This window comes from Rhodohalobacter sulfatireducens (assembly GCF_022012475.1).
In the GTDB taxonomy this organism is placed as follows: Bacteria; Bacteroidota; Rhodothermia; order Balneolales; family Balneolaceae; genus Rhodohalobacter; species Rhodohalobacter sulfatireducens.
Genome location: NZ_JAKLWS010000008.1, coordinates 57,672 through 115,342, shown reverse-complemented (window position 1 = coordinate 115,342; position 57,671 = coordinate 57,672). Strand labels below are relative to the sequence as shown.

Genomic DNA, 57,671 nt, shown 5'->3' with positions numbered 1-57,671 from the left:
ATTTATTTATGCGGAGATCTTTTTTGAAACCTATGAATTTGGAAGGGCAAAAGCGATATAGTAATCTCCTGATTTAGTTCCGAGTTTTCCTCCTCCACAGGCAATTACCACGTATTGTTTTCCATCTACTGAATATACGCTGGGAGTGGCGTATCCGGCTACCGGAAGCTTATATTCCCACAACAGATTGCCTGTTTCTTTGTCGAATGCCCGGATTTTTTCGTCAAGTGTGGCTGCAATAAAGAGTACGCCACCTGCGGTTACAACGGGGCCGCCGTAATTTTCAGTTCCCGTTGTTGGGACTCCCTGCTCAGCCAATTCAGGATATTCACCAAATGGAATTTTCCATACATATTCGCCCGTATTCAAATTAATGGCATTCAGCGTACCCCATGGCGGGCTGCTGGCGGGGTATCCCTCAGGTGTTCGAAATTTGTTGTAGCCTGTCATAACATATGGAGAGGACTCGGACTCCGCTGTCAACTCCTGTTTATCTGATTCGGTAAAATCGACATCAAAATGAGTTTCATCAATAAGAAAATTGACAACAGATTTCTTTCGATTCTCAGAAAGGTGATTGAAGCCGGGCATCATTCGCCGGCCTGTGTTAATGAGTTCCAGCATTTCTTGGGGAGTATACAAATCGTCTACACCGATCAGGGTTGGGTTATTTCCTGTTCCTTGGCGGTCCGGTCCATGACATGCGATACAGTAGCTCATATAAGTGCTCTGCCCAAATGCAATTGAATTTTCGGCTGACCCTCTTGATTGGGTTTCAGCTGGAACCATCGTAAGTGTCCACGGCACTTCGTTGCTGTTCACATATAGAATTCCGGTTTCAGGATCGAATGCACTGCCACCCCATTCTGCACCCCCATCGTAACCTGGAACCATTAATGTACCTTTAAGTGATGGCGGTTCATACATATGTGCTCGATTCAGAGTTTGTAACTGGTTTTTCAAATCCGCTTGTATCTCTTCAGAAACGTACGGATTGATTGCCGAGTCGGGCAGGTGCTGACGGGTCATAGGTTCAGGTTTGACAGGTATTGGCTGGGTGGGCCAAACTTCTTCACCTTCCAAATTTGTATCCGTGGGCACTTCCGTTTCTTCAATAGGGAAAAGAGGCTCGCCGGTTTCACGATCAAACAGAAAGATAAAACCTGTTTTTGTGGTTTGAGATACGGCGTCTATCTCCTCACCATCGTGCGTGACCGTTACAAGGTTGGGGGCTGAGGGCAGATCCCGATCCCATAAGTCATGATGAACGGTTTGATAATGCCAGATTCGTTTACCAGTTGAAGCATCCAATGCCAGCAGGGAGTTGGCAAACAAGTTAGATCCTTTTCGATTTCCACCGTAAAAATCAGGAGAGGCAGAGCCTGTTGGGACGTAAACAATACCGCGTTCTTCATCCAAAGCCATTCCCGGCCAGCTATTGGCTCCTCCCATTTTTTGCCAGGCATCAGGGTCTTCCCAGGTATCATAACCAAATTCACCGGGATGTGGGATCGTATGAAATGTCCATTCTAGTTCCCCGGTTCGAACGTTGAATGCACGTATATCGCCCGGTGCCGCATCCGATCCCTCTGAAACACGAGACCCAATGATGATCAAGTTTTCGAATACAATTCCGGGGGATGTCGTAACGACGTAAAGATCTTCTGCACGGCCCGGGAATCCGGCTTTCAGGCTGCTTGTGCCTTCCTCTCCAAACGATTCAACAAGCTCACCGTTGGACGCATCAATTGCATAAAGTTCAGGCCCGGCAGTAAACAGAATGCGTTTGTCGTTACCGTTTTCCCAATAGGTAACCCCGCGATTTACATTCAGCCAGGTTTGAATTTCAAGTGAATCAGGGAAGGGGTTGAACCGCCACTTTTCGTTGCCCGTTGCGGCATCGAGAGCAACAACATTCAAGCGGGGAGTCGTGGAATAAAGAGTCCCGTCGATAATCAGAGGATTGGCCTGGATTTGAGAATTTGCCAGGGTATCTGCATCACCGCTGCGGTAGGTCCAGGCAACTTCAAGCTGATCCACATTTTCGCGGGTGATCTGATCGAGATGTGAATACTGGCTGCTGTATTTGTCACCAAGGGAAACTTTCCAGTCTTCTGATGCGCCGATTTTGTTAATTTTCTCGGTACATGAAAACAGAAAGGATGAGAAGACAAATAGAATCAGAAGATACCATGTAGATGACGTAAATATCCTCACTTGTGACAAATTGCCGTAATCGGTACAAGCGAGACGCTTGCGCCAAACATTTTTACGGTAGAAGATAGAAGCCATCAAGAGTCGTATTTAAATCGCACGGTCTGTATCGAAATTTTCGAGTAGTTCTTTTACCCGGCTCATAAATGCACCACCGTGGGCTCCATCAATAATTCGGTGATCGTAACTCATCGATAAGTACATCTTATGGCGGATTGCAATTACATCTCCCTGGTCGGTTTCCAGAACGACAGGGCGTTTTTCGATCACACCCGTCCCCAGAATAGCTACCTGGGGTTGATTGATAATCGGTGTTCCCATCAGGTTGCCAACGCTTCCGTAATTTGTTAGGGTAATAGTTCCGCCTACAAGGTCATCAGGGTTGAGATCTTTGTTTCGAGCTTTATTAGCTAAATCGTGAACTGCCTTCGCAATGCCGGCCAGGTTCTTATTTTGAGCCTGTTTGATAACCGGAACAATCAGCCCGCCTTTTCCGCCTTCACCCAGCGCAACTGCCAGGCCAAAGTTGATATCTTTTTTGAGATGAATTTCATCTCCGTCTACTGAGCTGTTTATCAGTGGAAATTCACCGATTGCCTGTATAAATGCTTCCAGAAATATCGGTGTGTATGTAAGTTTGAGCCCCGTCTGTTCGTAGAATTTTTGTTTGTTAGCCTCACGCCACTTCACAATGTTACTCACATCCACATCGCTGAAGGTGGTAACATGTGCTGATGTTTGCTTAGATCGCACCATGTGCTCGGCAATCACCTTCCGCATACGATCCATTTTAACAATCTCTACATTTTCGTGAGGACGTTGCACATTCAGCTCTCCGGCCGAAATTTTACCTTTCTCTCCGGTTTTCCCGGCTGCTTTTGCAATTTTTTCTTTTCCTTCTGCGGCAGGTGATGTTTCAATTTTCCCGGCTTTTTTATCTTTAACATAGGAGAGAATATCCTCCTTCGAAACGCGACCGTCTTTACCGCTTCCTTCAATGGATTCGAGCTCTTCCTGGCTGATACCCTCTTCACTGGCAATAGATCGCACTAAGGGTGAATAGAAACGGCCGTCGGACCCTTTCCGCTGTGGTTTGGAGGTACCGTCAGCTACTTTTTCAGCACTTTTGGCTTTCCCATTACTTGTTTGTTTGGTTGCTGAGGTTTTTTCGGTTTTCTGTTCTTTTTCCGCTGTTTTTGAAGCACCAGAAGGTTTTCCTGTGGTTATGATGGCAATAGTTTGTCCAACTTCAACTGTATCACCCTCTTCAACTAAAATTTCAGCGAGATATCCTTCAGAAGGGGAGGGGACTTCAGTATCAACTTTATCTGTGGCTATCTCAAGAAGTGTTTCATCCACTTCAACTTTATCGCCTACTTCTTTGGCCCATTCAATAACCGTTCCTTCCATTACAGATTCGCCCATCTGCGGCATTTCAACTTCAATGCGTTCTCCCTCATCCTGGCCGTCGGACGATGTATCGGACTCAACAGGTTCTTCTGTTTTTTCCTCTTGTTCTGATTCATCTGGTTCTTCAGTCGTTTCATCTTTAGCCTCGTCGCTAGTTGATGAATCATCGCTGCTCTCGAAAGGTTCTCCTTCTGTATCGATCACGGCAATGACCTGGCCTACTTCTACAGTTTCATCTTCTTCAACCAAAATTTCTACTAAAACCCCGGCTTCAGGTGAAGGTACTTCTGTATCTACCTTGTCCGTTGCGATCTCAAGGAGTGTTTCATCCACTTCAACCGCATCCCCTACCTTCTTTTTCCATTCGATAACGGTTCCCTCCATAACGGACTCTCCCATTTGGGGCATTTCAACTTCAACCTTTGCCATGATTCAGACCACTTTATTTTAAATATTACGAACTATTTTCATCTTGAAAATAGTACCTGTTAAGATCAGAATAATCGATATCAGATCAAAATGAAGGTGTCGTACAAAAGATCTATTCATAAAGGGAAATGATTTCTGTTTAGGTGATTCCATCAGCTGGTTTTGTGTTTGAGTTTTAACCTCAAAGCCATATTATCAATAAGATTTTTGAATAAACAATATTTCAATGCGCGCTTTCATCGCAATTCTGTTTTTTTCTTGGTTTTTAACACTTTTCCTGCCCTGGTGGGGAATCGTTATCCCGGGGTTGATTTTTGGGGCCTGGTTGTTGGAGGGTGGATTCAGAGCATTCATAACCGGGTTTTTCGCATGTGGATTTGCATGGTTCTTGCAGGCTCTCTACATCGATATTGCCAACGACTCAATCCTCTCATCCAGGATCGCAGAGATGATGGGTATCGGATCTCATTGGATTATTCTGTTGGCCACATTTTTAATTGCAGCTCTTGTCGGAGGTATTGCTACACTTACAGGAACTCTATTTAAACAGGTTTTTAAACCCGCCAATACAATAAAAGCATCATGATAATCGATATGATGTAAATAATTTTATTAAATCTCCTGAACCTATCTTTTAAGGCAAAAAACCTATTCCAACGCAATGGAAAGTACCAAAAAAAGGAATATTGAAAAAACTACACCTCCGGAAAGAGACGACAAAAAAACACTTTTCACGCGATTTCTTGACTTCGTTGAGTGGCTGGGAAATTTATTACCGCACCCGGTTACGTTGTTCGCACTTTTTGCCCTTGGGGTAGTTCTTTTCAGTGGCATTGCGGACTGGCTTGATTGGTCGGCACCGGATCCAAGGCCGGAAGGTGCACCGGGAAGAGCTCCGGATGGAATTATAGAACCGGTCAGTCTCTTAAACGGAGAGGGTTTGAGAAGAATCGTTGTAAACCTGGTAGACAATTTTACCAGTTTTGCTCCCTTGGGTGTAGTGCTTGTGGCCCTTCTGGGTGTAGGTGTCGCCGAACATTCGGGACTTATTGGGGCTTGTATTCGCGGGATTGTCTTAAAAGCAGCTTCTTTTAAACCAAAAGGAACAGATAAGGGTGGGTTTGCAGGTATATATTACCGGGTGATAAATTTTGTGATCACTCCGAAGAACCTGGTTACTATTGCCATCTGTTTCGCAGCCGTCGTATCCAATACTGCCTCAGAGATGGGGTATGTTGTTTTAGTTCCGCTTGCGGCTGTGATATTTCATTCTATGGGCCGGCATCCGCTTGCCGGACTGGCATGTGCTTTTGCCTGTGTTTCGGGAGGATATAGTGCAAATCTCCTTATAGGAACAATTGATCCGCTTCTTGCCGGCCTCACACAGGAGGCGGCAAATCTGATCGATCCCGAGTATTCAATCCATGCAGCTGTAAACTGGTATTTTATGTTTATCAGCACATTTTTGATTACTGGGCTGGGGACATTTGTAACGCTGAGAATAGTTGAACCCAAACTTGGAACTTATAGCGAAGAGATGGCAATGGAAGATCTCTCTGAAGAAGCTTCTATGGATCCATTGTCAGCTCAAGAGATCAAAGCTTTAAAGTGGACTGGATTATCCGTTCTCCTGATGTTTGTTGTTTTGGCTTTAACAATAGTTCCGGAAAATGGCGTATTGAGAAATCCTGAGACAGGAGAAATGCTGAACTCTCCGTTTTTAGATGGTATTGTAACATTTATTTTCATCTGTTTTCTTATCCCGGGATTTGTTTACGGACGGGTAATGGGAACTATGAAAAACGATCGCGATGTCATTAAAGGGATGTCCCAGGCAATGTCTACACTGGGACTCTATATTGTCATCGTATTTTTTGCTGCTCAGTTTGTAGCCTACTTTGGGTGGAGTAATCTAGGCCAAATATTTGCCGTTAAAGGAGCTCAGTTTTTGCAGGATATTGGTATGACAGGCCCAATCATCTTTATCGGTTTTATTCTTGTTTCGGGGTCTGTGAATTTAATGCTTGGATCGGCGTCAGCACAGTGGGCGGTTACCGCGCCGATATTTGTTCCAATGCTTATGCTAATCGGATATAGCCCGGAGGTGATTCAGGCTGCATATCGAATAGGCGATTCAGTAACGAATATCATCACGCCAATGATGAGTTACTTCGGGCTGATCCTGGCATTTGCCAACCGGTATGATAAAGATCTCGGAATCGGAACTATTATCTCTATGATGCTTCCGTATAGTATATTCTTCTTCCTTGGATGGATGATTCTGTTCTATGTCTGGGTATTTGGTTTGGGTTTTCCCGTGGGTCCCGAAGCGCCTACCTATTATATGATTGAAAGCATATCGCCTGAATTACAAGAAGGCATGTAATCATTTATTCCCGAATTAAAGAAAAAATTATTGTTCTCTTTCCGCCGGAATTAATAAAACAGGTATTTTGCTGAAGCGCGTGACCTGGGTACTCACCCCGCCAAGGAAAAATTCGTGGACAAACCCTTTCCCCTGGCTTCCCAATACCGCCAACGTAATCCCACGCTCTTCAATAGTCTGAATAATCTCCTTCCCGGGTGTTCCAAAAGTGATAATTATTTCGGAGTCTTCGCGAGTACTGTCAGAAAGCGTGTTCCGCATCTCTTCCAGGTTCTCCTCATTCATCTTCATCAATTCGTCGTGGCTGATGGGATCACTTAGTGCCAGTGCGTGATGTCCCTGGACATGAATGAGCGAAACTTTACCAACGTTACCCTTTGCATCAAGATCCTGAACTACCTTGAATGCACGGTCGGCTGTATCAGAAAAATCGGTTGCGTGGAGAACGTGACTGAGAACATTTTCAAAGGAATGATGAACAACCAAATGCCTCTCCTTTTCATCTTCATCCACGTACTCCATATCCATATTCAGGAGTAAAACAGGAAGATGAGAGCGCTGTAAAACCTCCGTTGCGGTACTTCCCAGAAGCATCTCCTGTACCATACTGTGCCCTCTGTTCCCGATAATGATAAGATCCGCATTCTTTTCATCGGCTGTTTTCATGATCTCGGTTGGCGGGAAAGCGTATGAACCGGATATTATCTCGATTTCTGCTGCAAGTCCGGCATTTTCCATTCTTTTTTTGTAGTTCTCCAATTTATCTTCATATGGAGTCAAATCGGTTTCTACCTCTCCTTCATCATCTGTGTAGGCAACTGAAACAACTGTAATTAAAGTTACCTTCTTCAATCCCAACTCTTTGAGGTATGGCAGTTGATCCAGGATAATATCGCTGGCCTGCGAATGATCTAATGCTACAACGGCGTGTGTAAATAAAGTCTTCATAGTGTTCCCTGTTTGATTAGCTCCTTTTACGTAAAATATGAAAGAAAATTATGGTATTGAACTCTACACTATCTATTTAGAGAGCTCTACAGTAATAGAATAAAATTTTCTACCCGTGATTGATAACTGTTGTCTTTACTACACTAAAATCATGCATGGCTTCGAATCCTTTTTCACGGCCAAAACCGCTCTTTTTCATCCCGCCAAAAGGCAGTTCAACACCACCGCCGGCGCCATAGCCATTCACATAAACCTGCCCTGCCCTGATGGCATTCGATACCCTGTGAGCACGACCATTATCACGAGTCCAGACAGCTCCCACCAGCCCATACTCAACATTATTTGCAATTTGAATGGCTTCCTTCTCATCTTGAAATGTGTGAACTGTGAGAACCGGGCCAAATACCTCTTTTTGCGCAATATCGCTGTTGTTATCAATTGAGCCTAAAAGAGTGGGCGGATAGAAATATCCATCGCCCTTGGGTTTTTGTGATCGGGCTAAGATCTCTGCACCTCCTTCAACGGCACTGTTAACAAACTTCTCAATTCGCTCTAACTGCTTTTTATTGATGATGGGCCCAATGTCCGGATCCTTTTCCGCAACATCAACTGTGATACTGTTGAATCGCTCAATCAACCGATCAATAAATGAATCGTGAATATCCCGGTGGATCACCAATCGAGAGCCGGCTGAGCAGGTTTGCCCTGCATTTTGGATAATTGCATTGACTACTACTGGAAGGGCGTCATCCACATCGGCATCCTCAAAAATAACCTGCGGGGATTTTCCACCCAGTTCGAGTACGACCGGTCGTATGTGGTCGGCTGATTGCTTCATAACCTGAGCGCCCACCCGCGGAGATCCGGTAAAGGATAGTTTGTCAATTCCGGGATGATTGGCGAGGGCTGATCCTGCTTCTTCGCCGGTTCCGGTAACCAAATTGATGCTTCCGGCCGGCAGATCAACGTCATCAATCAGTTCAAATGCTCTCACAACCGCCAGGCATGCATCCTCAGCCGGTTTAAATACTACCGAATTCCCAACAGCGAGGGAAGGAGCCAACGTTCGCCCCGTCATCTGCAGTGGATAATTCCAGGGTATAATATGTCCGGTTACACCGTACGGCACTCTTTGAGTATAGACTGTATATCCATTTTGATAGGGAATTGTTTCACCGTGAAGCTTATCGGCGGCACCGGCATAAAATTCAAAATAGCGGGCAATCAGTTTGGCATCTCCTTTGGCCTGAGAAAGTGGTTTGCCCGTATCTTTCGATTCAAGTTCAGCTAATTCATCTGCATGATCATCTAATATTTGCGAGATTCTGTGTAGATAACGTCCGCGTTCAACCGCATCGGTACTCCCCCATTCACCATTATAGGCATCACGGGCAGCGGAAACAGCATCATTCACATCCGCTTCACTACTGCGTGCAATTTCGCCAATTTTAGAATCGTACGACGGATTAATCATATCCAGTGTACCGTTACCGCCTTCTCTCCATGTTCCGTTGATAAAATTTTCTCCTCTTGTCATGGCTATTGTGTTCAATTTAGAGTTTCATCGAGTTACTTTAAAAACATTCATTTTTGAGTGAACGTTTAGGCCAACTGTGGAATGGTAATAATACAGCAATAAAAAATCCGCACCGGGTTTTGCGATGCGGATTGAATCTATCGATTTATGATTGAAATTATTTCATTGATCATGAATCAAGGCTGATCGCTTTGGGGGTTTCCTTGCTGCTCAGATGGATCCACAACCTGGAGTTGATTTTTAAGACTGGTGGAAAGTTCCTCAACATCATCCTCAGTCAGTACTTCAGAAATATCTTCTACTCCGGACTTAATGAGTAGGTTGAATACCATTCGGTTAAATAACATCTGCTGAGCCGCTGAAGTCAACTGCATAAACTGTTGCTGGGGAATTTGAGCTCCCGATAGTTTGATCTTATTAATGACCGGTTCAAGCAATTTTTCAATTTTAGAATCGAGTTGTTTCTCTAACTCTTTTGCCTGCTTATTCTCTTTGCTGGTTACCTCTTTACCTGATGGGTCTACTAATTTCATAATTTTGTAAGTGTAAGTTTTATTTTGATTTAATTCATTTACTGCACTAAAAATAAGGCATCTTGGTAAGTATTAAAAAATAGGCCTGTAGAAAGTATGTAGAGTATCAATCGGAATGAGAGAAGAGTTGGTATGGACTTTAAACTTGTTATTCTCATGTTTATATGAAAATATAAATAACTACATATGAAGACAGAATTTGGTTATGCTTTTGTCGATTCTGGTTACTGTTACTAATTGAAAATAAGATGTGAAACAAATCCGTGGGTTTGTCATATTATCCATCGTATTGTGATGGTCTTTATGCGGCAGGATATGAGAAAAATATTTCTAACTATAATTATTCTATTCATTTCAGGGTGGAGTCACTTTATCCATTCACAGGATGCTTTCAGTGAGTTGAAATTCACACTTACAGGTAATGCTGTTTTGGGTGGAAATACAGTTCAAAAAAGCTGGTCTCCCACCGGAGGTTTTGGATTCGAACTCACCACGCCATATTATTTTGGCAATTTTGAAATCGGGGCGCGGTACACCAGGTATAATGAACTCCAATTCGATGATTCAGGATTTAACTCCACCTATATTTTTGCCGGATGGAACTATACACATTATGTATCAGGTGAGAAAGACCTCTCCATTGTTCCGGGAATTCGGTTTGGTAGCCGCTATATGATTTTTGATGAACAAGCGACCTATCGTGATGAGTATCAGTTCAGTCGGTTTGAAAGTGAATTTTCATATGAAGTACTGTTCCGTATTCAATACAGAATTAATGAAAGGCTGGAGTTTTATTCGTCGGCTGCCATCAATCAAACCCGTTTTAAAATTCCGTATGCCGAGTGGATGGGAACAGCCGGTTTTACATTTATTTTTAATACATCAGATGGAATGGAGAACTTTCTGAAATGATCTTAAAAGTACTCTACATGTCACTCATTCTGTTTGCAAAACCATCTGTAGACAGACCTTCTGAGCCGAAATTTCACTCCTCGGCTCAAGACTCCATCCAAACCGAAATGATTGTGCGTACTGAGGATCTATTTTGGGACTCAGGGTGGACCTATTTCTCACTGGACCGCATATCCTATAAAGTGAATACAGGTGATTTTGGATATTATGGCCCTCAACCCGGCTATTTGCTCGACGGTATTCCAGTTGATCCTACTTATTTCGGGATGAATTTTCCGCAGGTGCTGCCGGTTCCTCTTAATCAAATTGCTAAGATAAATACGATGAACGGAATGGGCGTTGCCGCGGGAGTGCCCTATCATTCTGGGTTACTAAAATTACAATCGGGCGATTTAAAAGATGGTTTATCGATCTATTCATCAACCCAATTAGGGCATAATTCCCAGGAGCCCGGTCCCTGGATATTTGATTCCGAAAATGTGAGTCCAAATATCGACCGGTTTGGCCATTGGCTGGATGGAGGATTTTCATTGAAATTTGGCCCATGGTACTCCAAAGGGAATATTCAAAGACTCTCATTCCTGAATTCAAATCCATTTGTGCAGCTTCGAATACGGAATTTGATAGGTTTTCCTGAGGAGTCGGACTGGCCGGATGGCCGTTCATCTGCTCTTTTGGGCCTTCTTGAAACCGGAGTTAAAACGGATCGTCTCCATTTCCGGGTTCAGGGAATACAATCGGAGAGTGAAGATTTTCTGTTTTTTCAGCCGTTGGGGCGAGAGATCCCCACGGATTTAATGTCGGAACAGCTATCGGCGACAGGAGAATTCTCATTCACTGAAAACTTTGGAATTCGGGCTATGGCTCAGTACAGGGAGAAAGGGACAGGCTACCGGAGGAATCGATTTGGAGAGGAGTTTGATTGGAAAAAAGTGGAAGAGATCGGAAGGGTATCTCTCTTCCTGGAAACCAATAGTTTTGAGATAGATCTCGGTTCAGAATATAAAATCGTTGATTTGGAAGCGAGTGGTATTGAAGATGATGAACAAAAGTATTTGGATATTTTCTTTGATCAAACCATACAAATGAGTCCGAGGTTAACCTTCGGTTCAACCACAGTTTTGACGTTCCATGATAATGAGATGCCTTTACAACTTCAGGGATTTTTAAATTTTGAATTCACTGATTATTGGAGCACAGGTTTTGCAGGTTCTTACGCTGAACTTTTACCTGAAATAGCTAATCCGTTCGATGAATGGGTTGCCAACGGCTATTATCTTCTGGATCAATTGAAAATTGACAATTTCGTGCCAATAGAAATACCAAGTACGGAATTGTCAAAGATATCACATCAGCATCAGTTTCTATTTTCAGAAAAGATAAAAACTACAATAAAGGCTACTTATTACGATCATAAGCAGTTCAATATCCCATACCAGGATGCTTATTATTACATAGAATTGAGTACACTGCCTGGGGGTTATTTTTTATTTCCCGGGAATAGCGGTCATCGTTTACGGTTGTCATTAAAGTCGGAGTTGGATTGGTCGGAGAGGCTTTATCAATCCTTTGGGTTTTACAGAACAAAAACTCTTGAGGGTACACCAGCCTATGAAAGATATTGGAAAACGATTCCGGATTATATCATCAGGCATACCACCGTTTTTCATCCCTACCCAGATTTGGAGATGCGATTAAACGTGGAGTATCAAACTAAAACTGTCTGGGAAGAATACAGAAGGCTGGACGGCGAGCTCAACCGATCTTTTAATGTTCAATTTCCTTTCCAGCTATACCGATTCAACAACACTGTTTCACCGGGAGTAAATATGGATCTTACTTTCGCTAAATGGTTTTGGGAGCAGCGGTTGAGAGTAGTGTTCATGTTAAATAATCTTCTAAACAGAGATTTGCAAAGTCATCCCATCGGTTCAGTTGATGGATTTGGATATATGGTGAGGTTTGAAGTGAGGTTATAAATTCCCGAGAATGTTTTTTACCAATATCGCGCAGATAGTTTTAACTTTTATCGTTTGAAGGTTTAACAGAAATAAAGTGTAAAAAAGCTCAGCATTTAGTTTTATTGAATACTATGGTTGATAAGAAGGAATTGAAGGAAGAGCGAATTAAGATTGATCAGATCGATAATCAAATATTAGATCTCCTTCAGCAGCGTAAGGAGGTTGTTCAGGATGTGCTCAAAAGAAAGGTGGAGAAACAGCTTCCAGTGTTCGTAGCTCGCCGCGAGCATGAAAAAACAGATGCTTTTCGCGAAAAAGCAAAATCCCGGGGATTGGATCCTGACTGGGCGGAAGATTTTTTGAGAATGATTATGGCGGCTTCGCGTGCAGCACAGTCGGCTGATACATTTCCCCGGTCCACATCGGAGCCGAAACACATTTTATATGTTGGCGGTGAGGGCGGGATGGGAGCTCTTTACAGGAAATTTACCGAAAGCAGCGGACATATTGCTTACAGTATCGATAAAGGGAATTGGTACGAATTGGAGGAGATGATCCCCAAGCTGGACTTGGTGATTGTAACGGTGCCGATTCATGTCACTACGGATGTCATCAAACGAATAGCTCCAAAACTGAGGCCGGAAACTATTTTGGCTGATTTTACAAGTAACAAATCTGAACCGCTGAAAGCGATGCTGGAGGAGCATGATGGTCCTGTCGTGTCGCTTCACCCAATGCATGGGCCCGATGTTCCAAATCTTTCCAAGCAGTTGATGGTATTCTGTGCAGGCCGGGATTCGGAGAAAGCGGATTGGTTTAAAAATCAGTGCGAACTTTGGGGAATGAGAATTATTGAAGCCAATCCCGAAAAACACGATCATGTGATGCACCTGGTACAGGGTCTTCGCCACTTCGTTGCACTCTTGCACGGATCGTTCATGAAAGAGTATGATTTGAACCCGGCAGAAATGTTGGAGTATTCAAGTCCGATTTACAGGGCAGAACTCATGATGACGGGCCGGATTTTTGCCCAGGATGCAGAATTATACGCAGATATTGTGTTCTCAAATAAAGAGCGTCGCGATCTGTTGCTCTCCTTTTTTAATCATCAAAAAAAATTGATGGAAATGGTTGAAAAAGACGACAAAAAAGGATTTGTGAGGGAGTTTGAATCTGTTACCGATTTCTTCGGAAGCTTTGCCTCACAAGCATTAAAAGAGAGCGGATACTTGATTAACAGGCTCGCAGATCGATTCTCATAATAACAACTATGTTCGCTTTTGGAAACGAAGAAGAACAATTAGGTACTTGGACTATACTTTTTAAAGTATTTATGTATTTTGAACTGCTATAAAAGAAGGCTTTAATTTAGAATATATGCAGTTCTCTCTATTTCGATTTCCATCACTATTTCTGTTTTTTATTTTCCTGCCCCTTTCAGTATTTAGTCAACAAATACAGCCGGATACGTACATCAAGCTGGATGAACAAGATCATGCCGAGATTTGTATTTTTCACCCGACGGATATTGATGCTCACTATAAATATGCGCCGGAAATATCACTCAGAAAAAATATTCCGAATGCTGCCAAAAACGCTACGTTTCAGTTGGATTATAAAAGTAATTGTAATGGCGAAGTTTGGCCGCAGCAGGCTCAAACAGCTTTTGAATATGCAGCAAGTATATGGGAATCTCACCTTGATAGTACAGTTCCCATTCGAATTGAAGCCAATTGGGTAGCACTGGGTGAAGATATTTTGGGAAGGGCCGGTCCAACCACTCTTTTTTCCCTAACCGGTGATGGTGTATTTCCAAATACGTTCTATACGATTGCGCAGGCAAGTGCTCTCACGGAGCTAGACCTTGTAGAGGAGTTCGATGATATAAATTACGACATCGTTGTGGATATGAACTGTGAATTTCCCGATTGGTATCTTGAAACAGATGCAAATCCTCCTTCGGGTACCCTGGATGCTGTAACGGTTCTGCTGCATGAGATTGGCCATGGAATTGGTTTTACCGGGAGTATGAGTGGTGATCGAAATTCTGAAATTGCTAATTGGGGAGTTCGAACTCAGAATGGTGGGTCTTTCCCAATTGTTTTTGATCAGTTTACTCTTGAAGGCAGTTTCCGGGAGTTAATTGATGAGAATCTCTTTCCTAAATTTTCGAATGACCTGTATGATGCTTTGGTTGGGAGAGACGGAGGTGTATACTTTAGCGGAACAGAAGCTGAATTTGCCAATGATGATATGCGCATACCACTTTACTCACCCTCACCTTGGGCACAGGGATCGAGCTATTCGCACTTTGATCAGTTTACATTTGGAAATACTGAGAATGCATTAATGCGGCCACAGCTCGATCAGGCCTTGGCTATTCACAGTCCGGGCCCGGTGTTTTGCGGCCTTTTACAGGATATGGGATGGCCCCTGGGGCAGGCCTGTATCGATTTAATTCCTGAAGAAGGGTTTTTAGACCGGCCAAATCTTGCGAGTCCGTTCAATGGTCAGGGGAACAATTCCACCAATCCAACACTTGCATGGAATCCGGTTGAAGGCGCGACTGAGTACAGGATTCAGTTGGCATCGGATTTTTCATTTGATGAACTGTTAGTTGATCAAACAATTTCAAACAATTCATTTGTAGTCAACGAAGATCTTGAATTCAGTTCACTTTATTTTTGGCGGGTTCAGGCCGTGAGTGCTTCCGGGAATAGTAAATTTAGCTCAAAATTCAGGTTCAGAACTGCACAGAGGCCACCAAGAGCTATTACTCTGTTTGCGCCTGAAAATGGTGCTACCCAAGTGCGACCCGGTTTTCAACTTAGCTGGCAATCTGACAACAGGGCCGAGGAGTACGAAATTCATATCTCTAAAAAGGAGGATTTTTCGCCTCTCACCTTCAATAGAACTGTGGACGAAACGCGTTTTTCCAGAACACAAAACTTTGACTTTTCCACCACATACTTTTGGAGAATTCGAGGTATCAATTCTGCAGGCGTTGGAGAATGGAGTGAAACGCGTTCCTTCACAACCATTATTGAGAAACCCGAGCCTGTAACGTTATCCTCGCCAATGGATAATGAGGGGCAAGTACAGGTAAGTACAGTATTTACATGGCAAGAAAGTCTGCGAGCGTTTGAATATGTTATCCAGGTGTCAGATGATGAGAATTTTACTTCTGAAACTTTAATAGAACTAACGAGCGAGGAAGAAACGGTTACTCTTAATACTCCCTTGGAATACGCTAAAATCTATTACTGGCGTGTTAAAGCAACAAATGTGGGGGGTGAGAGTGAGTATACTGATCCCCAGCAATTTACAACGGTTGTACAGGAAACGGCTATTCTACCCAACTACCCCAATCCCTTTAATGCCTCTACGACTGTTCGTTTTGAGTTATCGCAATCCAGTGACGTGCGTTTAGATCTTTTCGATTCTGTAGGAAGAAGAGTCGCAACTATAGTGGATGGAGAACGACCTGCAGGTGTCTATTTTGAAAGGATACAGGCGAATGCCTATGCCTCAGGCACCTATTTTATTCGTTTTGTGGCCGGCGATTTTATGGAAGTGCAGAAGATGGCGATCATAAAATAAGATTCAATTTATCCACCAGATTGTACCGTTCAAAACTGTGGCGAAACCTACCCATAGCAGGTATGGACTCATCAACCAGGCTGCTATTTTATCCTTCATTGAGAAAAGATAGATTGTAACAGAGATTGCTGTTAAGAGGAAAAATATTTCCAGGAAAGCCCAGCCGGGCGCCTTCAGCCCAAAAAAGAGTTGAGACCAGAGTCCATTCAATAACAGTTGAACAAGGAACGCAACCAATGCAGCTTTTGCATGCCGAAAGCCAAACCGTTTCCAAACCAACCAAGCCGCGATTCCCATGAGCGTGTAGAGTGTTGTCCAGACCGGGCCGAACAGCCAGCTGGGTGGATTCCAGGATGGTTTGTTCAACGCATTATACCATTCAGCTGAGGCAATTCCGGGCGAAACTAAAGTGCCGGTCCAGGCAACGAGGTAACAGATTCCAATCCATAAAATTAGGCCAATCACCTTTGTAAATGCAGATCTCTTCTCTTTGATATTCATTTTTAAACCTTTATATGAAGATTTTGCTTTTTACATTCTTTCCAGTTTGTAAACTGAAATCAGCTCACGAGCGTTTAAAAAAGCCAAATACACCTTCCTAAATATCTAAAAGTTTACCATGAAAAACCGTACCATTCACCGTTCACAAAGATTTAGGGATTGAAGGATTGCCGATTAATTACGAACATTCAGCATTATTTTTAAACAAATATTGATCTTGGACAAACCCTTTGCAGTTTTGAATCACAAACAGATGCTCAGAAAACTCGTCTTTCTTGTACTACTTTGTCCGATTGTCTCGATTTCCCTGTTAAATGGACAGGGGCTACCCTCCAACAATTTTGAGATTATTGATTCCCGCTCTACTAAACATGTTTGCAAGCTTCCACCTACGAATGTCAATGCTAATTTTTTTATTCAATCGAGCGAGGAAGTTTTAAATCGCGTTAAAAATAAAGCTCAATCAACATTCCAGGTAGACTATTTTAGCTCCTGCGATGGAGATGTGTGGCCTGAAGAAGCTATCACAGCTTTTGAATTCGCTTTGTCGATCTGGTCGGAGCACATCTCTTCAGAAGTTCCTATCAAGGTAAATGCAAATTGGGTTGAACTGGAGGGGAATACACTTGGGAGTGCCAAGCCGTCTCAGATTGTGCAGATTTCCGGCGCCGGTGAGCCAGACACTTGGTATTCAATGGCTCAGCTCAGTGCTTTAACAGGACAGCCCATTCGCGATCAATTGGATAATGTTGAGTATGACATCGACATGAATGTTCAATGCAATTTCAGTGATTGGTATTTTGGAACAGATGCACAAGTGCCCGAAAACAGGTCGGATTTTGTTACGGTGGTTTTGCATGAAATAGGGCACGGGCTTGGTTTTTTGGGAAGCATGAGTGGTGATAATGAGACAGATATAGCGGAATGGGGAGTTGGAAACAATGAATTGAACCCTCTTATCTATGATAGATTTGTAGTGGATGGTGACTATAATTTATTGATCGATGAATCGACCTATCCAAATCCTTCATCGAAATTGTACAGCGCGCTTGTCGGTGAACAGGAAGGAATCTTTTTTGACGGCCAGGATGCCAACAGAACTTTAATGGGGCAAAGAGTAAACCGGGCAAAACTATATTCTCCGGATCCATTCGATGAGGGATCCAGTTATTCTCATTTTGACCAAACTGCATTTCGTCGATCCATAAATGCTCTAATGCTCCCTTTTATTGACCGAACTTTTGCAGTTCATACTCCCGGTCCGCTGTTTTGCGGAGTATTGAGTGATATGGGATGGCCCCTTGGCGAAGGATGTATCGGTTTAATACCATCCGGTATTCTCGTTACAAATCAAACATCTTTAAATTTTGGAGTATTGAACTCCGGTGATACGGCAGAAACAACACTTGTTATTAGCAACCGGGATGACGCCGAAGCTCCATTAACCGGTTCTCTATCGGTAAATAGCGATCAGTTTTCGATTTCGGGTAATTCTTCCTTTTCCATCGCACCGGGAGGCTCTCAAGAAGTAACAGTAGAATATGATCCGACTACAAATGAAAGGCACCAGGCTGTATTGTCTATAAACCACGATGCCAGCAACCTTCCTTCCCCCTATATGATTTCTTTAGAAGGGGAGTCCTTAGGTACCGATCAACTGGTTGAGCTTGATCAAAGTTATCCAAATCCATTTGTAGTGAACAACTCATACAATACGGAGAATCCGGTTATTGAATTCGCCATCTCTGAAAGATCACGCGTTAAATTAGATCTATTTACAGTTTCGGGCCAATACCTGCGGCCAATTGTTGATGCAGATCTTGATGCCAGAAGATACGCAGAAACCGTTGATATGAGCGGACTCTCCAGCGGAATTTATATCTATCGAATTGTTGTAAATGGAGCAGCTAAATCTGGAAAACTGATGTTCGTGAGATAAGATATCCGGAAGTTATCCACACTTTTTGTGGATAACTTGGTGGAAAAGTTGTGGGAAAATAATGCTTGCGGGGACTTGACAAATGCTGCGGAATTCTGCTAATTACAATTGAGCACAGATGTTAAGAACGCTACGGCGGGATTGGCATTGAAGCCGGAAAATTTGCCGCGGCTTCGCTTTCGTAACTCTTTCAAACCGAAAAGTTATAAAGATGTGATCCGGTTCTTTTTTTATTTGTGCTCTTCTTTTTTGGCTCCGAATTCATCGGATGATTTCCTTTTTATCTTGCCAAATCTATCAAAAACCCTTTGAACTCATCTGTATTGTATTTTGCATATCCTCGTTTTTCTAAAACAATTTTTGAATCCGGGGATATCACATAAGTGGTTGGAATTTCTCTACTCTGGTAAGTTCCGGGAACTTTGGTTCGATAGTGATAGATCGGCAGGTCAAAACCGCGGCTTTTCATAAAATTTTGAGCTTCAGAAAAATCTTCGTCCACCGATACCATGACGAATGAAATGCCATCTTCATATTTTAAATCTTCATAAAGAGAATTTATCGAAGGCATCTCTGCGATACACGGCGGACACCAAGTAGCCCAGATATTCATAAAAATTACGTCGCCCTCAAAATTTTTAAGTGAGCGCACCGTGCCTTCCTCATCTTTGAAATAAAAATCGAGATTCGCTGATGCAGCGCCGTCAATCTGCTCAGGAATATCCGGTTTGATGAGTCCCGTTGCCAAAAGACCTCTTTGAAGAGTTCCAATAACCTGAGTATGCAAACCGGTCAGGTAAAGAAAAAGGACTATAGATATGAGTACTCCCCACTCAATCAGGGAGCGTCTCCATCTGTTTTGTTTTTTCGTTGATTCGTCGGCCATGCTGAATATAATTGAAAAGGTTATGGCCGAATTTTAATATCAATCTTCTCCGTTTCTCCCTGCTCTTTATTTCGGATAGCAAGCGTTTGTTGAACACGGTTTGCGATCTCTTTGAGACAGATACCGGAGGCCGATGTTGGATCATCAGCTACAATGGGTGTACCGGAATCGCTGGTTTTCCGAACGTTATCCCGAAGTGGAACTTCTCCCAGGAATGGAACTTCCAGTTTTTTTGCAAGATTGCGGGCTCCATGTTTACCAAAGATGTAATATTTTTTCTCGGGCATGTCCTCAGGAACGAAATACGCCATATTTTCAATGATACCCAAAACAGGAACATTCACTTTTCCAAACATGGCAACTCCTTTTCGTGCGTCATCTAATGCAACGTTTTGGGGAGTGGAAACCACTACAGCACCTGTCAGCGGAACGGTTTGAACGATGGTTAGTTGAATATCACCGGTTCCGGGCGGGAGGTCTAAAATAAGGTAATCGAGTTCCCCCCACTCTACTTCCTGCATGAACTGTTTTACGGCACTGGTTACCATAGGGCCTCTCCAAATCATGGCTTGGTCGGTATCAACTAAAAAACCCATGGAAACCAAGTGTACTCCATGTTTTTTAATGGGCACAAGCTTTTTTTGAGTCGTAATATTTGGCCGCTCAGAAACCCCGAACATCGTAGGAATACTCGGCCCGTAGATGTCTGTATCCAAAAGGCCAACTTTTGCTCCGGTTTGCGCAATACTAACAGCCAGATTTGCAGCAATTGTAGATTTACCCACACCACCTTTTCCGGAAGCCACTGCTATTACATTCTTCACACCGGAAAGAACCTGCTGCTCTTTCTTTTGTTGCTGTTGCTGATCATCACCACCGTTTCCTTCTAGCTCACGCTGTTTTGATATATTGATACCAATCGTTATATCAACTACAGCTTCGGGATCAATGAACTTTTTTACTGCTTTTTCGCAATCCTTTTTAAGCTTGCTTGCCAGTTGATCATCTTTTTTGGGTAGCTCAAGCGTAAAAGAGATGTATTTGTCCTGTGTGATTAAATCCTGAACTAAGCCCAGTGTTATCAGGTCTTTACTATACGTTGGATGAAGTACCTGGGAAAGGGCACTTTTTACCTCTTCTTTGTGGATAGACATATCTTCATTTAAGTCTTAAAGTTTTTACCTTTCAAAGATAAGTAGATTGAGTGGCAAACTAAACGGTATATTGGATCCATACGTTTCAATTAGCTGTGATTAGATTTTAAGATTGGTTAACTTGGAGCAAGAAAAGATCAACAACGAGACGTTTCGACAATATTTAAGATCTGAAATCAGAGATTCTTACTACCATATTGCCAATGACATTAAAAATATGGTGTCTAATTAAATTTCAACGGAGTTAGCAGTATTATGCAAACCAATACCATGACTAAACAAACCCCCCTTCACTCAGAGCATGAGAATCTTGGCGCAAGAATGACTGACTTTGGCGGATTTGAAATGCCTGTACAATATGCCGGAATAAAACAGGAGCATAATGCCGTCAGGAAACATGCGGGCGTTTTTGATGTATCACATATGGGCGAGTTTTTTATTTCCGGCCCTGATGCACTGGCGCTCATTCAAAAAGTGACCATTAATGACGCCTCGACGCTGGAGCCGGGAAAAGCGCAATACTCAGCCATGTGTTACGAAAATGGAGGAATTGTTGATGATCTTTTGGTTTATATGTTGCAAGAAAATGAATATATGTTGGTTGTAAACGCTTCAAATATCGAAAAAGACTTTGATTGGATTCAGAGTCATCATGATATGGATGCAGTTGTAGAAGACCGTTCTGATAATATGGGATTGATTGCACTGCAAGGCCCTAAATCTGTAGATATTCTGCAGAAACTGACGGATACCGATGTAGAATCCATCCGGTTTTACAGGTTTGAAAAGGGAATTGTAAGCGGCCAGGAAGATATCATTATTTCAGCCACCGGATACACCGGGGAAAAGGGATTTGAATTATATGTAGACATTGAAAAAGCAGATATCATAAAAATCTGGAATGAGATTTTGGACGTTGGAGAAGAGTTCAACATTGAACCCGCAGGACTGGGAGCGAGGGATACATTGCGTCTCGAAATGGGATTTGCTCTTTATGGAAATGATATCAACAAAGATACGACCCCGATCGAAGCAAGAATGAGCTGGCTGACAAAGTTCGATAAAGGAGATTTTATTGGCAAAGAACGGTTGCTTCAGCAAAAAGAGGAGGGAGCCACCCGAAAATTAATGGGCTTCGAAGTTCAGGAGAAGAGGAAAATACCACGATCCGGATACGAAATTCGGGATAATTACGGATCAAAAATTGGTTTTGTGACGAGTGGAACACATTCTATCTCTTTAGATAAAGGTATTGGGATGGGTTATCTGAAAACGGAAAAAGCCGTTGAAAGCGAAAAAATATTCATAAAGATCAGGAAAGATCAGGTTCCGGCTCTCGTCGTTAAACCACCTTTTTTAAATTGATAAATAAGTATTATTGCAGATGGTAAATATTGAGACTATAGATGTATTTTACTCATTACACTCCTTCCAGGAAGATGAGTTAAGGGATAAAACAGTTGTAATTATAGATGTACTTCGTGCGTCTTCCACCATAGTAACAGCCTTTATGAATGGTGCCAAAGCCATTATTCCTGTAGGCGATATGGGTGAAGCAAGTAAGATTGCACAGAATGTAGATTCAGACAATTACCTGCTTTGCGGTGAAAAAGACGGCGAAAAAATTGAGGGATACGATCTTGGTAATTCGCCGCTCGAGTACTTGAAAGAGATTGTAGAAGGCAAAAACCTGATCTTTAATACAACTAATGGCACCAAAGCCATCAAAAAATCATTGGGTTCTTCCAAAACCTATATCGCTTCTTTCCTGAATGTGAGTGCTATTGTAGATGAGCTGAAAAAGCAGGAAAACGAGATTGTTTTGGTATGTGCAGGTTGGAAGGGTCGATTGGCATTTGAAGATATGTTGCTGGCGGGCAATATTATACATTTACTGTGCAATGGCAGCTTACCGAATGGCTCGCGAGATGGTGCAAAAGTTGCATTTGGTTTATACGATAAATTTGGTGATGATATATCTACAGTAATTCACCAATCAAATCATGCAACGCGGCTTAAGGATATCATCGGTACAAGTGATATTGATTATTGCTGCCAGGTTGATATAACCGATATGCTTCCGCGACTTAAAGAAGGGATGATTACCCTTACTGATGGCTAAAAAAGGTTCAAATACGTTGTTTCAAGGCTTCGACTACTCCCGAAAAATGGAGGTAACCGGAATCCTGATCATGGCAATCTCTGTGCTCCTGTTGCTCAGTATTGCCTCTTACCACCCCGATGACTATGCTATCGTGCAATCGATCTCATACGATAGTTTGCTGCAGGTAGACCAGGGGCCGGCGCTTCGAGTAAATAATTGGCTGGGTGTATTCGGGGCTTATATCTCCTACTTTTTTGTCAGTACTCTGTTCGGATATGTAAGCATTTTAATTCCGGTCATTATCTTTTCCATTGGATGGATTGTACTCAGGCAGGAATCCATCAGCGAGATGGCATGGACGGTTGCTTATGGTCTGTGGATGATTTTTCTTTTATCAACAACGGCAGGTTGGTTCTATAACCGTTACGAAGCATACTCTGCAGCCTGGAGTGGGAACTCTGGGATCTATTTTTCAAGCATACTGCAGAACCTCACAGGCATTGGATCGATCATTATCCTTTTTGTTCTCCTGTTTGTGTCTCTCTTTATTTTGATTGATCGCGATATCCAAAAAAGTATTGATCGTATACAGGGGTGGTCTCCGAATTTCTCTTTGGATTTCCTGAACCGATTGAAACCCCAAAAGAAGGATAGTCCACAGCCACAATCTCAAACCCAAACACAACCTACAACAAGGGTAGAGCGCCAGCGAAGGGCCGAAGAGGCTCAGAAGAATTCCTCACAACAGAGAGAAGAGGAGCGGCGCGAACGAACGATTGATGAAATAGTTGAGCAGTCGCAGGAGAGAGATCGCAAGCGGGAGCTGGAACGGAAAAAAGAAAGTGCCGATCTTGAAAATAAACCACCAAGAGCGGTTCTTGAACGGGCAACTGATTCAGAGGTCGATCCCAATTCAGAGGATAATGATGTTGAAATTTCGGTGATTGTAGGTGAAGGCGATGAAGAGGCAAGTGCAAAAGAGTTAGATCGAAAGAATAAGCAGAAAGCAAAAGAAGTTCCCGTCATCAAATATAAATTCCCGCAGGTGGATCTGTTGGACTCTCCGCCCAACGAAGGGAATGATGTAGATCTCGAGGAGATCAAAATAAACAAGAAGATTATTCTCGAGAAGCTGAAACGGCACAAGATCGAGATTCTCAGTATCAACGCCATTGTGGGCCCTACGGTTACGCTCTATGAAATTGAGCCCGCACCGGATGTGAAAATCAGTAAGATTCAGAGTTATGCAAACGACCTGAAGATGGCAACAGCGGCTCATGGATTACGTATCATGGCCCCGATTCCGGGCCGATCTGCCGTAGGAATTGAGGTTCCAAACAAAACACGTGAGACGGTTTATATTAAAACCGTTCTGAATACCAAGAAATTTGTTGAGACCGAATTTGCACTACCCATTGCGCTGGGTAAAACTATTGAGAACGAAGTGTATATGGTGGATCTCAACAAAATGCCTCACTTGCTGATTGCGGGGGCTACGGGGTCGGGAAAAACGGTTGGAATCAACACAATCATTACCTGCTTGCTCTATAAATGCCATCCCGATGACTTAAAGTTTGTACTCATCGATCCGAAGAAGATTGAGCTATCGCTTTACCGGAATATTCAAAATCACTTCCTGGCATTTCTGCCCGGTTCTGAAGAACCGATTATTACCGATACGGATACCGCTCTTGAAACGCTTCAAAGCATCACAAAAGAGATGGACGAGCGTTATGATCTGCTCAAAATGGCGATGGTTCGTGACATTAAAGCTTACAATAAAAAGTTCGACAATGATGAGCTGGACGAAGAGCTTGGTCACAGGCATCTTCCCTACATTGTAGTTGTGATAGATGAGCTGGCCGACCTGATGATGACCGCAGGTAAACAGATCGAAGAGCCGATAGCCCGGATTGCTCAGCTTGCAAGGGCCGTTGGAATTCACCTGGTAGTGGCTACGCAGCGTCCATCTGTAAACGTAATTACAGGAACAATCAAGGCTAATTTTCCGGCGCGAATGGCTTACCAGGTAGCTTCAAAAGTGGATTCGCGTACGATTTTGGATACCGGTGGAGCCGACCAGCTTGTGGGAAGTGGTGATATGCTTTTCTCAAACGGGGCGGGAATGACTCGTATACAGAACGCCTATGTATCTACGACGGAAGTTGAGAAAATTACATCCTACATCGGAAACCAGAAAGGATATAAAAAACCATTTCACTTGCCTGTCATTGAAGAAGAGGAGCCCGGAATTCCCGATCCGCTGGATGAAATTGACGAACTGTTTAAAGAAGCTGCCAAGCTTGTAGTTTTGCATCAGCAGGGATCTGTTTCCTTACTGCAGCGAAAATTAAAAATCGGTTATAACCGGGCAGGGCGAATTATCGACCAGCTGTACAATGCCGAGGTTGTCGGGCCGTTTCAAGGAAGTACCGCGCGTGACGTGAAAATTTCTGAAGAGGAAGAACTGGATGAGATATTTGATGAACTTGGTATTTAAACAGATTACGATTCTGCTTCTGATGGTTGTACTTGCCCCGGCACTTGGGGTTGCACAGGATACACCTCAATTTGAACAGTTGAAGCAAAAATTTGAGGATGGCCTGGTTTTTGAATCCGATTTTATCCACGAATACAACGATACTTTCACAGGTGATCAACAAATTACTGAAGGAAGGATTTGGGTTGGGAAAGAACAGTATAAAATGAGAAGTGGCGAAAGTGTCATGCTTGTTGATGGCGAGATCTCAAAAGTTTACGACAGCACAAAAAACAGGGTCATTACAAGCGATTATATTGAAGAGGAAGACGATTTTGCACCCTCAAGGATGCTCCAGGGTGTGGATGATTCCTACTCTGTTGAAGAGCAAAGTGAAGAGAATCAAACCGTCATTGAACTGACCTCGGACGATCCCTTCTCAATCTTTATGAGTGTGTCTATCTTTTTGAATCCCTCCGGTATTCCAACCCGTATTGTTGCGATCGATCAGGTTGAAAACGAGCTGGTTACAACGTTTAACGAAGGCTCATTCATCCAAAAAACTCCTGAAATATTTCAGTTTCAGTACCCCGAAGATGCAGAGGAGATCGATTTACGCCACGATTCCTGATGAAGTCAAAGCTCCTGAAAATTACCGGTTCTGTACTAATAGGCGGACTCTTTCTCTGGCTGGCATTTCGAAATGTTCAATTTGCAGAACTTTGGGATAAAATTTCGGATGTTACGTTTTACTGGCTTCCACTTTTTTTGATTGTATTACCTCTGAGCCACTATTTACGGGCCGAACGCTGGCGGTTGCTTTTGGTTGATCACGGGCAGAAAATCAATCGAACTACTCTTTTTGCAGGTGTGATGCTGGGATATGTAGTCAATACGTTTGTGCCTCGGCTTGGTGAAATTTCAAGGCCGGTTTATGTGGCAAGAAAGGAGGGAATCAGCAGCGGAAATCTAATCGGCACGATTGTAGCCGAACGGTTTTTCGATTTGTTAACGATGTTTTTTTTGATTGTAGTGATCTCATTTTTGCTCGTCAGTGATTTTGAAATACTTCAGACCGTATTTGGTTTAGAAAACTGGTCATGGAAACAATATATCTGGATTCCGATTGTATTCATTATAATAGGGATCGGTATGATTCTGTTTTACAGGTTTATGATATTCTTAGATCAGAAACAAATCATTGAAAATCCGGTGCTTATAAAGGTTATCAATGCTGCCAAATCGTTTGGTGAAGGGATGATATCTCTCCGGCGAATTAAGCAATGGCCGGCTTTTTTGTTATACACAGCCGGAATATGGACCGGCTATATTTTTATGACCTATTTGCCGTTTTATATGATGAGTATGCAAGACGTCTACGGACTTACATTCAGCGATGGTATTGTTATCACCATCGTTTCATCATTAGGTGTAAGTGTTCCGACTCCGGGTGCCGTTGGTTCTTATCACCTTTTTATTCAGCAAAGTTTACATTTATTATACGAGGTACCGCTGGTTGAAGCATTGACATATGCTACGGTGACTCATGCAGCAACAATTGCAACCGTATTGTTAATTGGCCCACTTTCGTTGTGGTGGGATAAATATTACACACTTAAAAACGCCTGATACGGATACTTGTTAAATTTTCAGTGAACAAATCGTATCTTTAAAAGTTATATATTCTAAAAGCTCATATTTGAAGCAAATTTGTTTAAAAGCCTACAGAATCATCTCAATTATGCAAAAAGGCATTATCTTTGGAATCCTATTATTAACCTCCCTTTTTTGTGTGAGCCCGGTTTTTGCCCAGCAAGCTCAAAGTGAACAAGATCAGTCATTGCTGCCGGATATCAATCCACAGGATATTGAGATTCGAAGTCAATTCCAGGCACGTTTTCCCGGCCTTCGTCGCCAGCCGATTTTAGGTTTCAACCCCCGCCCGAGAGTTTTCCAGATCGATCCAAATCGAATGCCGTTTATTGAAGATGAAGAGACGGTTGTAGCCAATCTCCCAATCGGCCAGCTGAGCCGGCCAGATCCGCCTGACTATGATATGCTTGACTATGCGATGCCCAAAAATGCATTTATACGAGCCGGAGTGGGTAGTTATATCACCCCGGAAGTGGATGCATTTGCAACAGCTAAATTGAGTGAAAGTAACTGGATTTCAACGGATATTCACTTCACATCTTCCGACGGACACGATGAATCAGTTAACACGTCGTACAGGTTTGCAGATGCAAAACTCAAGTCATTTAATCGAATTTCTGATCGCACCAACCTGATAATAAAAGCCGGTGCAATTTCCGATTTTAATCACCAACTGCAATTAGATACCGATGTTGAAGAATTGCTGGATACGAATACAAAAATCACCCGGCTGGGTTTTAAGGGCTCGGCAGATGTTGAGGTTGCATCTACTTCCATGTCCGGTACAACTGTTTCCGCAAGTGGCTTTTTTGATGAATATTCCACAACGTCCGGTTTGAGTGCGTTTGAGGAAACCGCTACAGAGGCGGGAGGAACCTTTGAAGCTGACTATTCCCGTTTGGGTAATAACCTGTATGAAATTCATTCTTTAAATCTTCAAACTGAAATTGGTTCAACAAGCCCTCTTTTCTCAGATAGTTATTCATGGTCCGTAAACACACTCTCGGCGAGTTATGAGCGACTTTTTAACTATAAAACGGATGTCCAGGTGAGCCTTGGAGCCAGCGGTGTTACCGATGCCGTAAACGATTTTACCGTGTACTTCTCCCCGAAAGCCCAAATTAAGCATACCCTGTTCCGGGGTCTGGAGATAAATTTGGAAGCGTCTGCTGCACCTTCCTATCAAACCTATTCAGATATAAGAAGCGAAAATCGGTTTTTTAATGTAAATTCTGCGATAGAACACCAGTATGAAATGCGGGCACTGGGAGAACTGGAGATGGAACCGTTTGCAGGAACCAAAATTGTAGGCGGTGCTTCTTTTCAGGATATTAAAAATTATCTCTATTATAGCCGTGAAAGTGAGCCGATGGAAATAGCAGACATCGATGCCGGGTACTATACTGCGCAGTTCCGGGATGCCTCAATTTTTAAAGTTTATGGCGGCTTTACGCAGGATTTGAAAGCTGATGTGCTCTGGTTTAGTGCCGACGGTTACTGGCAAATTCCAACGCTGTCAAATGATGATCGTATTCCGTATACAGAAACGGTCGGAATTAATGCAGCTCTATCTTTACGAGCCAAAGACAATCTGCTGCTGGAAGGATGGGGAGAGTTTGCAGGCGGCAGGAAAGATCACATTGGAGATAGTATAGATTCTTATTTCTTGATTGGCGGACGTTTTGAGTTATCTTTAACCGATCAATTCGGTGTCTACGGCAAACTTGTTAATTTATTGAACGACAATTATGAACTCTGGCAAGGATACGAGGAACGAGGGTTCCAGGGCTTTGTTGGTTTGACGTTTCTATTTTAGAAATTTATGAACAGAGAATTCTTAATAGCTTTTAAGGATGTAATGAGGGAGCAGTTTGTCAACAAAAATCGTGTTGAGTTGGAGGGATTAGGGCAATTTGAAGTTGTTCACAGAGAACAACATCAGAGAACATTCGATAATGGAAAAGTTGTCATGATGCCACCGGAAGATGTTCTTGAATTTAAATCAAATATCAGAATCTCTTATGACAATTGATAGAAAGCAGCTTGTTGATCTGCTGGTTGAAAAAACCAGCATGAACGAGGAGGAAATTGAAGCTCAATTAGATCAGCTAATTGAGCGGATTTTAGATGCTGCAAAACGGGGTAAAGCGTTAGAGATAAAAGAGTTTGGCCATTTTTACTTTGATGAAGAGGGCGAGCTGCGATTCGATCCGGCCGATGAATTAAGTACCGAAATAAGCTTTAAGTATGCAGGAATGAAACCTGTTGAGCTAAAGCCAAAAAGAAACACCTCTATTTCTGATGCTGATGAAGATATTGAAGAAAAGATAGATAAAGGCTCGGTAGAAGTGGACGAGGATCCATTTGCTTCTTCATTTGAAGAACCTGAAGCACCAAAAGAAGAAATCAAAAAAACTAAGAAGGCTGAAGAAGAAGCCCCTTTTGATTTAGATGAGGATGATGAAGGCAGTGAAGGAATAGATGAAACTGATGAAGATACTATCACGGATCCATTTTCTGATGAAGCTCTTAAACCACTTGAAGAACCGGTAGCAGAGGAAGAGGAAAAGCGAACTAAATTAGAAGATATTAAACCCGTTTCAAGGGAACCTGTAAAGAAAAAAGATAATACAGGTGTATTTATTCTGATCGCCATTGTAGTGATTGCAGTTTTGATCGGCGGCTATTTTTACTATATCGGAACACAATCACAAAGTTCAGTGGAGACAGCTCAAACCCCGGTATCCCAAATGGAACCGAGTTCAGACGATAATGATAGCGAGGCCAATGCATTAGATCCGCCTGAATCCCAAACCGGTGATCAGGAAACGGGATTAAATCAAGAGATGACTGCCGATAACCAAGCTTCTGTGGAACAACCAGGGGCGAATCAAGGTACAGAAAGTGAAGTGGTATCGAATACCGGGGTTTCTGCTTCTGAGACCGATCAAGCCATTTACGGATTGAACGGTTCAGTTATTGAGGAAGCTAACAGCGGGTACTCCATCGTTGTCCACTCATTCAGAAATGAAAGTAATGCACAGCAAGCTGCCGAACAGCTTCGTGCTGACGGTTATCGAGTAATTTTATCTTCAAGAACGGTATATGAGAACAATGTTTGGCGCGTTAGTGTAGGCCAGTTTGAAACACTTGGTGATGCACAGCAAGCCACAACTCAATTACCTACACCATATAGTACTCAAAACTTCATTCAAAGAATACGTATCAATTAACAACCTTCATGAATATCATCTACATTTTCCTACTCCAGGCTCAGACCACTGAAGCCGATACACTTGCTGAAATGCTCCAGGAGGAGTCTACCATGTCATTCTTCGACATTTTATCCCAGGGCGGCCTTCTGATGATTCCACTTTTCATTCTCTCCATCCTTGCGATATATGTAATTGCCGAGCGTTGGAGAACACTTGAAAATTCAAAAATGGATATCAACCAAACCCTCAACAGTATAGAAACACTGTTAAAATCGGGTAGCCAGGAGCGTGCAATTCAATATTGCGAACAGTTTGATAAACCACTTGCAAGAATCTTAAAAGCCGGTATTCGGCGATTGGGACGTCCCATCAGCAATATTGAAGATGCGATTCACAACGCCGGTAAAAAAGAGATCTATCTTCTTGAAAAGAAAATGAATTGGCTGGCGACGATTGCAGGTGTTGCCCCACTGATCGGTTTTACCGGTACCGTAACAGGTATGATTCGAGCATTTATGGATATACAATCACTCCAGGGAAATGTGAATCCAAGTGTTTTGGCCGGGGGGATCTGGGAAGCTCTTATTACAACCGCCACCGGTTTGGTTGTGGGTATTATTGCTTATGGTTTCTACAACTATCTGCTTGGAAAGATCAATCGGATGATTTTTGAGCTTGAAAATGCTTCAGCTGATTTCGTGGACCTTTTGCAGGCACCTTCAAAGAAAAATCGTCAAGGCCAGGAGGTATAAATGAATTTTCGTGAAGACCGGAATGTCATGGAACCTCTTTCCATGTTTTCCCAATCCTCTTTAACGGATATCATACTTTTGCTCCTGATTTTTTTCCTGTTAACCTCTTCATTCGTTACAAATTTTGGAATCAGGGTGAATGTCCCACGGGCAGAATCGAGTGTGAGTTCACAGGCTCAGCAAATTTCCGTAGCAGTAACCCCGGAAGGAAACTTTTTTGTGGATGGAGAGCAGGTTGATCGCATCTCGCTATCGAATGCAATCAGACAGGCATATCAGGAAAAGCCTGGTGCTTCGTTAGTAGTACGTGCCGACCGTGATGCACGCGTGGATGACGCCGTTCGCGCAATGAATATCGGGAAGGCTTTGAATATGAATATTATCATGGCGACAGAGAGAAATTAAAATGTATGCTGGAATGGATTAAAAGCCATATTGACGAGGAAGATCGTTTTGGAGTTGGAATAACAGCGGCAATCCATATTGTTATTCTGATCATCGCGATACTTTATACGATTGAACCAGATATGAACCGTGCCGCATTCATGGAGGTTACTCTTGGAGAGTTTAGGAGCGGTACGCTTGCTCAGCAGTCTGAGGTTCAAAATGAGCAAGTTGCAACCCGGCCAAATCCCTCCGAAGTGGAACCGGAAGAAGTGGATCCTGAGATTACTCAGCCTGCCGAGACGCCCCAAAACCCGGTTGAGGAAACCACGAAACCTGTAGATCTGCCTGACCAGGAAGAGGAGATCCCGGAAGAAGAGACAGTAGAAACACCGGAAACAGATGTGATCAACCCTGAGAATGAAGAGGAGACCGAAGAAGTGGTTGAGGAAGTAGTGCCTCCGCAAACACAAGAAGACGAACAAATTGAAGAAGGTGTTGAAGACAGTGGAGATGAACGGGGAATATCCGGTGATCCAAACGTGGATCAAGGTCCCGGAAATACACCCGATAAGTCTGCTCCCTATGATCTGCAATGGGAGGGAGAATTAAACCGAACCCCGATGGTGCAGCCGCTTCCGAATAATCAAACAAACGAAGAAGCTGTCATTACCATCCGGTTTGAAGTACACCCGGATGGCTCACTCGGACGAGTCATACCCCTCAAAAAAATGAATCCTGAACTGGAGCGCGAAGTGATGCGAACTCTTCGAAGCTGGCGTTTTTCTCGTCTTCCATCAGGAGTACCCCAAGAACCTCAATGGGGTACCATTACGTTTAGGTTTGTCCTGGAGTAACTTTATCGAATGGTATAAGTTGCATGTAGAATGGTGCAAGCGTCCTCGCTTGTGCCTGAAACCTTATTAAGTTCACTCTTCTCTACTCGTTCCGATGCCCCACATCGGAACACACAAATCCGATACTCAACTACCGGTTTATTCGCTTTTCTAAGTTGGCGCTAATGAATATTCACAAATATTGTAAGGATTTCCTCATTTTCGGTTCATACAAATAAACCTAATAATGAAAAAAACTATGAGTGAATTTAACGAAGAATCTTCTTTTGGAAATCATGAAGAACCTGAAATCTGGGATGAGTTTCAGTGGGAAGAATTTATGAGAGAGGCCGATAAACGTACAGAAAAATATTCGCAACTTTTTGAAAAGTACCTGGATCACCCGGATCGGGATAACATCATCGCAAAAAAGATGGGGTGGGATCATCTGTTGGATGAAACGGAAGATGATGACAAATGGGATGAATTTTTGGATGTTGACTTTATAGAAGAGGGGGAGGAATGGAAACAATCGACAGGCTTTGAATCTTATGAAATCAACAGCCTCGAAAATCTGCCTGTTTATCAGTTAGCGTATGAATTTTCGATTGACTGTATAAACCTCATTGAAAATCGGTTTGAGAATGAGAATGATGAGTCGATCCATCTATTTGCAAGATCGGTTATCATACCTCCGGCTAAAATCACCGGTGGGTTTGGAATGGGATTCGAATTGGAATCCTTAGGCGGTAATATTGCAAACTGTAAACGAGGCCTGAATGCTGCTAATCGCATGCTGAAGGCACTTCAGCAGTTGAGAAATAAAGATTTACTTGACCAGGAAACCTTTCAAGAGTTTTATGAGCGGGGAAAGGAAGTTCGTGATCACCTGGGAATATACATTGTTGAGCTGCGGGAACGTTTTAAGAGGAAAATTCCATAGAGAGAGTGAGGCGTTTGGCAGTGCAAACAGTTAGATTCGATTTGCCTTTTACAGCTTTAGTGATTCCTTAATATGAAGCAGGGCTTCAGAATTGCCTACCGAAGGTTACCTTCGGTAGGAGTAAAAAAGTTTCAGTAAAAGAATTCTCTGAAGTAGGAGCCGTCAGACCGCTTGGAGCGGTCAGACGGCTAAAAGCTTATCAACGATCAACCTCTACGCGCCAGATCTCTTCGGCATAATCCCGAATCGTACGGTCGGAAGAAAATTTCCCAACACGAGCCGTATTCAAGATCGCTTTTCTGTTCCATTCATCCTGGTCTTTATAGAGTTCATCCACTTCGGCTTGTTTGTTGATATACGCTTCATAATCAGCCAGAACAAGGAAATAATCACCCTTGTTAAGTAAGGAGTCCACAATTGGGTGGTAAAGCTCTTTATCATCATTAAAGAAGCCATCCCGAATTTGATCGATCGCTTTTTTGAGTTCGGGATGTCCCTCATAATACTCCCAGGGGTTGTATCCCTGGTGACGGAGTTTGTCTACGTCATCCACAGTTTTTCCAAAGATGAAAATATTTTCATCTCCAACCTCCTCTTTGATCTCCACATTCGCTCCGTCCAGGGTACCAATGGTAAGTGCACCGTTGAGGGCAAACTTCATATTACCGGTACCGGATGCCTCAAACCCGGCTGTTGAGATCTGCTCGGACAGGTTTGCGGCAGGAATCATTTTCTCAGCGAGTGTAACGCTGTAATTTGCGAGGAAGATGAATTTCAGCTTGCTGTTTACTTCGGGGTCGTTGTTGATTTTCTCACCAACGTCGTTCATCAGTTTAATGAACAGCTTTGCCATTGTATAGCCCGGCGCTGCTTTTCCTGCAACGAGAATCGTGCGAGGAACAATATCCAGGTCCGGATTCTCTTTGATGCGGTTATACAATGTAATGGCATAAAGAGCTAGCATGAACTGACGTTTATACTCATGAATCCGCTTAATTTGGATGTCGAACATGGAGTTTATGTCAACATCAATATCTCGCTTCTCTTTAATGTAATCCGCAAGGTGTTGTTTATTTTCCTGTTTGATTTCAACAAATTTTTCAACGAAGTCTTGGTCTTTAGCGAACTCCTCAATCTGTCTCAGTTGATCCAAGTGTGTCACCCAATCTTCACCAATCTTCTCGGTTATCAGGTCTGAAAGCCCACGGTTGCACTGTCGCAGCCATCTGCGAGGTGTAATACCGTTCGTTTTATTGGTGAAGCGCTCGGGGAACATCTCATAAAAATCACGGAAGAGGGTTTTCTTCAAAAGATCGCTGTGAAGTGCAGCTACGCCATTTATTTTTCGAGATCCAACAATTCCAAGATGCGCCATATGAACGACGGGGTCTTCACCCTCACCAATAATCGACATTCGGCTCACTTTGCCACGGTCATCACCCGAACTTGCCTGTACTTTCTCAAGGAACCGGCTGTTGATCTCATAAATAATCTGGAGATGTCGTGGAAGAAGATTTCTAAGCAGGGATACAGGCCATTTTTCAAGTGCTTCGGGGAGTAAAGTATGATTCGTGTAGGCCATCGTTTCTGTTGTAATATCCCAGGCTGTGTCCCAGGGGAGGTCCTCTTCATCCACCAAAAATCTCATCAGCTCAGGAATAGCTAGGTTTGGATGAGTGTCATTACACTGAATGGCAATTTTATTCGGCAAGTTTCTCCAGTCATCTTCTGTTTTTTTGAATCGCCGTAAGATATCCTGCATGGATGCGGCAACGAGGAAAAACTCCTGTTTCAGACGAAGTTCCTGCCCCACGAACACTTTATCATTTGGATAGAGAACGCGCGAAATATTTTCATTCAACTGCGTATCCCGAACGGCATCAATGTACTGACCCTGGTTAAAACTCTTCAGGTCGATCGAAGAGGAAGAGGTTGCTTTCCAGAGGCGCAGGTTATTGACCACATTGTTCTTAAAACCGGGGATTGGTGTGTCGTAAGCTACTGCGAGTACATCATGTGTGTTTTGCCATTCGAATTGCAACTCGCCATCTTCATCATGGTAAGCATGCGAATTTCCATAAAATGGAACATCATACTGAATCTTCGGGCGGACAATATCCCAGGGATTTCCATATCTCAACCACAGATCCGGTTTTTCAACCTGGTATCCATTTTGGATAGATTGATAAAAAATTCCATAATCATAACGAATTCCATAGCCTGTAGCCGGAATTCCGAGTGTTGCCATGGAATCAAGAAAACAAGCTGCAAGGCGGCCTAAACCCCCGTTACCAAGTCCGGCGTCCCACTCTGTGGTTCGGATTTCATCATAATCCAGTCCAACATCTTCCATCGCTTCTGCGGCTACATCCTGGAGTCCGAGATTAATGAGCATATTGTCCAGGAGTCGCCCAATCAGGTATTCCATCGAGAGATAGTACACACGCTTTACATTGTCATCATAATATTGCTGCTGTGTATCAATCCATCTCTCATGTAATCGATCCATAACCGCCAAAACCACACTGCGGTAATTATCCCACTCTGTTGCGGAGAAGGTGTCTTTTGAGAGTGTATATTTAAGATGCTGTTTTATATCCTCCCGGAAAGAATCGATATCCATTCCGCTTCGGGGGTCAATATTTTTCTTTTTTGTCATGTAATTAAACGTTTAAATCATTTTAAATTTTTTTGAATGTCATTCTGAATCAAGTTCAAAATGACATCCACTAATTTGTAATCTCTTTAGGTTCAAATAGCACAGGCCATAAGCTAGCGCTGTTATAGTTTTCAAATATAATACTTCAAACTTCCTTTAAATAAATTCCGTGATCGGGCGTGAATCCGGGTTTTGTTAAATTTGTAGCAAATCCAAGCTTATGAAACGACTCATACGCCTGAATTGCAACAAAATCCTGTTCAAAAATCCCAAAAACTGAAGAACCGCTTCCGCTCATGGCTGAATAAGCCGCACCAAAATCATAAAGTTGATCTTTGATGTTGCCTATCAGGTGATTACGGGCGATAACGGGAGGTTCCAAATCATTCTGCAGAAGATATCGCCACTCCTCCAATTCCTCCTCTGTTAAAATTCGTTTGATAGAAAATTCAGGGTTTGGGTTCGGTTCACACTGCTGGTACGCTTCTGCTGTAGATGATTCGAAATCAGGGTAGACAGTCAGGATCCACCCATCAGGTTGAATATCCATGGGTTCAATTTCATTACCCAACCCCGTTCCAAGACCAGGTTTCCCTTTTACAAAGAAGGGGATATCTGCCCCGAGATCCCGGCTCAGATCAATCAGCTCATCGCTTGAAAGACCGGTTTTTTCCAGTTTATTTAAAATGCGAAGTGTTAATGCAGCATTGCTGCTTCCACCACCCAGGCCGGCACCTGCAGGGATATTTTTTTTGACATTAAATGAGTAGTGATTAGTCAATCCTATATAGCGATCGAAGGCATTATACGCCTGCGTGATCAGATTTCTTTCATCAATAGGAATAGATGGGTTGGAGAGAGTCAAATCGTAGGAATTACTCTCATTTACTTCAAACCGATCATTCCATTCAATAAAACAAAATCCGGTTTCGATGCTATGATAACCGGTTGGCAGGCGCTCCAAAACATGAAGTCCAAGGTTTATTTTTGCGTATGAGTTGGCAATCCACATAAAACCGATCTGATTACTCTTTAAAGCTTAATTTAAAATACAGAATACTTGATGCCAGAATCATGGAAACAACATTTGTAAGAATGATCGGCATATCCTGAATCATAATTCCATAGGTAAGCCATAATACGATTCCCGTGCAAAAAACTGAATACATGCTCAAAGAGAGATCTTTGGCTGATTTTGTCTTCCAGGTTTTAAGAGCTTGAGGAAGGAAGGCAATTGTAGTACAAAATCCGGCAGCTAAACCGATAATTGTGTGGTAATCCATAAATAGTTGAAGAAGTTAATCTTTCTTTTTGAGAAACTGATCTTTTATTTGAAGTAGATATTGATAGGCTTCATCATGATTGTTTGCAATTTCCCCGTCTAAGATAGCATTTTTTATGGTCTCTTTTACTTCACCCACAATTGGCCCGGGTTCTACATCCAGGGTTTCCATAATTTCTTCACCACCGATGGGATTTTTCCATTTTCGGATTCGGTCTTTCTCCTCCACCTCTTCAATTTTCTTTTCAACCCGATCAAAATTTTGGAGATATTTTTGTACTCGCCATTCATTTTTACTGGTGATATCTGCACGACATAAGGTCATCAGGTCATCAATTTCATCCCCGGCTTCATAGATTAATCGTCGTACTGCACTATCGCTGACTTCATCAGATACAAGTGCAATTGGGCGCAGGTGGAGACGAACCAGTTTTTTTACATATCTCATACGCTCATCTAGGGGGAGACCAAGCCGCCTGAAAATTCGCGGTACCCATTTTGCCCCGACGGCATCGTGTCCATGAAAAGTCCACCCTGTTCCTTTAATGAATTTCTTTGTTACAGGCTTGGCGATATCGTGCATGATTGCCGCCCATCGAAGCCATAGATTTTCGCTGACTTCGGCAGTATTATCCAGAACCTTTAGAGTATGCCAGAAATTGTCTTTATGGCGCTGCCCTTTTTTCTCATCTATCCCCTTCAGATTCACCATTTCAGGGAAAAATTGGTTTAACAAATTGGATTTCATCAAAAGTGCAAACCCTATGGAGGGTGTGGGGGCCATCACGATTTTATTCAGCTCATCGATGATTCGTTCTTTAGAAATGATGGATAACCTTGGGGCCATTTTTTTGATGGCATTCATCGTTTCATCCTCAATTGAGAAATCCAATTGAGTGGCGAATCGAACAGCTCGCATCATCCGAAGGGGATCATCGTCAAAAGTTTTTTCAGGGTCGATAGGCGTGCGAATGATCTCATTTTGAAGATCCTGAATGCCTTCAAAAGGGTCATGAAGAACTCCAAAAGAATCAGGATTTAAACACCACGATAGTGCATTAATTGTCAAATCGCGGCGAAGCTGATCATCTTCGAGTGTGCCGTCTTCCACAATAGGTTTACGTGAATTCCTTCGATAACTTTCCTTGCGGGCACCCACAAATTCAAGATCCATATCCCCATATTTCACCTGGGCGGTTCCAAATTGTTTAAATAACGAAATAGTGGATGTATTCAGCTTTTCGGCTACTTTTTTGGCAAGCTGGATACCCGAGCCTACTGTTACAAAATCGATATCTTTGGTTTCTGAATCCCGGTTTTGCAGGTAGTAATCACGCACATACCCCCCAACTACAAACACTCGTTGATCTAAAGAGTCCGCAGCTTCACCTATAGTTTTAAAAATTGTTTTATGTTTCTCTGGAATATCGATCAAAGCAATTCAATTTTTTGTTAGCTTGTAAAAATAAAAACATTCAACGAAGCATTCAGAACTAATTAGGGTTTAAAGTTTCAGTCAAACTTTAAAGTTCAAATCTTTAATTTTAATTAACGATTACCATCTTCAATATAGAATCAAAGAGCGATGTATAATCAAAATCGTGCCCGGAAGGCTCTGACGATCAGTTTTCTGATCTCATTTTTGTCACTCTGTGCAAAGTTGGTTGCTTATTATTTAACAGATTCCACGACGGCCATGTCTGATGCGGCAGAGTCTGTGGTACATGTATTTGCCGTTGGTTTTGTGTTATACGGGTTTTTTCTGAGCATGAAACCGGCCGATGAAGATCATCTCTATGGTCATGAAAAGATCGAATTTTTATCGGTTGGGGTTGAAGGTGCTGTAATCATTCTCGCAGCTTTCTCGATACTCTACCTGGCTATACAAAACCTTATATTTGGCTTTGAACTCCAGAATTTGGGTATGGGGATGTACCTGGTTGGCTTAGCTGCAACAATCAACCTGGTATTGGGTCTTTACCTCCGAAAAGTTGGTGAAGAGGAAAATAATGTTATCGTAAAAAGCAATGGAAAGCATGTTTTAACCGATGTATGGACCAGTGCGGGCGTCATCATCACACTTCTGCTGATTCAGTGGATTGGATGGATCTACCTTGATACGATTGTGAGTATTTCCATTGCACTATTCATCTTTTATGAAGGTTTTAAGCTCATCAAATATTCCGTAAAAGGAATTATGGATACGCGTGATCCGGAGGTTCATGATGCATTGTTAGCAATTTTGGAAGATGAGTTGCCCGGCACCATAAGCAGTTGGCATCATCTTAGGCATCGCACCTCCGGTCAAACAACCTGGGTTGAATTGCATGTTGAATTCAAGCCGGATGTAAGTCTTAAAAAAGCCCATCATGATGCTACGATTCTGGAACGAAGGTTAATCGATGCCATTCACAGTGATGCGGTTGTTACCCTCCATCTCGAACCCGAAGAACCCCACGAGGACATTCACGATGTGCTTAAAGGAGCCAACAAGAATCGGGATCTGGATGATTTTATTTGAGCGAGGAAGCCATCAATACATCAAATAAGCAATTCACAAGTAATGATGTTAACAGTATATTCTATTTCTATGATGTAAGTAGCTTATAAAGTTTCTTCGGATCTTGCCTGTTATCCCAAAATGCCGTTATGATAATCTTATCATCGAGTACTTTGTAAAATATACTGTAATGTCCTAATGATGCGACTCTGGTTCGTGGAAAATCAGCTTTTCGACCAGAATAGGGATGTTCAACCAAGTATTGAATACGTTCTCTTGTCAGCCTTATAAGTTTAATGGAATAATCAGCAGAGTTTGTCTTATCAACCCAATAGGCAAGTATAGAACGACGTTGTTTGGCGGCAGTCTTAGTCCATGTTACTGAGCGTTCAGCCATGAAAGATCTTCTTTGTCCAACTCATCCTGAGAAATTGTTTCATCCTTTTGTAAATCTATTTCACTCATCTCGAGCATCATTTTTTGCTCCTTTGTTAATGATACATTCTCAGATTGTTTTTCTACTGAATCCAAAAGCTGATCGATTGCCGACAACACTTCTTCATTTTTTGTCGATAAAATTTTATCGATTAATCGATGTTTTAACGGGTTATCCATAAGTGATAAAGTTGATGATAAAAATTTGATAAAATGCGGCTGACAATAACCACATAATATTTTAATGAAATGCTGGGCTATTTACAACGAATCGTCTAATAGTTGTGGCTGGCGATTCCCTTTTTCGCTTGCCGAATAACCTTAGAGTATCGTCCTGAGTATTGCGACTCAAATACAATTCGGTAGCTACCGAAAGATCGGGACAGTCAAGATGGACCTAACAGCCAAAGAACTTATTAATCATCTACCGCTGCTTAATAATGGAGTGATCCCCAATGTGAAACGTGCCCTTCGCTCGCTTGGTTTGAGCGTGCTTACCGATGGTTGATTTCTCAAGATCGGAGTTTTCGATGGTGGCCTGCTCCTGGATAATCGAATTTTTAATGGTGCTGTTGTGAATGGTTGAACCGGCTTCGATACTCACGTTCGGACCAATTTCACTACCGTTGATATCTACATCGTCTCCAATAAATACAGGCGGATGGATGATGGTATCCTCGTAAGAATCGTAATCATGCTTCTCTTTCTTTAAGATCTCGCCGGTGGTTTCGAGCCATGCGGGCAGAGTACCACAATCAAGCCACTCATCAACTGTAGCTTTTTTGAATACTTTGCCGTCTTTCAACAGGCGATCCAGCGCGTCAGTCAGCTGATATTCATCGCCATGGCCGGTCACTCTGTTTTCCAACAGGTACTCAATCTCTTTTTGAAGGTCATTTCCTTCTTTGAAATAATAAACGCCGATAATGGCAAGGTTTGAGATTGGTTCGCTGGGTTTTTCAACGAAGTCGGTGATTTTGTTTCCCTCATGAACAGCTACACCAAACCTTGACGGATCTTCAACTTCTTTCAGCCAGATTACGCTGTCCGCATCCTCAACAGATACTTTGTCATATGAGTCAAAAAGAGTATCCGCAAAAACGATGATGACTTCACCGTCGAGATCTTCCTTTGCCGAGTAAACGGCGTGTGCAGTTCCGAGAGCCTCGTGCTGTACACGGAATGTAGCTTTGGCATTTTGTCGATCACTCATTTTTTTTAGTGTATCTTTGATCTCCTGGCCAAAATCGGGCCCGAGTATATAAACTATCTCATCAATAGTTCGGTCGAGTGTGCGGCCAAAAGTTTCCACGATCCGTTCGACAATCATAGTCCCGGCAACGGGTAATAATGGTTTGGGGGTTGTGTGAGAATGAGGCCGAACCCGTGTTCCTCTGCCGGCCATAGGGATAATCAATTTCATGCGTCAAATAGTTTTTTTGATTTGCGGAAAGCCAAATTTAAGTGAAAACTTTCCGGCTGATTTTTCGTTCAGTTATGAAACATCTTCTCGCAGATGTTTTTTATATCTTATACATTCATTTAATTGTAAGGTTGTTCAATTAACACCTTAAAAGGTTCAAGTAAGTAACTTGAACCATCTTAGCATCCCGACACTTCGGGGTGCAAGTTAGTACCCAAGCATGGCTAATATAAAGGATTAAGGAATCTAATTCGACCTGCTAATAATCTATTAATCTTCGATTTACAGAATTTGGAATTTTATACGCTACTCGTAAACGGGTTTGTTTTTTTGTTAATCGCTGTTTTTATCCGTCACTCAATCTATCGTCTTAGATACCACCTGCAGATGTTCCAGCAAGTTGGTTATAAAACCCACGAATTTAGGCAGTGGTTTTCTACACATCTATTTTCGAAAGGAGTTACGATAGAGCATCTGCTGTTCAATATTGTCATTTTGGTGATGGTGTACCTTTTGGCCGACCGGGTTACGCTCACGTCAGGCGCAATTATCATGGGCACATTTGCGCTGTTTTGGTTCACAAGTACATCAAGATATCGGGAAGAAAAGGAGAAGAAGCCGCTTGTCTTTACAGCAAGAATGTTTAGACTGTCGATACCTATCGCAATTTTTCTATTCTTTCTGTGGTATGTTTTACTTGATTTAGGATACCAGGTATTACGATTACGCGATTTTGCTGAACCGTTCGTAGAGCTTGAGCCATATTTTATGAGTTTTGGAATGGTTTTAGTAGATATGCTCATTCCCGCTTTTGTATGGATATTTGGATGGGTTCTTAAACCGGTTGAAATCTATATTCAATACGGATTCAAAAAGCAGGCTAAGAGAAAGATTGCATCACTTCCGCATCTGAAAGTGATTGCGATTACCGGAAGTTACGGGAAAACCAGCACCAAATTTGTAATTGATGCATTCCTGAAAGAGCGGATGAGCGTATGTACTACACCCGGAAGTTATAACACTCCGATGGGAATTTGTAAAGTGATAAACAATCAGCTTGAGGCATCTCATAAAGTGCTCATCCTGGAAATGGGTGCTCGCTACGAAGGTAACATCAAAGAGTTGTGTGATCTTGCCCAACCCGATGTTTCAGTGATTACAAATGTAGGTATTGCTCATCTCGAAACATTTGGCTCTCAGGATGTCATCGCTTATGAGAAAGCAACATTAGCCAGGGAGTTGAAAAAAGAGGGAACACTCGTTTTAAATGGAGATGATCCGCTCGTCAGAAAAATGTCGGAACTTCGCGAAGACGTGAAAACTGTTTTTGTTGGGAAAGATGGGGCAATTCGAGCATCAAATATTCAAACCGGACCCGAAGGCACCTCTTTCTTGATGGAATGGTACAACGAAGATGGAGAGTTGGTCGGGAACGAGAAAGTGACGACAAGGCTATTGGGCCACCATAACATCCAAAATATGTTGTTAGGGGCAGCTGTAGCCAGAGAGTTTGATATCCGTTTGAAAACCATCGCTCTTGCAGCATCAAGGTTGGAGCCGGTTGAACATCGTTTAGAATTGAAATATCGGGACGGTTTTGTAGTCATTGATGATGCGTTTAATTCAAACCCCGTGGGTGCAGCTAATGCGGTTGACGTGCTAAGCTCATTTCAGCAGGGCAGAAAATTTATCATAACACCGGGAATGATCGAACTGGGTGAAAAAGAAGCAGACAAAAACGAGGAGTTTGGGAAAAAGATTGGAGAATCCGAGGTAGATGTGGCGATCCTTGTAGGAGAGGAGCGGACCAAACCAATTTTGAGAGGAATTCAATCAACTGAAAAAGGAAGTGACAAAGAGGTGAGGATCGTCAAATCGCTCTTTGAAGCCAACGATTTGCTGAATAGTGAAGGACAGAAAGGGGACGTTGTTCTGTACGAGAATGATTTGCCGGATACGTATAATTCGTAGCAATGTACATCGGGCAGCTTGCCCGATAATAAAGAACCCTTTTCCAGGTTTAAAAATAACGGCCAGGCTGACCGTCGTACAGTTCAAAACCCCTCAAACGGAATCTCAAGCTGTTTCCCAATAACTCCGCTTTTTCTCAAGTTCAAACTGGAAACGGAGATCCCCAACAAGCGAACCTCCCGCGCACCGGCTTCGGTCTCTTCCAATAGTCGAATTGCGACTTCAGCCAGCTCATTTGCATCATCTGTGTAATGATGAAGTGTGTAGCTCCGTGTAACTGTCTCAAAATCTTCATAACGAACTTTTAGGGTGATGGTTTTACCCGCAGCCCCAATTTTCTCCATCGATTGAGATATCTTTTCGGAAAGCTCGGTCAGGAACTCACGAATCCATTCGAGGTCGGAAACATCTTCAGAAAATGTACGCTCCTTGCCAATCGATTTGCGTGTTCGATCTGTTTTGACACGCCGTTTGTCAATTCCCCGAACAATTCTATAGTAATGATGACCGGATTTCCCAAACTGTTTCACCAAGTCTACTTCATCCCACTCTTTTAAATCAGCCCCGGTTCGAATACCCAGCGATTCCATCTTCCGTTGAGTAGCTTTGCCAACCCCAAAGAACTTCCCGATCTCAAGCTGTTCGATGAATTCTTCAGCCTTATCCGGAGTGATAACGCTGAGTCCATCCGGCTTATCCAGGTCGGATGCTATTTTTGCGAGAAATTTATTAAAGGCAACACCGGCAGAGGCGGTCAAACCGGTTTGTTGCTTAATCTGCTTTTTGATGCGGTCTGCAATCAGTGTAGCTGATGGAATCTTCTTGTGATTTTCCGTCACGTCCAGGTAGGCTTCATCCAGCGAGAGCGGTTCAACGAGATCAGTATACTCAAAAAAGATTTCCCGGATCTTTTCAGAGACCTCCTTGTACACATCGAATCGTGGTTTTACAAAAATGGCGTGTGGACAAAGTTTCACCGCTCTGGCAGCCGGCATCGCAGAATGGACGCCATACTTTCGAACTTCGTAACTGGCCGCAGCCACAACTCCTCTGCCTTGGGGTGAACCGCCTACAATTACCGGCTTATTCCTGTATTGCGGGAAATCTCTCTGTTCCACGGAGGCATAAAACGCATCCATATCCACGTGGATGATTTTTCGGATATGATCTTCTGAAATTTCCATAAAAAAAATTAACCTGTTCTACAGGAATAAAAAGATAAAATTTGTACCTTTGTGCTTGTAAATGAAAGATAATTCAAAAACTTCGATTGATTCATGGAAGAATTGAACACCGTTGTTATCTATTGGTTGATTTCTATAGGCCTGCTTGTTGGGTTTTTAGTTGACCTTGCGATGATTAAACGCGGAATTGGCATGGTTGGTAATGTAGTATGGGGAGCTGTTGGATCCGTAATAATCGGTGTCATTTCTATTTGGTTTGGACTATTTGCTCCTTTGATGTACGCTGCAATCGGTTCTATTGCTTTTCTATTTCTATTCAATGTCTTCAGCATTCATACATCAGACCAAGTTGATGCAAAGGCGAGTTAACGCCAAATTAGAATTCGATCGCTGCTGATCTTCCATATATTGACAATTATTCTTTATGGTTGATGTTAGATGATAAATCAACCGCGCAATGCCAGTCTATCATTCAAAGATTGGCCGGTTCCTATCAGTCTGTTCTTTTCACTCCCCACATTACACTTGCCGGAACTCCGGATTGGTCAATAGAGAATATCAATAAAGCAATAAATGCTTTTATAAGTGATATCTCTTCTTTCAAATTAAATACAGACTCCGTACGGTGTTCATCAAATCCATACCAAAAGTTAACTCACAGTATTCGATCTACACCGGAACTTCAGGAGTTTCATAAAAAAGTAGATAATTCTTTCAATGGAGATTTTGCCAAAAAGGAATATCCGCACATCTCATACCTGTATAGCAGGTTAGATTGCAGTAAAATATCACATGATATTGGAAAAATAGAAGAAGAAGCACCCCGGCAAGTATTCATTAATCGGCTTGGCTTAGTTCAGTGTAAAGGAACACCGGAGGATTGGAGAATGCTAAAAACGTGGAAACTGGTTTGAACATTTGATTTGAAAGTGGATATCATTATCCCGACAATAAACAGAATGCTACCATAAACTATCTTAGGAGAAAAATGAGTGATTACAAATTTTTTGAGCAGGTAAACAAAGCGTTCGATAAGGCTGCTGCTTATACCACGTTCGATAAGGGTCTGTTAGAACAGATGAAGCAATGCAATGATGTTTTGCACATTACTTTTCCGCTTGAGAGAGACAACGGTTCGATTGAGGTGATCCACGGATGGCGTGTAGAGCACAGTCATCATAAACTGCCTACAAAAGGTGGAATACGGTACAGCATGACGGTGAATGAAGATGAGACGATGGCGCTTGCATCACTCATGACCTATAAATGTGCAGTTGTTGATGTGCCTTTTGGCGGTGCGAAAGGGGGGATAAGAATTGACAAGTCGAAATATTCGGAAGGGGAACTGGAGAGAATTACCCGTCGATATACATTTCAGCTATACAAAAAGAATTTTATAGGTCCCGGTTCTGATGTTCCGGCACCAGACTACGGTACAGGTGCACAAGAGATGGGTTGGGTTTTAGACACATTTCGCCAAATAAGTTCAGACATCAATGCGGAAGCTTGTGTTACGGGTAAACCAATAGGGCAAGGTGGAATACGCGGTCGAACGGAGGCCACCGGGCGTGGTGTTTTTTTTGGTGTTCAGGAGGCATGTATTAACGAAGAGGATATGAAAGATTTGGGGCTTGAACCCGGAATTGAAGGCAAAACATTTGTTGTGCAGGGACTTGGTAATGTAGGTTATCATGCTGCGAAGTATCTTGAAGAAGCGGGAGCAGTGATGGTCGGAGTGGCCGAAATGGACGGATCTATCTACAGCGAAGATGGAATTGATCTTGCCAAACTGATGGAATACAAGAAAGAGACTGGGGGCATCACTGGTTTTGAGGGATCAAAAACACTTAAAAATAACAGTGCTGTTCTGGAGGCCGAATGCGATATACTTGTGCCGGCCGCACTCGAAAATCAACTAAAAGAGAGTAATGCCCCCAATATAAAAGCCAAAATTATTGCCGAAGCTGCTAATGGCCCTACAACGTCAGAGGCTCATGAAATCATCAAAAAGAATGGAGCTCTGATTATTCCGGACAATTACCTGAATGCCGGGGGTGTAACGGTTTCCTACTTTGAGTGGTTAAAAAATATCCAACACGTTAGGTTTGGTCGATTAGAAAGACGGTTCGAAGAAGATAGTTTCAGGAAAATTCTTTCAGTTATAGAGACGGTATCTGAGCGGAAATTTACAAGTAAGGAGCTGGAACTGCTGGCTCATGGTGGAAGTGAAGTAGATTTAGTTGAATCCGGGTTAAAAGATACGATGGTAAACAGCTATAACGAGATTAATGAACTCAGAAAGAAACACAGTGTTGATCTAAGAACGGCAGCGTTCATCAGTGCCATCAACAAAGTTGGTAAGCTTTATGAGCAGATGGGCATTTTTCCTTGATAAAAAAAAGAACCCTGTGTCTTTCACAACACAGGGTTTCATTTACATTTCTTTAACCAAAACATCTTATGATGATTAGTACGCCGATGCGTGAGTTATGTTGCATTCAGATTCAAAAAAAATTTAAATTTTCGGAATTTTTAATATTTCGTTCTATTTCCTGTCACTAATCCTTTTTATCCGTGCTAATTCCACTGCTTTGGTTTATCGTTGGACTTACTGCTCTAATTTCAGGGGCTGAACTTCTGGTTCGGTATGTCTCAAAAATTGCTCTGAAACTTAAGATTCCTAAAGTTATTATTGCTCTTACCGTTGTTGCTTTCGGTACAAGCGCACCAGAATTAGCAGTAAGTGTACAGGCAACTATAGACGGTCAAACAGACTTGATGCTTGGTAATATTATTGGCAGCAATATTAGCAATACCCTGCTTATTCTTGGTTTATCAGCTTTGTTTATACCGTTAAAAGTTCACAAGAATCTGATCAAGTGGGATGCCCCTATTATGATCGGTATCACGATTTTACTCTTCTTTCTTTCTTACAACGGGGCCCTAGGGTTTTGGGAGTGTCTTCTTCTGGTTGTTTTGTTAATGATCTACCTGTTATTTCTTGTGCGCCAAAAGGGTGAAATTTCTATTCCTGACGTGAACCCAGAGAAAGATGAAACAGGTAACATGGTTGTAAATGTTGTTTTAACAATCACAGGTTTTGTTCTTTTAATTACGGGAGCAAGGTGGTTAATAAGCAGTTCCCTGATTTTTGCTGAAATGGCCGGGGTTAGTGAACTTATAATTGGTTTGACGGTCGTAGCGATTGGTACTTCCCTTCCTGAAATTGTAATATCACTTGTGGCGGCCTATCGGGGCGAGAGGGATATTGCGGTTGGAAATGTAATAGGTAGTAATATATTGAATATGCTTGCAGTACTTGGATTCGCCGGAATATTTTCGAGTGAGCTGATTCCCATCCAGGATGCATTGCTATCATTTGATTTCCCGGTACTGATCGCTGCATCCATTGCTTGCCTCCCAATTTTTTATACCGGTCATAAAGTTGTCAGGTGGGAAGGCGGCATTTTTCTGATGTTTTATTTTGCCTATATCTTTTATCTGTTCCTGTCATCAACAGATCATAGGTTCCTGGATGTATTTATTAATATTATGGTCTTTTTTGTGATACCTGTTGCTATTATTACAATTCTGTATCATACGATTACCGAGTGGAACTGGAGGCGTAAGTATGCAAAGGTGTTCGAATCGAAGGGCGAGAATTGAATAGATACGAAGTATGTAGGTAATTCTGAATAGGATCTATGCTCTAAAAGTGGTTTCACTTCATGCGGGTGAAATATCTCAATGATGATCCTAATTCAAAATATTGCGATCAAGGAATTACCCCATTCTAAACGGGTGGCTACACAGTAGTCGCAAATAAGGGGCGATGGGTGAACCCGGTATCATTCCGACTTGAGGATGAATGAAGCAAAGACCGTTTAATGAATTTGTTTCTACTGATTAAGAACCGAAAGATTGAGTGTAAAGGCTGTTGGTTATAAAGCTTTTACGATTTCGAAACTGATGAAGGTGCTTTTAATTTCTATTTCTCAATAACTACCCAGCCTTCCTCATCAACCATTTTCTTGGCGTATTTCCACTTCACTTCTTTTACTTGGTTCGTGCTCATATTTTGAACCTTTACATAGTCATTTCTACCGGGTTCTTCTTCAACTGTAACGGGTTGCCGTTTTTCTCCGGGTGCTGAGGCATTTTGTTGATTACCGTCACTTCCGTTGCCTTGCTGGAGCATACCTTTCAGGCCCATATTAGTTGAATCGGCATGTTGGGTTTTAGCCTTGTCCATGTTGTATTTGCCGGCTTCCTTGCGAGCTTGTTTGAGCTTGTCGGGGTCGGCCTGCATCTCGGGAATGGCTTTCCAGATCAGCGAAATAGCTTCCCGGTTGATTTCATCAATCAGCGATTTAAACATCTCAAAAGCTTCTTTCTTGTATTCCAGAAGTGGATCTTTCTGCCCGAATGAACGGAGGCCAATACCCTCTTTTACAGAATCGAGTTCACGCAAGTGTTCCATCCATTTATTGTCGATGGTTGAGAGAATTGCTGTTTTTTCGAGCGATCGTGCTACTTCGCGCCCTTGGTTTTTCTCCGCTTTCTCAACATCCACGATAATTCTCATTCGCCGAATACCATCTGTAAAGATCACCTGGATCTTCGACGGTTTCTTTTCAGCATCTGATTCCTGAATTCTCTGAACAATATTATAAAGAGGCTCAGCTACCAGTTGTTCTTTCTTTCGGTATGCCTCGTATGCTTTCTCAATAATCAGGTCTACCATCCCATCTTCACCCTGGATAGCCCACTGATCGAGATCCAAATCAACATCTACGGCAAGCAGGCGTAACACTTCATCGCGCAGTTTTTCAAACTCGCCATTTGGGTAATACTGCTCAACGAGTGATTCAATGAGATCTTCGAGCATGTCAAAAATATCGCTCTGAAGCTGATCACCCAAGAGAGCGTGCTTTCTACGTGCATAAACTACATTACGCTGGTTGTTTAGAACATCATCATATTCAAGCTGTTTCTTACGAATACTGAAGTTGTTCTGTTCTACTTTTTTCTGCGCTCGCTCCAGGGATTTTGTGACCCAGGGATGCTGGATAACTTCGCCCTCATCAAAATTCAATTTCTCCATGATGTTGGCAATTCTGTCTGTACCGCCAAACAGCGTCATCAGGTCATCTTCCAGGGAGACAAAAAACTGACTTTCACCCGGGTCTCCCTGTCGGCCGGCTCTACCGCGGAGCTGGAGGTCAATTCGGCGCGATTCGTGCCGTTCTGTACCTAAAATTGCAAGGCCTCCTTTCTCTTTTACGCCTTTGCCCAGTTTAATATCTGTTCCACGCCCCGCCATGTTTGTAGCCACCGTAACTGCACCCACCTGTCCGGCATGAGCTACAATGTCACTCTCACGTGCATGTTGTTTTGCATTCAGTACATCGTGAGGGATTTTTGCTCGTTTCAACATTCGGCTGATCGTTTCTGATACATCCACGCTTGTGGTACCCACAAGTACGGGTTGCCCCTTTTCTCTATACTCCCGAATTCGGTCTATAGTAGCAGCATATTTTTCACGCCTGGTTCTGAAAATAAGGTCTTCCTTGTCATCCCGAATGATTGGGCGGTTTGTTGGAATAACAGTAACATCAAGGTCATAAATTTCATTAAATTCGCCCTCTTCAGTAGCGGCAGTACCTGTCATACCCGCAAGTTTATGATACATCCTGAAGAAGTTCTGCAATGTAACCGTTGCATAGGTCTGTGTGGCAGCCTCTACTTTTACTTCCTCTTTAGCCTCAATCGCCTGGTGGAGTCCATCTGAATATCGCCGACCGGAAAGAACCCGGCCTGTGTGCTCATCTACAATCTGAACTTTGCCGTCCTGGACTATATATTCTGATTCTCTCTCAAAAAGTGTGTAGGCCTTCAGGAGTTGGTTAACGGTATGGATCCTGTCCCCGCGTTCAGCAAATAATCTGTGAAGTTCATTAAATCTTTTTTCTCTCTCCTGTTTTACCTCTGCCTTGGCTTCCTCAATTTTCTTCTCTTTATAATCGTCGCTGAACTCATCGTTAGATTGAATCTCTTCAATTTTTTCCTTCTCGAGAGTTTCCATCTTCTCTTCAATTTCCGAGGTTTCTGTACCAAGATCAGGTATAACAAAGAACTGGTCTCCTTCTTCATCTTTTGTAATAAACTCACGGCCCTTTTCAGTCATTTCGATGGACTTCTGTTTCATGTCCACCGCATAGAAAAGATACTCATCAACATATGGGAGTTTCTTTGCATTATCGGCCAGGTAAAAGCTTTCGGTTTGTTGAACCAACCGTTGATAATGAGCTTCCTGCATCATCTTGCGGAACTTCTTGTTTTTTGGAAATCCTCGTTCCGCCCGGTAGAGAGCTAATCCGGCTTCTTCTTCATTACCCTCTTCATAAAGTTTTTCAGCCTCACTTACGAGAGATGACACCAACTTCTTCTGAGCACTTACAAGAGACTCAACCCGTGGCTTCATCTCTTCGTACTTCTGTTGTCCGCTTGATTGGGGAACAGGGCCGGAAATGATGAGTGGTGTTCGGGCTTCATCAATTAAAATAGAGTCCACCTCATCAATGATTGAAAAGTGATGCCCCCGCTGTACAAGTTGATCTTCTTCAACAACCATATTATCACGGAGATAGTCGAAACCGAACTCGTTGTTGGTTCCATAGGTTATATCGGCTTTATATGCATTTCGGCGGGCCTCCGTATTCGGATCATATCGGTCGATGCAGTCAACCGTAAGGCCGTGAAAGTTATAAAGCGGCTCATTCCATTCGGCATCTCGCTGGGCGAGATATGTGTTTACGGTTACAATATGTACACCGCGCCCGGCAAGTGCATTCAGGTAGGCCGGGAAAATAGCTGCGAGTGTTTTACCTTCACCCGTCTTCATTTCGGCAATACTGCTGTTATGCATGGAAACGGCACCAACGAGCTGAACGTCGTAAGGAACCATATTCCACTCCGTTTCCGTACCGGCAACTTTCCAGGATTTGCCAACAAAACGACGGCATGTGTCTTTTAAAACAGCATAAGCTTCAGGTAAGATCTCTTCAAGCGTATCCTCGAGTATAGCAAGCCATTCTTCTTCAAGTTCTTCAATTATATCAGAAAATTCCCGGCGTTCGGCAAGCGTGATAGACTCATCGTTCGAATCCATCTTTTCCTTAATTTCATTAATCTCATCTGTGACTTCCTGTGTCCTGTCTTTGATGAGCTGTTTAAATTCCTCGGTCTTTTGTTTCAGCTCTTCATCCGAAAGAGCCTTAATTTCGTCTTCATAGCTTTTGATTTCGTCAACAATGGGCCAGATTTTCTTTAGATCTCTTTCGCTCTTTGTTCCGAAAATGCTGGTGAGAAATTTTGATATATATTCTAACATATAAGTAAGAAGCGTTTAAAATTCAGTTAAGCAAGTTACAGCTAATAATTCCAGTGTTCAACAAGCTTCAGGAGGATTAATAAAGCTACAATAATTATGCCAGTGTTTTAATTTATTATCCTAACGTAATAATGACAGAAAGATTGGGGTTTGTGGTGAAACTACAAAAAAGCAGTTGAGAGTAGGTAAAATTGTCAACCAAGTAATTACCGGGCAAATTCAGGATGGAGCAAACGAGATACCCATTTGCCATCAATAAGTTTTTATATAAAACATTAAATTGACCACTAAATGTTGACAACTGTCAATCAGCCATTACCCGGAAACAAATTGCTGAAAATTTTTGTGAAATAAGGGATTCGGTTTTAATAATTTTCTTCTTATTTTTGGAGTCTATCGAAAAACAGGACATTGAATTTTAGACCAAATTCTGGTTATGAAACGTACATACCAACCAAGTAAGAAAAAGAGAGCGAATAAACACGGATTCCGTAAGCGCAATAAAAGCAAAAGCGGAAAAGATGTGATTAAACGCCGCCGCAGAAAAGGGCGACACAAGCTTACAACAAGTAATGAAAAAGGACCCAAATAGGTCTGATAGTGACAAACCTGATCAATCTTTACCACGATCAAAAATTTTACGCGGCCGGCGTAACTTCCAACGTCTGTTTGAAAAATCAACCGTGCTAACTTCCGACTCAATCCAGTTTAGATACAGATTGTATAACGATCCCTCCGAAGGTTGTTTGATCGGGTTCATAGCTCCTAAAAAGATCATTCCCGGCGCGGTTCAACGAAATAAAGCAAAAAGACTCATGAGAGAAGTGTATCGAATCCACCAGGATTTCGTACAAGATCTTTTTTCAAGCAAACAGTTTGGATTTCATGGAGCTTTTTTAGCCCGAAAAGCCGAACTTTCATTCGGCCAGGTTCAAGAAGAAATGCTTCCAATGTTAAAAGAGGTGCGAGAGGCTTTATTACATTTTGAACCTCGTCAGTTGAAAGCAGACACTCGATCCGTAACGAACACCAACAGCGAAACTAAACAGGTTTAATACTTTGGATAGAAACACCGTAACCGGTCTTCTTTTAATTTTTGTGATAACGATCGCGTGGGCGTGGTTCACAATGCCCAGTGAAGAAGAACTCGCTCGCAGACAAGCCGAACAGGCAACCCAAGACAGTATTGCCGCTGCACAAGCTGAGCAACAGAGTGATTCTCTGATTGCTGCAAACCAGGATACTGCTAATCAAACAGATAGAACAGAACCTCAGGGTGATGATTCCGAGCAGACCGAAAATCAGGGTTCTCCAATAATTGGTGAGACACAAAGAGAATTGAATATGGGCGCATTTAGTGCGGCCAGTTTTGCCGACACGGTATACACGATGGTTCAAACCGAAAAATATTCCATAGAGATGACCAATCTCGGTGCTGGGCCATCAAGAATTATATTAAAAGATCACCAGACCTGGGATCAACAACAGGTTCAAATGATTCGAAATACCGCACATTCTGCTTATTCGCTTGGATTTCTATCCAGTCAGAATTTCAATATTGAAACAGATAAGCTTGTATTTGAGCCGCTTACCGAAACCGAAACGATAGAGATCAGCGGTGGGGAAAGTGCTGAATTGTCGTATCGATTGGCTCTGGAAGGTGATTCGGAGTTAATATTCAACTATACATTTTTTGGTAATCAATATTCCTACAACCTGGATATCCGGTTGGTGAATATGCAGGATTACATCAGCGGTACGAATGTAGATTTTGGATGGACGGCCGCATTGAATTTAACCGAGCAAGACAGGGCGCAGGATGCGCAGGCCACAGCCGCCTATGTGTTCGCCGGGGGTGAACTTGAGAAGTTCCAGGTTCCTGAAGCCGAACAAACAGAGCAGAGAATTAACGGTACGATTGATTGGGTTTCTACCCGATCAAGATTTTTCGGCACATATATTAAACCTGTTACAAATTCGAATGCTGCCATTTTGAGGGGTGAAGATATGGCCCAAGGCGGACTGCCTGAAACATACTATCGATACCAGGCTGCGGTACAATCAAGCTACGTCCAAAGTAATGAGTTGTCTTACGAATTGTATTCCGGCCCGCTCCGCTATTACGATCTCAATCAATTTGATGAGCATGCTTATGATGTCGTGGAGATCGGGTACGCTATTTTCAGATGGTTTGCAGATCCGCTCGTTCGATATCTCATCATCCCATTCTTTGCGTTTGGAAGCAGTCTTGTCTCGAACTACGGAATTTTGATTATCCTTTTTGGGGTGATTGTAAAACTGTTGCTCTTCCCGCTCACTCAGAAGAGTTTCAAGAGCATGGCAGCTATGAAAGAGTTGCAGCCCAAAATGAAGGAGATCCAGGAAAAGTATGAAGATGATCCTCAAAAACAGCAGAAGGAGACCATAGCTCTCTACAAGAAAGCAGGGGTGAATCCGCTTGGCGGTTGCTTGCCCATGCTAATGCAGTTCCCAATTTTAATTACGCTGTTCTACTTCTTCCAAAATTCGATGATTATTCGCCAGGAATCGTTCCTGTGGGCGAGTGATCTATCCGCACCGGATTACATACTAAGTCTGCCATTTAGTCTGCCGGTTATAGGTGATCAGATTGCTGGTTTTGTTCTTCTGATGTCCGTTGCCATGTTTTTCCAATCCAAGCTCTCCGGTGGTATGAGTGGAGGAGCAGCCCCGAGTGGTGGACCAAACATGAAGGGATTCATGTATCTCATGCCGGTGATTATGCTTGTGGTTTTTAATAACTTTGCAGCCGGGCTCAGCTTGTATTACCTGGTTTACAATGTTCTTTCAATTGCGCAGCAAGCTTATATCAATAAAGTGGTAAAAGGCGGTGGCGAAGGGTAGGTAGTTTCAGTAGTCAAGCAATTCCTTGAAGTTTTCCTTTATCTAATCTTTCGTAAGTTTTACGCATGAAGAAGAGTATAGCTTACAACCATTTCCCACAGGTCGTAGTCCAGGATAATCGATTTTGGCTTTTCAATCCCATCTTGAGGAAACGGTACGAAAACCGTCCCGAGGAGAGAGTCCGTCTCCAATGGGTAGAGTATCTACTGCATCAAACCGATTGGAAAAAATCCAGAATAGGATTTGAGACACCCGTCAAACTTCAACAAAGCAAAAATACACTCAGGGCGGATCTTGTTTTATACTCTGATGAAATGAAACCTCATACTCTTATTGAGTGCAAATCAGATACCGTAAATCTTAACCAGGCCGTGGCTGTACAGGCTGCAAGGTACAATAAGCAGGTAAATGCAAGGCACCTGGTTTTGACAAACGGGATTGAGGACTATTGGTTTGAACGAGCCGATGATTCGATAGAGGAGGAGGTAAATTTTTTTGATGAGAAATTCAGTTTTCCAGAGGTCAAAAGAGATCATAATTACTGGTATCGCCGGGGATTTTGTTCCAAGGAGGTCAATGCTGAATTGAAAGATTGGCTGGTTGAGCTGCTAAACAACTTTTGGTCGGAGGGGACGGAAGGCAATCGTTTGTATCTTGATTTTAAACAAACCCTGTTGCCTGTGCCCATGAATCAGTATTACAAATTGTTTGATATTGATTCAGATCGAAGAGTGGCAATTTCATTTACCGGAACGGATTCCTCCGAATCTCATTTGATTGCAATTTTGAATGAAGAGGGTACCAACCGGGCAATTTTATCAGTAAATCTGGCTAAGATTACTGCTAACGAGGAAGAAGCCATCCTCTTATTTAAGAATGGAGACATACTTGATATCACGTCAAAAAAAAGAAATTCAAAAACTCTGATATCTTTCGATCCGTCCGAATTGAACAAATTGACCGAAATGGTCATGAAATTTTTTGATTGAATGCATCTTCTGCTAACTTTCCGATACAATGAAAAACCGGAAGAGATCGAAGGATAATATTTGTGATATCGATTTTGCCGTCAGGCGGCCCGATTGATTAATTACTCACTCGATGAATTAAATAGAAAGATACTATGTCAAATCAACTCCATAGAAGTAAGTTATTATCACTTTTTGAAGACAGTGAAGAGGGAATTATTTATCTCAAAGGGGCGGAGCTTATGTACCGGTATGCAACCGATTATGAATTTCCTTTCCGCCAGGAGAGCAATTTTTGGTATCTGACAGGAGTGAATGAGCCTGGCTATCATGCGATTTTGGATATTAAATCTGGAGAATATCATCTGTTTACTCCAAAACGGGATTCGCAGTTTGCGGTTTGGCACGGGCGCATCAAGCCTATGGAGGAGATCCAGGATTTATATGAGCCGGATCACCTGCATTACGACAATCAGTTATTGTCGGTACTGAATGAATTAGATTCGGATAAGATCTACTGCCTGGATGAAGAACAAGCAGAATACCTGGAAGATTTGAACCGTGATTTTAACCTGGAAATTGATACGCTGGTGGATGCTATCACCTATTGCCGTTGCATAAAAACCGATTATGAGTTGGATTTGATGCGAAGGGCGGCTGAGGTTAATAATATCGCCCATAGAGAAGTAATGAAAAGTGTAAAACCGGGAATGTACGAGCACGAAGCAAAAGCTATTTTCGATTATCATCAAGAAAAACATGGGTTATTACAACCAGCCTATACCGGAATTCACGCAGGTGGAGTGAACAGTGCCATTTTGCACTATGTGGAGAATAATCAAAAGATTAAAGACGGGGATTTGTATCTGATTGATGCCGGTTTTGAGTATGAGGGGTATGCATCTGATTTTACGAGAACGTACCCGATTAATGGGAAGTTTTCATCTGACCAGGCGAAAATTTATCAAGTTGTTCTGGAAGCTCTAAACAAATCTATTGATAAAACCGAACCCGGTGTGAAAATGGAAGAACTGCATTTGAATGCCTGTAGGATTATCCTGGGAGGTTTGAAAGATATTGGCGTTGTAAAAGGAGACCTGGAAGAGATGATGGACAATGATATTTTTGCCCTTTTCTTCCCACATGGTTTGGGACATTTTCTCGGGTTGGATACGCACGATGTGGGTGGATATCCCAAGGGAGTGGAGCGTATTGAACGGCCCGGTATTAAATATCTGCGTGTTCGTCGTGAACTCATTCCCGGAATGGTGATAACCATTGAACCCGGAATCTATTTTATTCCGGCCCTACTGAAGCCGGCTCTTGAGGATGAAGAGAAATCGAAATTTCTGAATAAGGAGAAAGTTAAATCACTGTTTGATTTTGGGGGTATTCGAATAGAAGACAACCTGATCATCACCGAAGATGGATATGAGAATTTGACGGATGTGCCGAAAGAGATTGGCGATATTGAAGATATGATGAGGTAAGAACCAGCCGTCAGAACGTTTCAAGCGGTCAGACGGGTACCCGAACAACTGAGATGAAATCTTAAACATGGCATATGAACTTTCAACCAAATAGATTTTATCATGTCTACAATCAGGGGAATAACAGACAACCCATCTATTTCAGCAAACACAATTATCTCTATTTTCTTAAGAAGATGAGTACACTAAAAAATTATTGTGAGATTCTTGCATACTGCCTGATGCAGAATCATTTTCATTGGTTGATTAAAACAAAGGGCCTAGATGATTTAGAAGATATAGAAAGTTCTAAAATGAATTCTCATCCTCAACATTCATTAGTTCGCTGTATTGCAAATTTGCTGAGTTCATACACACAAGCCATCAATAAGCAAGAGAATAGAAGCGGTTCATTATTCAGGAGTAAAACAAAATCCCAAAAAATTGATGATCCAGATTATGCGTTGATATGTTTTCTCTATATCCATCAGAATCCATTGCGTGCCGGAATATGTGAAGATCTGGCAGGTTGGAAATTTTCATCGTATCGGGATTATGCAGGTTTAAGAAATGGGAAACTTTGTAATCGAGAATTGGGAATAAAAAATTTAGAGTTGCCAAGTGGGGTAAATGAATTTGTTAAAATGTCGAATCAAACGATTCCCGAAGAACATATTAAGCAAATATATTCGTAGATACCTGGACCCGTCAGACCGCTTGGAGCGTTC

At 42.5% G+C, this 57,671-nt stretch carries 48 protein-coding genes; 31 read left to right on the top strand and 17 right to left on the bottom strand.

The genetic code is table 11. The features are described from left to right. Positions 1 to 30 precede the first annotated feature (30 nt). Positions 31 to 2,292: an outer membrane protein assembly factor BamB family protein gene (locus L6773_RS08550; protein ID WP_237853458.1), complete on the bottom strand. Its 2,262-nt coding sequence runs from the start codon at positions 2,290 to 2,292 to the stop codon at positions 31 to 33. A gap of 12 nt (positions 2,293 to 2,304) precedes the next feature. Continuing rightward, positions 2,305 to 4,053: a 2-oxoglutarate dehydrogenase, E2 component, dihydrolipoamide succinyltransferase gene (gene sucB / locus L6773_RS08545; RefSeq protein ID WP_237853457.1), complete on the bottom strand. Its 1,749-nt coding sequence runs from the start codon at positions 4,051 to 4,053 to the stop codon at positions 2,305 to 2,307. A 226-nt stretch (positions 4,054 to 4,279) separates the two neighbouring features. Between sucB and L6773_RS08540 the strand changes: the two genes are divergently transcribed. Further along, complete coding sequence (locus L6773_RS08540) at positions 4,280 to 4,639, top strand: hypothetical protein (RefSeq protein ID WP_237853456.1); 360 nt, start codon at positions 4,280 to 4,282, stop codon at positions 4,637 to 4,639. A 75-nt stretch (positions 4,640 to 4,714) separates the two neighbouring features. Further along, on the top strand, positions 4,715 to 6,439 hold the full coding sequence (locus tag L6773_RS08535) for an AbgT family transporter (RefSeq protein ID WP_237853455.1): 1,725 nt from the start codon (positions 4,715 to 4,717) through the stop codon (positions 6,437 to 6,439). 27 nt (positions 6,440 to 6,466) lie between these two features. Here the strand turns inward: L6773_RS08535 and L6773_RS08530 are convergent, their stop codons facing one another. From L6773_RS08530 to L6773_RS08520, 3 genes are all read right to left on the bottom strand, one after another. After that, positions 6,467 to 7,387 (bottom strand): universal stress protein, encoded by a 921-nt coding sequence (locus tag L6773_RS08530; protein WP_237853454.1) that lies wholly within the window; start codon positions 7,385 to 7,387, stop codon positions 6,467 to 6,469. Between the two features lie 109 nt (positions 7,388 to 7,496). Further along, the gene (locus L6773_RS08525; protein ID WP_237853453.1) at positions 7,497 to 8,924 is read right to left on the bottom strand and encodes an aldehyde dehydrogenase family protein; all 1,428 of its coding nucleotides are present in this window, start codon (positions 8,922 to 8,924) and stop codon (positions 7,497 to 7,499) included. A 176-nt stretch (positions 8,925 to 9,100) separates the two neighbouring features. Beyond that, entirely contained in the window at positions 9,101 to 9,457 is a 357-nt protein-coding gene (locus L6773_RS08520; RefSeq protein ID WP_237853452.1) for a hypothetical protein, read from the bottom strand. 315 nt (positions 9,458 to 9,772) lie between these two features. Here L6773_RS08520 and L6773_RS08515 point away from each other — a divergent pair, with 315 nt between their 5' ends. The 4 genes from L6773_RS08515 to L6773_RS08500 all read left to right on the top strand — a co-directional run bounded on the left by L6773_RS08515 (position 9,773) and on the right by L6773_RS08500 (position 15,930). Further along, positions 9,773 to 10,369, top strand: a complete 597-nt coding sequence (locus tag L6773_RS08515) for a hypothetical protein (protein ID WP_237853451.1) — start codon at positions 9,773 to 9,775, stop codon at positions 10,367 to 10,369. Further along, positions 10,366 to 12,348: a hypothetical protein gene (locus L6773_RS08510; RefSeq protein ID WP_237853450.1), complete on the top strand. Its 1,983-nt coding sequence runs from the start codon at positions 10,366 to 10,368 to the stop codon at positions 12,346 to 12,348. The genes L6773_RS08515 and L6773_RS08510 overlap by 4 nt, the downstream gene beginning before the upstream one ends. A 113-nt stretch (positions 12,349 to 12,461) precedes the next feature. After that, positions 12,462 to 13,592, top strand: coding sequence for a bifunctional chorismate mutase/prephenate dehydrogenase (gene tyrA, locus L6773_RS08505; RefSeq protein WP_237853449.1), 1,131 nt, complete (start codon positions 12,462 to 12,464; stop codon positions 13,590 to 13,592). Positions 13,593 to 13,707: 115 nt separating this feature from the next. Next, positions 13,708 to 15,930, top strand: coding sequence for a T9SS type A sorting domain-containing protein (locus tag L6773_RS08500; protein ID WP_237853448.1), 2,223 nt, complete (start codon positions 13,708 to 13,710; stop codon positions 15,928 to 15,930). Between the two features lie 3 nt (positions 15,931 to 15,933). On the opposite strand, the gene L6773_RS08495 is transcribed toward L6773_RS08500, so the two are convergent. After that, positions 15,934 to 16,431, bottom strand: a complete 498-nt coding sequence (locus tag L6773_RS08495; RefSeq protein ID WP_237853447.1) for a TspO/MBR family protein — start codon at positions 16,429 to 16,431, stop codon at positions 15,934 to 15,936. Positions 16,432 to 16,684: 253 nt separating this feature from the next. Here L6773_RS08495 and L6773_RS08490 point away from each other — a divergent pair, with 253 nt between their 5' ends. Beyond that, on the top strand, positions 16,685 to 18,370 hold the full coding sequence (locus L6773_RS08490; protein WP_237853446.1) for a choice-of-anchor D domain-containing protein: 1,686 nt from the start codon (positions 16,685 to 16,687) through the stop codon (positions 18,368 to 18,370). Positions 18,371 to 18,650: 280 nt separating this feature from the next. Here the strand turns inward: L6773_RS08490 and L6773_RS08485 are convergent, their stop codons facing one another. After that, a complete protein-coding gene (locus L6773_RS08485) occupies positions 18,651 to 19,256 on the bottom strand; it encodes a TlpA family protein disulfide reductase (RefSeq protein WP_237853445.1) in 606 nt (201 codons plus the stop codon). Positions 19,257 to 19,276: 20 nt separating this feature from the next. Beyond that, complete coding sequence (locus L6773_RS08480) at positions 19,277 to 20,410, bottom strand: Mrp/NBP35 family ATP-binding protein (protein WP_237853444.1); 1,134 nt, start codon at positions 20,408 to 20,410, stop codon at positions 19,277 to 19,279. A 270-nt stretch (positions 20,411 to 20,680) separates the two neighbouring features. Here L6773_RS08480 and gcvT point away from each other — a divergent pair, with 270 nt between their 5' ends. The 12 genes from gcvT to L6773_RS08420 all read left to right on the top strand — a co-directional run bounded on the left by gcvT (position 20,681) and on the right by L6773_RS08420 (position 32,776). Further along, positions 20,681 to 21,775: a glycine cleavage system aminomethyltransferase GcvT gene (gene gcvT / locus L6773_RS08475; RefSeq protein WP_237853443.1), complete on the top strand. Its 1,095-nt coding sequence runs from the start codon at positions 20,681 to 20,683 to the stop codon at positions 21,773 to 21,775. Positions 21,776 to 21,794: 19 nt separating this feature from the next. Next, complete coding sequence (locus L6773_RS08470) at positions 21,795 to 22,532, top strand: 2-phosphosulfolactate phosphatase (RefSeq protein ID WP_237853442.1); 738 nt, start codon at positions 21,795 to 21,797, stop codon at positions 22,530 to 22,532. After that, complete coding sequence (locus L6773_RS08465) at positions 22,525 to 25,014, top strand: DNA translocase FtsK (RefSeq protein WP_237853441.1); 2,490 nt, start codon at positions 22,525 to 22,527, stop codon at positions 25,012 to 25,014. Before L6773_RS08470 ends, L6773_RS08465 begins: the two co-directional genes overlap by 8 nt. Beyond that, entirely contained in the window at positions 24,998 to 25,624 is a 627-nt protein-coding gene (locus L6773_RS08460; RefSeq protein ID WP_237853440.1) for a LolA family protein, read from the top strand. Before L6773_RS08465 ends, L6773_RS08460 begins: the two co-directional genes overlap by 17 nt. After that, a complete protein-coding gene (locus tag L6773_RS08455) occupies positions 25,624 to 26,622 on the top strand; it encodes a lysylphosphatidylglycerol synthase transmembrane domain-containing protein (protein WP_237853439.1) in 999 nt (332 codons plus the stop codon). Before L6773_RS08460 ends, L6773_RS08455 begins: the two co-directional genes overlap by 1 nt. 112 nt (positions 26,623 to 26,734) lie before the next feature. Beyond that, the gene (locus L6773_RS08450) at positions 26,735 to 28,462 is read left to right on the top strand and encodes a hypothetical protein (protein ID WP_237853438.1); all 1,728 of its coding nucleotides are present in this window, start codon (positions 26,735 to 26,737) and stop codon (positions 28,460 to 28,462) included. Between the two features lie 6 nt (positions 28,463 to 28,468). Then, a complete protein-coding gene (locus L6773_RS08445; RefSeq protein ID WP_237853437.1) occupies positions 28,469 to 28,678 on the top strand; it encodes an HU family DNA-binding protein in 210 nt (69 codons plus the stop codon). Continuing rightward, a complete protein-coding gene (locus L6773_RS08440; RefSeq protein ID WP_237853436.1) occupies positions 28,668 to 29,879 on the top strand; it encodes an SPOR domain-containing protein in 1,212 nt (403 codons plus the stop codon). The genes L6773_RS08445 and L6773_RS08440 overlap by 11 nt, the downstream gene beginning before the upstream one ends. 8 nt (positions 29,880 to 29,887) lie before the next feature. Then, positions 29,888 to 30,613: a MotA/TolQ/ExbB proton channel family protein gene (locus L6773_RS08435; RefSeq protein WP_237853435.1), complete on the top strand. Its 726-nt coding sequence runs from the start codon at positions 29,888 to 29,890 to the stop codon at positions 30,611 to 30,613. A 27-nt stretch (positions 30,614 to 30,640) separates the two neighbouring features. Further along, the gene (locus tag L6773_RS08430) at positions 30,641 to 31,018 is read left to right on the top strand and encodes an ExbD/TolR family protein (protein ID WP_237853434.1); all 378 of its coding nucleotides are present in this window, start codon (positions 30,641 to 30,643) and stop codon (positions 31,016 to 31,018) included. Positions 31,019 to 31,023: 5 nt separating this feature from the next. Further along, positions 31,024 to 31,854, top strand: a complete 831-nt coding sequence (locus tag L6773_RS08425; RefSeq protein ID WP_237853433.1) for an energy transducer TonB family protein — start codon at positions 31,024 to 31,026, stop codon at positions 31,852 to 31,854. A 238-nt stretch (positions 31,855 to 32,092) separates the two neighbouring features. Further along, complete coding sequence (locus tag L6773_RS08420) at positions 32,093 to 32,776, top strand: hypothetical protein (RefSeq protein WP_237853432.1); 684 nt, start codon at positions 32,093 to 32,095, stop codon at positions 32,774 to 32,776. A 199-nt stretch (positions 32,777 to 32,975) separates the two neighbouring features. On the opposite strand, the gene L6773_RS08415 is transcribed toward L6773_RS08420, so the two are convergent. From L6773_RS08415 to L6773_RS08400, 4 genes are all read right to left on the bottom strand, one after another. Further along, the gene (locus L6773_RS08415; RefSeq protein WP_237853431.1) at positions 32,976 to 35,435 is read right to left on the bottom strand and encodes a glycogen/starch/alpha-glucan phosphorylase; all 2,460 of its coding nucleotides are present in this window, start codon (positions 35,433 to 35,435) and stop codon (positions 32,976 to 32,978) included. A 145-nt stretch (positions 35,436 to 35,580) separates the two neighbouring features. Next, a complete protein-coding gene (gene ispE, locus L6773_RS08410) occupies positions 35,581 to 36,447 on the bottom strand; it encodes a 4-(cytidine 5'-diphospho)-2-C-methyl-D-erythritol kinase (RefSeq protein WP_237853430.1) in 867 nt (288 codons plus the stop codon). 13 nt (positions 36,448 to 36,460) lie between these two features. Beyond that, the gene (locus L6773_RS08405) at positions 36,461 to 36,718 is read right to left on the bottom strand and encodes a SemiSWEET transporter (protein ID WP_237853429.1); all 258 of its coding nucleotides are present in this window, start codon (positions 36,716 to 36,718) and stop codon (positions 36,461 to 36,463) included. Positions 36,719 to 36,733: 15 nt separating this feature from the next. Next, positions 36,734 to 38,149 carry a CCA tRNA nucleotidyltransferase gene (locus L6773_RS08400; RefSeq protein ID WP_439653428.1) on the bottom strand — a complete coding sequence of 472 codons (1,416 nt, stop codon included), beginning with the start codon at positions 38,147 to 38,149 and terminating at the stop codon, positions 36,734 to 36,736. A 153-nt stretch (positions 38,150 to 38,302) separates the two neighbouring features. Here L6773_RS08400 and L6773_RS08395 point away from each other — a divergent pair, with 153 nt between their 5' ends. Beyond that, complete coding sequence (locus tag L6773_RS08395; protein WP_237853427.1) at positions 38,303 to 39,238, top strand: cation diffusion facilitator family transporter; 936 nt, start codon at positions 38,303 to 38,305, stop codon at positions 39,236 to 39,238. A 67-nt stretch (positions 39,239 to 39,305) separates the two neighbouring features. On the opposite strand, the gene L6773_RS08390 is transcribed toward L6773_RS08395, so the two are convergent. The 3 genes from L6773_RS08390 to L6773_RS08380 form a co-directional block, all read right to left on the bottom strand. Next, complete coding sequence (locus L6773_RS08390) at positions 39,306 to 39,614, bottom strand: type II toxin-antitoxin system RelE/ParE family toxin (protein ID WP_237853426.1); 309 nt, start codon at positions 39,612 to 39,614, stop codon at positions 39,306 to 39,308. Further along, a complete protein-coding gene (locus tag L6773_RS08385; RefSeq protein ID WP_237853425.1) occupies positions 39,596 to 39,832 on the bottom strand; it encodes a hypothetical protein in 237 nt (78 codons plus the stop codon). The genes L6773_RS08390 and L6773_RS08385 overlap by 19 nt, the downstream gene beginning before the upstream one ends. A 244-nt stretch (positions 39,833 to 40,076) precedes the next feature. After that, complete coding sequence (locus L6773_RS08380) at positions 40,077 to 41,075, bottom strand: sugar phosphate nucleotidyltransferase (RefSeq protein WP_237853424.1); 999 nt, start codon at positions 41,073 to 41,075, stop codon at positions 40,077 to 40,079. 387 nt (positions 41,076 to 41,462) lie between these two features. On the opposite strand from L6773_RS08380, the gene L6773_RS08375 reads away from it, so the two are divergent. Beyond that, positions 41,463 to 43,046, top strand: coding sequence for a UDP-N-acetylmuramoyl-tripeptide--D-alanyl-D-alanine ligase (locus L6773_RS08375; RefSeq protein ID WP_237853423.1), 1,584 nt, complete (start codon positions 41,463 to 41,465; stop codon positions 43,044 to 43,046). A gap of 83 nt (positions 43,047 to 43,129) precedes the next feature. Here the strand turns inward: L6773_RS08375 and dinB are convergent, their stop codons facing one another. After that, positions 43,130 to 44,230, bottom strand: coding sequence for a DNA polymerase IV (dinB, locus tag L6773_RS08370; protein WP_237853422.1), 1,101 nt, complete (start codon positions 44,228 to 44,230; stop codon positions 43,130 to 43,132). Between the two features lie 93 nt (positions 44,231 to 44,323). Between dinB and L6773_RS08365 the strand changes: the two genes are divergently transcribed. From L6773_RS08365 to L6773_RS08350, 4 genes are all read left to right on the top strand, one after another. After that, positions 44,324 to 44,599 carry a hypothetical protein gene (locus L6773_RS08365; protein WP_237853421.1) on the top strand — a complete coding sequence of 92 codons (276 nt, stop codon included), beginning with the start codon at positions 44,324 to 44,326 and terminating at the stop codon, positions 44,597 to 44,599. A gap of 62 nt (positions 44,600 to 44,661) precedes the next feature. Further along, on the top strand, positions 44,662 to 45,144 hold the full coding sequence (locus L6773_RS08360) for a hypothetical protein (protein ID WP_237853420.1): 483 nt from the start codon (positions 44,662 to 44,664) through the stop codon (positions 45,142 to 45,144). 74 nt (positions 45,145 to 45,218) lie between these two features. Then, a complete protein-coding gene (locus tag L6773_RS08355) occupies positions 45,219 to 46,622 on the top strand; it encodes a Glu/Leu/Phe/Val family dehydrogenase (protein WP_237853419.1) in 1,404 nt (467 codons plus the stop codon). A gap of 182 nt (positions 46,623 to 46,804) precedes the next feature. Further along, positions 46,805 to 47,896, top strand: a complete 1,092-nt coding sequence (locus tag L6773_RS08350) for a calcium/sodium antiporter (protein ID WP_237853418.1) — start codon at positions 46,805 to 46,807, stop codon at positions 47,894 to 47,896. 322 nt (positions 47,897 to 48,218) lie between these two features. Here the strand turns inward: L6773_RS08350 and secA are convergent, their stop codons facing one another. Continuing rightward, positions 48,219 to 51,611 carry a preprotein translocase subunit SecA gene (gene secA, locus L6773_RS08345; protein ID WP_369431557.1) on the bottom strand — a complete coding sequence of 1,131 codons (3,393 nt, stop codon included), beginning with the start codon at positions 51,609 to 51,611 and terminating at the stop codon, positions 48,219 to 48,221. Positions 51,612 to 52,059: 448 nt separating this feature from the next. Here secA and rpmH point away from each other — a divergent pair, with 448 nt between their 5' ends. The 6 genes from rpmH to L6773_RS08315 all read left to right on the top strand — a co-directional run bounded on the left by rpmH (position 52,060) and on the right by L6773_RS08315 (position 57,638). After that, the gene (gene rpmH, locus L6773_RS08340; protein ID WP_237853416.1) at positions 52,060 to 52,215 is read left to right on the top strand and encodes a 50S ribosomal protein L34; all 156 of its coding nucleotides are present in this window, start codon (positions 52,060 to 52,062) and stop codon (positions 52,213 to 52,215) included. Next, positions 52,196 to 52,678: a ribonuclease P protein component gene (locus L6773_RS08335; protein ID WP_237853415.1), complete on the top strand. Its 483-nt coding sequence runs from the start codon at positions 52,196 to 52,198 to the stop codon at positions 52,676 to 52,678. Before rpmH ends, L6773_RS08335 begins: the two co-directional genes overlap by 20 nt. 4 nt (positions 52,679 to 52,682) lie before the next feature. Then, the gene (gene yidC / locus L6773_RS08330; RefSeq protein ID WP_237853414.1) at positions 52,683 to 54,506 is read left to right on the top strand and encodes a membrane protein insertase YidC; all 1,824 of its coding nucleotides are present in this window, start codon (positions 52,683 to 52,685) and stop codon (positions 54,504 to 54,506) included. Positions 54,507 to 54,571: 65 nt separating this feature from the next. Next, entirely contained in the window at positions 54,572 to 55,495 is a 924-nt protein-coding gene (locus L6773_RS08325) for a type I restriction enzyme HsdR N-terminal domain-containing protein (protein ID WP_237853413.1), read from the top strand. Between the two features lie 134 nt (positions 55,496 to 55,629). Beyond that, positions 55,630 to 56,964, top strand: a complete 1,335-nt coding sequence (locus L6773_RS08320) for an aminopeptidase P family protein (RefSeq protein WP_237853412.1) — start codon at positions 55,630 to 55,632, stop codon at positions 56,962 to 56,964. A 176-nt stretch (positions 56,965 to 57,140) separates the two neighbouring features. Next, positions 57,141 to 57,638, top strand: coding sequence for a transposase (locus L6773_RS08315; protein ID WP_237853411.1), 498 nt, complete (start codon positions 57,141 to 57,143; stop codon positions 57,636 to 57,638). Positions 57,639 to 57,671: the final 33 nt, after the last annotated feature.

Bases quoted from the DNA above. Each gene is read 5' to 3' on its own strand.
- L6773_RS08550 (WP_237853458.1), bottom strand. From the start codon at position 2,292: ATGGCTTCTATCTTCTACCGTAAAAATGTTTGGCGCAAGCGTCTCGCT.
- sucB (WP_237853457.1), bottom strand. From the start codon at position 4,053: ATGGCAAAGGTTGAAGTTGAAATGCCCCAAATGGGAGAGTCCGTTATG.
- L6773_RS08540 (WP_237853456.1), top strand. From the start codon at position 4,280: ATGCGCGCTTTCATCGCAATTCTGTTTTTTTCTTGGTTTTTAACACTT.
- L6773_RS08535 (WP_237853455.1), top strand. From the start codon at position 4,715: ATGGAAAGTACCAAAAAAAGGAATATTGAAAAAACTACACCTCCGGAA.
- L6773_RS08530 (WP_237853454.1), bottom strand. From the start codon at position 7,387: ATGAAGACTTTATTTACACACGCCGTTGTAGCATTAGATCATTCGCAG.
- L6773_RS08525 (WP_237853453.1), bottom strand. From the start codon at position 8,924: ATGACAAGAGGAGAAAATTTTATCAACGGAACATGGAGAGAAGGCGGT.
- L6773_RS08520 (WP_237853452.1), bottom strand. From the start codon at position 9,457: ATGAAATTAGTAGACCCATCAGGTAAAGAGGTAACCAGCAAAGAGAAT.
- L6773_RS08515 (WP_237853451.1), top strand. From the start codon at position 9,773: ATGAGAAAAATATTTCTAACTATAATTATTCTATTCATTTCAGGGTGG.
- L6773_RS08510 (WP_237853450.1), top strand. From the start codon at position 10,366: ATGATCTTAAAAGTACTCTACATGTCACTCATTCTGTTTGCAAAACCA.
- tyrA (WP_237853449.1), top strand. From the start codon at position 12,462: ATGGTTGATAAGAAGGAATTGAAGGAAGAGCGAATTAAGATTGATCAG.
- L6773_RS08500 (WP_237853448.1), top strand. From the start codon at position 13,708: ATGCAGTTCTCTCTATTTCGATTTCCATCACTATTTCTGTTTTTTATT.
- L6773_RS08495 (WP_237853447.1), bottom strand. From the start codon at position 16,431: ATGAATATCAAAGAGAAGAGATCTGCATTTACAAAGGTGATTGGCCTA.
- L6773_RS08490 (WP_237853446.1), top strand. From the start codon at position 16,685: ATGCTCAGAAAACTCGTCTTTCTTGTACTACTTTGTCCGATTGTCTCG.
- L6773_RS08485 (WP_237853445.1), bottom strand. From the start codon at position 19,256: ATGGCCGACGAATCAACGAAAAAACAAAACAGATGGAGACGCTCCCTG.
- L6773_RS08480 (WP_237853444.1), bottom strand. From the start codon at position 20,410: ATGTCTATCCACAAAGAAGAGGTAAAAAGTGCCCTTTCCCAGGTACTT.
- gcvT (WP_237853443.1), top strand. From the start codon at position 20,681: ATGACTAAACAAACCCCCCTTCACTCAGAGCATGAGAATCTTGGCGCA.
- L6773_RS08470 (WP_237853442.1), top strand. From the start codon at position 21,795: ATGGTAAATATTGAGACTATAGATGTATTTTACTCATTACACTCCTTC.
- L6773_RS08465 (WP_237853441.1), top strand. From the start codon at position 22,525: ATGGCTAAAAAAGGTTCAAATACGTTGTTTCAAGGCTTCGACTACTCC.
- L6773_RS08460 (WP_237853440.1), top strand. From the start codon at position 24,998: ATGAACTTGGTATTTAAACAGATTACGATTCTGCTTCTGATGGTTGTA.
- L6773_RS08455 (WP_237853439.1), top strand. From the start codon at position 25,624: ATGAAGTCAAAGCTCCTGAAAATTACCGGTTCTGTACTAATAGGCGGA.
- L6773_RS08450 (WP_237853438.1), top strand. From the start codon at position 26,735: ATGCAAAAAGGCATTATCTTTGGAATCCTATTATTAACCTCCCTTTTT.
- L6773_RS08445 (WP_237853437.1), top strand. From the start codon at position 28,469: ATGAACAGAGAATTCTTAATAGCTTTTAAGGATGTAATGAGGGAGCAG.
- L6773_RS08440 (WP_237853436.1), top strand. From the start codon at position 28,668: ATGACAATTGATAGAAAGCAGCTTGTTGATCTGCTGGTTGAAAAAACC.
- L6773_RS08435 (WP_237853435.1), top strand. From the start codon at position 29,888: ATGAATATCATCTACATTTTCCTACTCCAGGCTCAGACCACTGAAGCC.
- L6773_RS08430 (WP_237853434.1), top strand. From the start codon at position 30,641: ATGGAACCTCTTTCCATGTTTTCCCAATCCTCTTTAACGGATATCATA.
- L6773_RS08425 (WP_237853433.1), top strand. From the start codon at position 31,024: ATGCTGGAATGGATTAAAAGCCATATTGACGAGGAAGATCGTTTTGGA.
- L6773_RS08420 (WP_237853432.1), top strand. From the start codon at position 32,093: ATGAGTGAATTTAACGAAGAATCTTCTTTTGGAAATCATGAAGAACCT.
- L6773_RS08415 (WP_237853431.1), bottom strand. From the start codon at position 35,435: ATGACAAAAAAGAAAAATATTGACCCCCGAAGCGGAATGGATATCGAT.
- ispE (WP_237853430.1), bottom strand. From the start codon at position 36,447: ATGTGGATTGCCAACTCATACGCAAAAATAAACCTTGGACTTCATGTT.
- L6773_RS08405 (WP_237853429.1), bottom strand. From the start codon at position 36,718: ATGGATTACCACACAATTATCGGTTTAGCTGCCGGATTTTGTACTACA.
- L6773_RS08395 (WP_237853427.1), top strand. From the start codon at position 38,303: ATGTATAATCAAAATCGTGCCCGGAAGGCTCTGACGATCAGTTTTCTG.
- L6773_RS08390 (WP_237853426.1), bottom strand. From the start codon at position 39,614: ATGGCTGAACGCTCAGTAACATGGACTAAGACTGCCGCCAAACAACGT.
- L6773_RS08385 (WP_237853425.1), bottom strand. From the start codon at position 39,832: ATGGATAACCCGTTAAAACATCGATTAATCGATAAAATTTTATCGACA.
- L6773_RS08380 (WP_237853424.1), bottom strand. From the start codon at position 41,075: ATGAAATTGATTATCCCTATGGCCGGCAGAGGAACACGGGTTCGGCCT.
- L6773_RS08375 (WP_237853423.1), top strand. From the start codon at position 41,463: ATGTTCCAGCAAGTTGGTTATAAAACCCACGAATTTAGGCAGTGGTTT.
- dinB (WP_237853422.1), bottom strand. From the start codon at position 44,230: ATGGAAATTTCAGAAGATCATATCCGAAAAATCATCCACGTGGATATG.
- L6773_RS08365 (WP_237853421.1), top strand. From the start codon at position 44,324: ATGGAAGAATTGAACACCGTTGTTATCTATTGGTTGATTTCTATAGGC.
- L6773_RS08360 (WP_237853420.1), top strand. From the start codon at position 44,662: ATGTTAGATGATAAATCAACCGCGCAATGCCAGTCTATCATTCAAAGA.
- L6773_RS08355 (WP_237853419.1), top strand. From the start codon at position 45,219: ATGAGTGATTACAAATTTTTTGAGCAGGTAAACAAAGCGTTCGATAAG.
- rpmH (WP_237853416.1), top strand. From the start codon at position 52,060: ATGAAACGTACATACCAACCAAGTAAGAAAAAGAGAGCGAATAAACAC.
- L6773_RS08335 (WP_237853415.1), top strand. From the start codon at position 52,196: ATGAAAAAGGACCCAAATAGGTCTGATAGTGACAAACCTGATCAATCT.
- L6773_RS08325 (WP_237853413.1), top strand. From the start codon at position 54,572: ATGAAGAAGAGTATAGCTTACAACCATTTCCCACAGGTCGTAGTCCAG.
- L6773_RS08320 (WP_237853412.1), top strand. From the start codon at position 55,630: ATGTCAAATCAACTCCATAGAAGTAAGTTATTATCACTTTTTGAAGAC.
- L6773_RS08315 (WP_237853411.1), top strand. From the start codon at position 57,141: ATGAGTACACTAAAAAATTATTGTGAGATTCTTGCATACTGCCTGATG.